The organism is Ottowia beijingensis (assembly GCF_013423955.1).
Lineage (GTDB): Bacteria > Pseudomonadota > Gammaproteobacteria > Burkholderiales > Burkholderiaceae_C > Ottowia > Ottowia beijingensis.
In genome coordinates, this window is the sequence record NZ_JACCKX010000001.1 from 285,462 (window position 1) to 343,132 (window position 57,671).

The 57,671-nt window shown below is 68.6% G+C and carries 47 protein-coding genes, 1 tRNA gene and 9 pseudogenes (2 of these 57 cut by a window edge); 39 read left to right on the forward strand and 18 right to left on the reverse strand.

Annotated elements, in window-relative coordinates:
* The 6 genes from H0I39_RS01460 to H0I39_RS01480 all read left to right on the forward strand — a co-directional run.
* Positions 1–212, forward strand: the 3' portion of a protein-coding gene (locus H0I39_RS01460; protein ID WP_180549320.1) for a hypothetical protein. Its footprint begins 139 nt before the window's first position; the window shows 212 of its 351 coding nt (coding positions 140–351); its start codon lies off the left edge, out of view; it ends in the stop codon at positions 210–212.
* Positions 213–243: 31 nt separating this feature from the next.
* Positions 244–1,242, forward strand: coding sequence for a homoserine kinase (locus H0I39_RS01465; protein WP_180549321.1), 999 nt, complete (start codon positions 244–246; stop codon positions 1,240–1,242).
* Positions 1,239–2,042: a BPSS1780 family membrane protein gene (locus tag H0I39_RS01470; RefSeq protein WP_180549322.1), complete on the forward strand. Its 804-nt coding sequence runs from the start codon at positions 1,239–1,241 to the stop codon at positions 2,040–2,042. Before H0I39_RS01465 ends, H0I39_RS01470 begins: the two co-directional genes overlap by 4 nt.
* 119 nt (positions 2,043–2,161) lie before the next feature.
* Complete coding sequence (locus tag H0I39_RS01475) at positions 2,162–3,541, forward strand: metallophosphoesterase (protein WP_257645549.1); 1,380 nt, start codon at positions 2,162–2,164, stop codon at positions 3,539–3,541.
* Complete coding sequence (locus H0I39_RS21280) at positions 3,438–4,010, forward strand: 5'-nucleotidase C-terminal domain-containing protein (protein WP_308645730.1); 573 nt, start codon at positions 3,438–3,440, stop codon at positions 4,008–4,010. Before H0I39_RS01475 ends, H0I39_RS21280 begins: the two co-directional genes overlap by 104 nt.
* Before the next feature lie 87 nt (positions 4,011–4,097).
* Positions 4,098–4,256: a hypothetical protein gene (locus H0I39_RS01480; protein ID WP_180549323.1), complete on the forward strand. Its 159-nt coding sequence runs from the start codon at positions 4,098–4,100 to the stop codon at positions 4,254–4,256.
* Between the two features lie 190 nt (positions 4,257–4,446).
* On the opposite strand, the pseudogene H0I39_RS01485 reads toward H0I39_RS01480, so the two are convergent.
* Positions 4,447–6,931: pseudogene (locus H0I39_RS01485) on the reverse strand (UvrD-helicase domain-containing protein).
* 292 nt (positions 6,932–7,223) lie between these two features.
* On the opposite strand from H0I39_RS01485, the gene H0I39_RS01490 reads away from it, so the two are divergent.
* Both H0I39_RS01490 and H0I39_RS01495 read left to right on the forward strand, forming a co-directional pair.
* Positions 7,224–7,742: a hypothetical protein gene (locus H0I39_RS01490; protein WP_180549324.1), complete on the forward strand. Its 519-nt coding sequence runs from the start codon at positions 7,224–7,226 to the stop codon at positions 7,740–7,742.
* 168 nt (positions 7,743–7,910) lie between these two features.
* On the forward strand, positions 7,911–8,888 hold the full coding sequence (locus H0I39_RS01495) for a GMP reductase (protein ID WP_180549325.1): 978 nt from the start codon (positions 7,911–7,913) through the stop codon (positions 8,886–8,888).
* Between the two features lie 405 nt (positions 8,889–9,293).
* Here the strand turns inward: H0I39_RS01495 and H0I39_RS01500 are convergent, their stop codons facing one another.
* A complete protein-coding gene (locus tag H0I39_RS01500) occupies positions 9,294–10,055 on the reverse strand; it encodes a sulfite exporter TauE/SafE family protein (RefSeq protein WP_180549326.1) in 762 nt (253 codons plus the stop codon).
* A gap of 26 nt (positions 10,056–10,081) precedes the next feature.
* The gene (locus tag H0I39_RS01505; protein WP_180549327.1) at positions 10,082–10,981 is read right to left on the reverse strand and encodes a LysR family transcriptional regulator; all 900 of its coding nucleotides are present in this window, start codon (positions 10,979–10,981) and stop codon (positions 10,082–10,084) included.
* Between the two features lie 125 nt (positions 10,982–11,106).
* Here H0I39_RS01505 and H0I39_RS01510 point away from each other — a divergent pair, with 125 nt between their 5' ends.
* Positions 11,107–12,102: a tripartite tricarboxylate transporter substrate binding protein gene (locus tag H0I39_RS01510; protein WP_180549328.1), complete on the forward strand. Its 996-nt coding sequence runs from the start codon at positions 11,107–11,109 to the stop codon at positions 12,100–12,102.
* A 602-nt stretch (positions 12,103–12,704) separates the two neighbouring features.
* Here H0I39_RS01510 and H0I39_RS01515 read toward each other — a convergent pair.
* Positions 12,705–13,445, reverse strand: a complete 741-nt coding sequence (locus tag H0I39_RS01515; RefSeq protein WP_307776750.1) for an alpha/beta hydrolase — start codon at positions 13,443–13,445, stop codon at positions 12,705–12,707.
* Between H0I39_RS01515 and H0I39_RS01520 the strand changes: the two genes are divergently transcribed.
* The 8 genes and pseudogenes from H0I39_RS01520 (at position 13,444) to H0I39_RS01550 (ending at position 24,397) form a co-directional block, all read left to right on the forward strand.
* Positions 13,444–14,442: an NAD(P)-dependent oxidoreductase gene (locus H0I39_RS01520; protein ID WP_180549329.1), complete on the forward strand. Its 999-nt coding sequence runs from the start codon at positions 13,444–13,446 to the stop codon at positions 14,440–14,442. The genes H0I39_RS01515 and H0I39_RS01520 overlap by 2 nt on opposite strands.
* A gap of 154 nt (positions 14,443–14,596) precedes the next feature.
* Positions 14,597–15,942, forward strand: a pseudogene (locus tag H0I39_RS01525) (NAD(P)H-dependent oxidoreductase).
* 29 nt (positions 15,943–15,971) lie between these two features.
* A tRNA-Ala gene (locus tag H0I39_RS01530) sits at positions 15,972–16,046 on the forward strand.
* Positions 16,047–16,242: 196 nt separating this feature from the next.
* Positions 16,243–18,002, forward strand: a pseudogene (locus tag H0I39_RS01535) (type I restriction-modification system subunit M).
* Positions 18,003–18,054: 52 nt separating this feature from the next.
* The gene (locus H0I39_RS21285) at positions 18,055–18,840 is read left to right on the forward strand and encodes a restriction endonuclease subunit S domain-containing protein (RefSeq protein ID WP_257646268.1); all 786 of its coding nucleotides are present in this window, start codon (positions 18,055–18,057) and stop codon (positions 18,838–18,840) included.
* The gene (locus tag H0I39_RS21290) at positions 18,798–19,313 is read left to right on the forward strand and encodes a restriction endonuclease subunit S domain-containing protein (RefSeq protein ID WP_307776751.1); all 516 of its coding nucleotides are present in this window, start codon (positions 18,798–18,800) and stop codon (positions 19,311–19,313) included. Before H0I39_RS21285 ends, H0I39_RS21290 begins: the two co-directional genes overlap by 43 nt.
* Positions 19,314–19,702: 389 nt before the next feature.
* Complete coding sequence (locus H0I39_RS01545) at positions 19,703–21,130, forward strand: Fic family protein (RefSeq protein WP_308645731.1); 1,428 nt, start codon at positions 19,703–19,705, stop codon at positions 21,128–21,130.
* A 145-nt stretch (positions 21,131–21,275) separates the two neighbouring features.
* A pseudogene (locus H0I39_RS01550) lies at positions 21,276–24,397 on the forward strand (type I restriction endonuclease subunit R).
* Between the two features lie 226 nt (positions 24,398–24,623).
* Here the strand turns inward: H0I39_RS01550 and H0I39_RS01555 are convergent.
* Entirely contained in the window at positions 24,624–25,415 is a 792-nt protein-coding gene (locus H0I39_RS01555; protein WP_180549330.1) for a DUF2846 domain-containing protein, read from the reverse strand.
* 118 nt (positions 25,416–25,533) lie between these two features.
* Entirely contained in the window at positions 25,534–26,376 is an 843-nt protein-coding gene (locus H0I39_RS01560) for a TatD family hydrolase (RefSeq protein ID WP_180549331.1), read from the reverse strand.
* Between the two features lie 102 nt (positions 26,377–26,478).
* On the opposite strand from H0I39_RS01560, the gene H0I39_RS01565 reads away from it, so the two are divergent.
* From H0I39_RS01565 to H0I39_RS01620, 17 genes and pseudogenes are all read left to right on the forward strand, one after another.
* Positions 26,479–27,408, forward strand: coding sequence for a S1C family serine protease (locus H0I39_RS01565; protein WP_180549332.1), 930 nt, complete (start codon positions 26,479–26,481; stop codon positions 27,406–27,408).
* 146 nt (positions 27,409–27,554) lie between these two features.
* Positions 27,555–28,568: an AAA family ATPase gene (locus tag H0I39_RS01570; protein WP_180551644.1), complete on the forward strand. Its 1,014-nt coding sequence runs from the start codon at positions 27,555–27,557 to the stop codon at positions 28,566–28,568.
* Positions 28,569–28,809: 241 nt separating this feature from the next.
* A complete protein-coding gene (locus tag H0I39_RS01575) occupies positions 28,810–29,856 on the forward strand; it encodes a DUF58 domain-containing protein (RefSeq protein WP_180549333.1) in 1,047 nt (348 codons plus the stop codon).
* Positions 29,857–29,889: 33 nt separating this feature from the next.
* A complete protein-coding gene (locus H0I39_RS01580) occupies positions 29,890–30,981 on the forward strand; it encodes a VWA domain-containing protein (RefSeq protein WP_180549334.1) in 1,092 nt (363 codons plus the stop codon).
* Between the two features lie 92 nt (positions 30,982–31,073).
* Positions 31,074–31,802, forward strand: a complete 729-nt coding sequence (locus H0I39_RS01585; protein ID WP_257645550.1) for an ABC transporter ATP-binding protein — start codon at positions 31,074–31,076, stop codon at positions 31,800–31,802.
* Positions 31,803–31,988: 186 nt separating this feature from the next.
* Positions 31,989–32,273 (forward strand): cation-transporting P-type ATPase, encoded by a 285-nt coding sequence (locus H0I39_RS21295; RefSeq protein WP_257645551.1) that lies wholly within the window; start codon positions 31,989–31,991, stop codon positions 32,271–32,273.
* 15 nt (positions 32,274–32,288) lie between these two features.
* Complete coding sequence (locus H0I39_RS24675; RefSeq protein WP_465264382.1) at positions 32,289–32,684, forward strand: P-type ATPase actuator domain-containing protein; 396 nt, start codon at positions 32,289–32,291, stop codon at positions 32,682–32,684.
* Between the two features lie 2 nt (positions 32,685–32,686).
* Positions 32,687–33,181: pseudogene (locus tag H0I39_RS24680) on the forward strand (HAD-IC family P-type ATPase); the annotation flags it as partial.
* A 128-nt stretch (positions 33,182–33,309) separates the two neighbouring features.
* Entirely contained in the window at positions 33,310–34,515 is a 1,206-nt protein-coding gene (locus H0I39_RS21305; protein WP_308645732.1) for an HAD-IC family P-type ATPase, read from the forward strand.
* Between the two features lies 1 nt (position 34,516).
* On the forward strand, positions 34,517–35,095 hold the full coding sequence (locus H0I39_RS01595; RefSeq protein ID WP_180549336.1) for a DedA family protein: 579 nt from the start codon (positions 34,517–34,519) through the stop codon (positions 35,093–35,095).
* Positions 35,096–35,113: 18 nt separating this feature from the next.
* Positions 35,114–36,730 (forward strand): ABC transporter permease, encoded by a 1,617-nt coding sequence (locus H0I39_RS01600; RefSeq protein WP_257645552.1) that lies wholly within the window; start codon positions 35,114–35,116, stop codon positions 36,728–36,730.
* A complete protein-coding gene (locus tag H0I39_RS21310; protein WP_308645733.1) occupies positions 36,727–37,476 on the forward strand; it encodes an ABC transporter permease in 750 nt (249 codons plus the stop codon). The genes H0I39_RS01600 and H0I39_RS21310 overlap by 4 nt, the downstream gene beginning before the upstream one ends.
* A 54-nt stretch (positions 37,477–37,530) precedes the next feature.
* The gene (locus tag H0I39_RS01605; RefSeq protein WP_180549337.1) at positions 37,531–37,782 is read left to right on the forward strand and encodes an AbrB/MazE/SpoVT family DNA-binding domain-containing protein; all 252 of its coding nucleotides are present in this window, start codon (positions 37,531–37,533) and stop codon (positions 37,780–37,782) included.
* Positions 37,779–37,964 carry a PIN domain-containing protein gene (locus H0I39_RS24535; RefSeq protein ID WP_257645553.1) on the forward strand — a complete coding sequence of 62 codons (186 nt, stop codon included), beginning with the start codon at positions 37,779–37,781 and terminating at the stop codon, positions 37,962–37,964. The genes H0I39_RS01605 and H0I39_RS24535 overlap by 4 nt, the downstream gene beginning before the upstream one ends.
* Positions 37,955–38,176, forward strand: a complete 222-nt coding sequence (locus H0I39_RS24540; RefSeq protein WP_257645554.1) for a PIN domain-containing protein — start codon at positions 37,955–37,957, stop codon at positions 38,174–38,176. Before H0I39_RS24535 ends, H0I39_RS24540 begins: the two co-directional genes overlap by 10 nt.
* 20 nt (positions 38,177–38,196) lie before the next feature.
* Positions 38,197–39,177, forward strand: coding sequence for an efflux RND transporter periplasmic adaptor subunit (locus H0I39_RS01615; protein ID WP_180549338.1), 981 nt, complete (start codon positions 38,197–38,199; stop codon positions 39,175–39,177).
* A complete protein-coding gene (locus H0I39_RS01620) occupies positions 39,178–39,381 on the forward strand; it encodes a permuted SH3 domain-containing protein (protein ID WP_180549339.1) in 204 nt (67 codons plus the stop codon).
* Positions 39,382–39,587: 206 nt separating this feature from the next.
* Here the strand turns inward: H0I39_RS01620 and H0I39_RS01625 are convergent, their stop codons facing one another.
* The 3 genes and pseudogenes from H0I39_RS01625 to H0I39_RS01635 form a co-directional block, all read right to left on the reverse strand.
* Positions 39,588–39,911 (reverse strand): DUF1622 domain-containing protein, encoded by a 324-nt coding sequence (locus H0I39_RS01625; RefSeq protein ID WP_308645734.1) that lies wholly within the window; start codon positions 39,909–39,911, stop codon positions 39,588–39,590.
* Positions 39,912–39,989: 78 nt separating this feature from the next.
* On the reverse strand, positions 39,990–40,703 hold the full coding sequence (gene lolD / locus H0I39_RS01630) for a lipoprotein-releasing ABC transporter ATP-binding protein LolD (RefSeq protein ID WP_180549340.1): 714 nt from the start codon (positions 40,701–40,703) through the stop codon (positions 39,990–39,992).
* Between the two features lie 141 nt (positions 40,704–40,844).
* A pseudogene (locus tag H0I39_RS01635) lies at positions 40,845–42,111 on the reverse strand (lipoprotein-releasing ABC transporter permease subunit).
* A gap of 286 nt (positions 42,112–42,397) precedes the next feature.
* Here H0I39_RS01635 and H0I39_RS01640 point away from each other — a divergent pair.
* Both H0I39_RS01640 and recJ read left to right on the forward strand, forming a co-directional pair.
* On the forward strand, positions 42,398–43,123 hold the full coding sequence (locus H0I39_RS01640; protein ID WP_180549341.1) for a phosphoglycerate mutase: 726 nt from the start codon (positions 42,398–42,400) through the stop codon (positions 43,121–43,123).
* 100 nt (positions 43,124–43,223) lie between these two features.
* A pseudogene (gene recJ / locus H0I39_RS01645) lies at positions 43,224–44,921 on the forward strand (single-stranded-DNA-specific exonuclease RecJ); the annotation flags it as partial.
* A 522-nt stretch (positions 44,922–45,443) separates the two neighbouring features.
* Here the strand turns inward: recJ and H0I39_RS01650 are convergent.
* Both H0I39_RS01650 and H0I39_RS01655 read right to left on the reverse strand, forming a co-directional pair.
* Positions 45,444–46,443 (reverse strand): annotated as a pseudogene (locus H0I39_RS01650) (Bug family tripartite tricarboxylate transporter substrate binding protein).
* A gap of 84 nt (positions 46,444–46,527) precedes the next feature.
* Positions 46,528–47,727: a CaiB/BaiF CoA transferase family protein gene (locus H0I39_RS01655; protein WP_180549343.1), complete on the reverse strand. Its 1,200-nt coding sequence runs from the start codon at positions 47,725–47,727 to the stop codon at positions 46,528–46,530.
* 138 nt (positions 47,728–47,865) lie between these two features.
* Here H0I39_RS01655 and H0I39_RS01660 point away from each other — a divergent pair.
* Positions 47,866–48,638 (forward strand): annotated as a pseudogene (locus H0I39_RS01660) (ferredoxin--NADP reductase).
* A 301-nt stretch (positions 48,639–48,939) separates the two neighbouring features.
* On the opposite strand, the gene H0I39_RS01665 reads toward H0I39_RS01660, so the two are convergent.
* From H0I39_RS01665 to rsmD, 4 genes are all read right to left on the reverse strand, one after another.
* On the reverse strand, positions 48,940–49,170 hold the full coding sequence (locus H0I39_RS01665) for a hexameric tyrosine-coordinated heme protein (RefSeq protein WP_180549345.1): 231 nt from the start codon (positions 49,168–49,170) through the stop codon (positions 48,940–48,942).
* 131 nt (positions 49,171–49,301) lie between these two features.
* The gene (locus tag H0I39_RS01670) at positions 49,302–49,610 is read right to left on the reverse strand and encodes a hypothetical protein (protein WP_180549346.1); all 309 of its coding nucleotides are present in this window, start codon (positions 49,608–49,610) and stop codon (positions 49,302–49,304) included.
* A gap of 32 nt (positions 49,611–49,642) precedes the next feature.
* Positions 49,643–50,146 carry a pantetheine-phosphate adenylyltransferase gene (coaD, locus tag H0I39_RS01675; protein WP_180549347.1) on the reverse strand — a complete coding sequence of 168 codons (504 nt, stop codon included), beginning with the start codon at positions 50,144–50,146 and terminating at the stop codon, positions 49,643–49,645.
* 128 nt (positions 50,147–50,274) lie between these two features.
* Complete coding sequence (gene rsmD, locus H0I39_RS01680) at positions 50,275–50,877, reverse strand: 16S rRNA (guanine(966)-N(2))-methyltransferase RsmD (RefSeq protein WP_180549348.1); 603 nt, start codon at positions 50,875–50,877, stop codon at positions 50,275–50,277.
* 189 nt (positions 50,878–51,066) lie between these two features.
* Between rsmD and H0I39_RS01685 the strand changes: the two genes are divergently transcribed.
* Entirely contained in the window at positions 51,067–51,570 is a 504-nt protein-coding gene (locus H0I39_RS01685) for a hemerythrin domain-containing protein (protein WP_180551646.1), read from the forward strand.
* A gap of 547 nt (positions 51,571–52,117) precedes the next feature.
* On the opposite strand, the gene H0I39_RS01690 is transcribed toward H0I39_RS01685, so the two are convergent.
* Both H0I39_RS01690 and H0I39_RS01695 read right to left on the reverse strand, forming a co-directional pair.
* Positions 52,118–53,401, reverse strand: a complete 1,284-nt coding sequence (locus tag H0I39_RS01690; protein WP_180549349.1) for a M16 family metallopeptidase — start codon at positions 53,399–53,401, stop codon at positions 52,118–52,120.
* A 330-nt stretch (positions 53,402–53,731) separates the two neighbouring features.
* Entirely contained in the window at positions 53,732–55,084 is a 1,353-nt protein-coding gene (locus tag H0I39_RS01695) for a M16 family metallopeptidase (RefSeq protein WP_257645928.1), read from the reverse strand.
* Between the two features lie 229 nt (positions 55,085–55,313).
* Between H0I39_RS01695 and selD the strand changes: the two genes are divergently transcribed.
* The gene (gene selD / locus H0I39_RS01700; RefSeq protein WP_180549350.1) at positions 55,314–56,396 is read left to right on the forward strand and encodes a selenide, water dikinase SelD; all 1,083 of its coding nucleotides are present in this window, start codon (positions 55,314–55,316) and stop codon (positions 56,394–56,396) included.
* A 71-nt stretch (positions 56,397–56,467) separates the two neighbouring features.
* On the opposite strand, the gene H0I39_RS01705 is transcribed toward selD, so the two are convergent.
* On the reverse strand, positions 56,468–57,671 hold the 3' portion of the coding sequence (locus H0I39_RS01705) for an IPTL-CTERM sorting domain-containing protein (protein ID WP_180549351.1). Its footprint extends 455 nt past the window's final position; the window shows 1,204 of its 1,659 coding nt (coding positions 456–1,659); its start codon lies off the right edge, out of view — the gene reads right to left on this strand; it ends in the stop codon at positions 56,468–56,470.

Here is a 57,671-nt window from a genome sequence, read left to right on the forward strand (position 1 = left end):
AGCGCGTGGAACACATCCAGCACGAGGACGCCGGCAGCCGCGTGAACGAGGTGCGCGTGGGCGGCGAAACCAAGAGCATCACCGTGCAGCCCAAGGCGCGCGCGCCCTCGTACGACGTGCAGCCCACCGACCCCAGCGGCACCCGCGCCGGCAGCCGCGAAGCCGGGCCCGGCAGCACCGGCCCCCGGGTCTGGAAACTGCATCAATTCTGATAGCGCATCGCGCAAGCTGGACAAGCGCCACATGGCGGTTTACACCGAAGTCTCCGAGGACGAGGCCCGTGCCCTGCTGCATTCGCTGGGCCTGGGCGAGTTGACGTCGCTGCGCGGCATCGAGGGCGGCATCGAGAACACCAACTACTTCGCCAGCACCGAGCAGGCCGGCGAGCCGCGCGACTGGGTGCTCACGCTGTTCGAGCGCCTGACGCACGCGCAACTGCCCTTCTACCTGCACCTGATGAAGCACCTGGCCGAGCACGGCGTGCCCGTGCCTGATCCGCAGGCCAAGGCCGAGGGCGTGCGCATCGGCCCCGGTGAAGACGACATCCTGCACACCGTGTGCGGCAAGCCCGCCGCCGTGGTCAACCGCCTGCGCGGCAAGAGCGAACTGGCCCCCGGCCCTGCGCACTGCGCCGCCGTGGGCGAGATGCTGGCGCGCGCCCACCTGGCCGCGCGCGACTACGACCGCCGCCTGCCCAACCTGCGCGGCCTGGCGTGGTGGAACGAGACCGTGCCGGTGGTGCTGCCGCACCTGGAGCCGGAGCAGGCCGCGGTGATCCGCGCCGAGCTGGCCTACCAGAACCACGTGGCCGCCAGCTCGGCCTATGCCGCACTGCCGCGCGGCCCGGTGCACGCCGACCTGTTCCGCGACAACGTGATGTTCGAGGGCACGCCCGAGCAGCCGGTGCTCAGCGGCTTCTTCGACTGGTACTTCGCCGGCGTCGACACCTGGTTGTTCGACCTGGCGGTGACGCTGAACGACTGGGCCATCGACCTGCCCACCGGCGCCACCGACGAAGCGCGCACCCAGGCCCTGCTGAACGCCTACCAGTCGGTGCGCCCGCTCACCGACGCCGAGCGCCGCCTGCTGCCCGCCATGCTGCGCGCCGGCGCGCTGCGCTTCTGGGTGTCGCGCCTGTGGGACTGGCACCTGCCGCGCGAGGCCAGCATGCTGACGCCGCACGACCCGCGCCATTTCGAACGCGTGCTGCGCCAGCGCGTTGCCGCGCCGCTGCACGCATGAAGCTCAACATCGTTCCCGCCCGCACCGGCACGCAGTGGGTGCGCGAAGGCGTGCGCACCTTCTTCAAACAGCCGCTGGCCATGGCCGGGCTGTTCTTCATGTTCATGGCCAGCCTGTCGGTGGCGGCCTTCATGCCGCTGGTGGGCGGCCTGCTGGCGCTGGTGCTGGTGCCGGCCCTCACGGCCGGGCTGATGGCCGCCGCGCGCGAGGCCGAGGCCGGGCGCTTTCCGATGCCGATGACGCTGTTCATCGCCTTCCGCCAGGGCCCGCAGGCCACGCGCGCCATGCTGATGCTGGGCGCGCTGTATGCCGTGGCCGTGCTGCTGGTGATGGGCGCCTCGGCGCTGATCGACGGCGGGCGCTTTGCGCAGCTGTATGTGGGCGGCGGCGGCATCACGCCCGAGCTGGTGATGGACCCGCAGTTCCGCTTCGCCATGTGGATGTCCACCCTGCTCTACCTGCCGGTGTCGCTGGCCTTCTGGCATGCGCCGGCGCTGGTGCACTGGCACGGCGTGGCGCCGGTCAAGAGCCTGTTCTTCAGCCTGGTCGCGGTGCTGAAGAACACCCGCGCCTACCTGCTGTACGGCCTGATGTGGATGCTGATGTCGTTTGCCGGCGGCATGGTGCTGCTGGTGTTGACGGCGCTGAGCGGCAGCGCCGCCGTGGCCTCGGCCGGCCTGCTGCCGGTGGCGCTGCTGATCGCGTCGATGTTCTTCACCTCGCTGTGGTTCACCTTCCGCGACAGCTTCTCGGACAGCGCCCCGCCCGGGGACGCCGCCGCGCCACCCGCGTCGGCCTGAGCGTCACGGCAACGTCACACCAGCGTCAACCGGCTTTCACATGACCTCGGCAGCATGGGGCGGTTTCAACCGACCCTATCTGCCGACATGAACCTCGCCCTGCCCGCCTCCGCCGCGCCATGATGCTGGCCTCCATCGCCCTCGCCGCTGCCCTTGTGGCCTGCGGCGGCAGCGACGACAACGACACGCCGGCGCAGCAGCCGCTGGCGCTAACCATCGCCCACATCAACGACCACCACTCCAACCTGGACGCCTTCGCCGCCCAGACGATGAAGATCGGCGGCGTGGACACGCAGGTGGAGCTGGGCGGTTTTGCCCGCGTCTCCCAGGCCTTCAAGGCCTACGAAGGCCGCGACGACGTGCTGAAGCTGCACGCCGGCGACGCCAACACCGGCACGCTGTACTACACCCTGTTCAAGGGCCAGGCCGACGCCGACCTGATGAACACCATCTGCTTCGACGCCATGGCCGCGGGCAACCACGAGTTCGACGACGGCGACGCGCAGTTCAAGAGCTTCATCGACCACCTGCACACCGGCGCCTGCCAGACGCCCGTGCTGGCCGCCAACATCAAGCCCCAGGTGGGCACGCCGCTGGCACCCAAGGCCACCGACGACTACCTCAAGCCCTACACCATCAAGACCGTGAAGGGCGTTCAGGTCGGCATCATCGGCCTCACCGTCAAGGGCAAGACGCAGAACTCCTCCAGCCCGCTGGCCACCACCGTGTTCGAGGACGAAGCCGTGGCCGCGCAGCGCACCATCGACCAGCTCAAGGGCCAGGGCGTCAAGCACATCGTGCTGCTGACCCACATCGGCTACCAGGACGACAAGCGCCTGGCCGCGCAACTGACCGACGTCGATGTCATCATCGGCGGCGACTCGCACACCCTGCTGGGCGACTTCTCGCACCTGGGCAGCGGCTATGCCGCGGCTGGCGCCTACCCCACGCAGGCGGTCAACAAGGACGGCAAGCCCGTCTGCATCGGCCAGGCGTGGGAATACAGCAAGGCCATCGGCGAGATGCGCGTGAGCTTCAACGACCAGGGCGAAGTCACCGCCTGCGGCGGCCAGGCCGCGCTGGTCATCGGCGACAGCTTCAAGCGCCAGGACGCCGAAGGCAAGTGGGCCGCCGTCGATGCCGCCACGCAGCAGCAGATCGTGGCCGCCGTCAACGCCGACCCGAGCCTGAAGATGCTGACCGCCGACCCCGGCGCCGCCGGCGTGCTGAAGGCCTATTCGGGCCAGGTCGATGAGCTGAAGAAGCAGACCATCGGCACCGCCACCGAGGCCCTGTGCCTGGTGCGCCCCCGGCCACACCACCAACCGCAGCGCCGGCACGCCCGGCTGCGAAGACGCCAACAAGCTGGCGCGCGGCAGCGACATCGCCCAGGTGGTGGCGCAGTCCTTCCTCAGCGCCAGCCTGCGCGCCGACATCGCCATCCAGAACGCCGGCGGCGTGCGCGTGCCGGTGAAGGCCGGCCCCATCACCATGGGTGACGCCTTCACCGTGCTGCCCTTCACCAACGTGCTGGTCGAACTGCCGCTGACCGGCGCGCAAGTGGCCGCCGTGCTGGAAGACGCCGTGGCCGCCTACCTGGACGCCGGTCAGGCCGAAGGCGGTGGCCACCCCTACGCCGCCGGCCTGCGCTGGCACCTGGACATGAGCCAGGCCAAGGGCGCGCGCTTCACGCAGATCGAGGTGAAGGACCGCGCCACCGGCAACTGGTCAGCCATCGACCCGGCCAAGACCTACATCGTCGCCACCAACGACTTCATCGCCAAGGGCCAGGACGGCTACGCCACCTTCAAGCCCATCTACGACAGCGGCAACTACGTCAACAACTACCTGCTCTACACGCAGACCTTCGTCGACTACATCCGCGCTCAGGGCACGGTGAGCCGCCCCGCCGCCGGTGAGTACTCGCACCAGTCGGTGATCACCAAGGACGGCACCAAGCTGCCCTGACCGGCCCCGCGCCCGCCGCAGCGCCCGCCCTCGCCCGGCGGGCGTTGGCGCTTTCGGGCGGCTGCGGCGTTCGATGACGAATGACAAATGACCTCGCTGCGCTTCGATGACAAAGCGGCGGGGGTCTGGTTGAAAGCCCGCTGGAAAGCAGGCCCGCGCGGGGGGACCTGTCAAATTTTATTGATAGTCAAAACAGGCTCCAGCGCCTGTCTACCGGGCGCAAGCAGCTTCTCTATTGATATTTGACTTCCGCGCCAAATGGCTATCGCCTGATTTCGTCTGGCCAACCCAGCCGGCCGTTCTGCGCGGCTTGACGACGACATGACACCGGCGATGCGCGGAACGCCTCGCACGCCGCTGGCGTCATGGCGGCGCAGCCGCCGTCATCGAAGCGCAGCGAGGTCATTTGTCATTCGTCATCAGACGCGGCAGCGCTTCAATCCACCACCGTCAGCTTGGCCACAGCCAGCGCCAGCCACTGACGCCGTGGCGCGGAAAGCTGACCTGCGCGCGCGCATCGTCGCCCGTGCCTTCCACCGCCAGCACCTTGCCTTCGCCGAACTTGTTGTGAAACACCTGCTGGCCGGCGGCGATGCCGTGCGACGGCGCGGCCTTGCGCGGGGGCAGCGGCGCGGCGGCAAAGCTTGAATCGAGGGCACTGGTGCCCCAGGCGGGACGGGCGCCGGCAGCTCCTGAGACAGAAGCACCGATGTCGGCAAAGCCGCTGCGCCGCGGCGTGATCCACTTCAGCGCATCCTCGGGCAGTTCTTCCAGAAAGCGGCTGCGGATGTGGTAGCGCGTCTGCCCGTGCAGCATGCGCGTCTGCGCGTGGCTCAGGTACAGGCGCTTGCGCGCGCGCGTGATGGCCACATACATCAGGCGGCGCTCTTCCTCCAGCCCGTCCATGTCGCTCATCGCGTTCTCGTGCGGAAACAGGCCCTCCTCCAGCCCGGTGATGAACACGGCGTCGAACTCCAGCCCCTTGCTGGCGTGCACCGTCATCAGCTGCACCGCGTCCTGCCCGGCCTGGGCCTGGTTGTCGCCGGCTTCCAGCGCGGCGTGGGTCAGGAAGGCGGCCAGCGGGCTGAGGGTTTCCCCGGTGGCAGCGTCGGGGGCCAGGGAGGCCCCACCCTCACCCATGCCCTCTCCCGCCAGCGGGAGAGGGAGTGAATCTGCGGCGCCCGGCTGTTGGCTCCCTCTCCCCGCTGGGGAGAGGGCAGGGGTGAGGGCAGCGGCGCATCCAGCATCGGCCCCTCCGGATCCAGCCCCTGGCTCACCGGGCTCTGCGTCAGCCCCGCCGTCTCATCCACCGGCAGCGCCACCGCATCGCGGCCGAAGCCTTCCTGCGTGACGAAGCTCTCGGCCGCGCTCGCCAGTTCCTCCAGGTTTTCGATGCGGTCGGCGCCTTCGCGGTCGGCGCGGTAGTGCTCGATCAGGCCGCTGGATTCCAGCATCGCCTCGATGATCTCGCGCAGCGTCTGGCCGGCGGTCTGCTCGCGCAGCACATCGATCTTCGCCACGAAGGCGCCCAGGTTGGCGCCGGCCTTGCCGCTCACGGCGCTCACCGCGTCGTGCAGCGAGGTGCCCACCGCGCGCGCCGCGTCCTGCAACTGCTCCAGCGTGCGCGCGCCGATGCCGCGCGGCGGAAAGTTGACCACGCGCAGAAAGCTGGTGTCGTCGCGCGGGTTCTCCAGCAGGCGCAGGTAGGCCAGCGCGTGCTTCACCTCCGCCCGCTCGAAAAAGCGCAGCCCGCCATACACGCGGTACGGCACGCCGGCGTTGAACAGCTGTGTCTCGATCACCCGGCTTTGCGCGTTGCTGCGGTACAGGATGGCGATTTCCTTGCGCTCGTAGGCCTCGCCCTTCACCAGCTGGCGCAGCTCATCGACCACCCATTCGGCTTCGGCGAAGTCGCTCGGGGCTTCATAGACGCGCACCGGCTCGCCCGCGCCGGCGTCGGTGCGCAGGTTCTTGCCCAACCGCCTTTTGTTGTGGGCGATCAGCGCGTTGGCCGAGTCGAGGATGTTGCTGTGGCTGCGGTAGTTCTGCTCCAGCTTGATCTGGTGCTGGACGTTGAACTCGCGCACGAAGTCGGCCATGTTGCCCACGCGCGCGCCGCGAAAGGCGTAGATGCTCTGGTCGTCGTCGCCCACGGCCAGCACGGCGCCGCCGCCCTCGCCCGGCAGCCCGGCGATCATCTTGATCCAGGCGTACTGCAGCCGGTTGGTGTCCTGAAACTCGTCGATCAGGATATGCCGAAAGCGCCGGCGGTAATGCTCGCGCACCGCGTCGTTGTCGCGCAGCAGCTCGTAGCTGCGCAGCATCAGCTCGCCGAAATCGACCACGCCCTCGCGCTGGCACTGCTCTTCATACAGCTGGTAGATCTCGGCCTTCTTGCGGCTTTCGCCGTCGCGCACTTCCACATCGCCGGGGCGCAGGCCGTCTTCCTTGCAGCCGCTGATGAACCACTGCAGCTGCTTGGGCGGAAAGCGCTCCTCGTCCACGTTGAACTGTTTGCACAGCCGCTTGATGGCCGAGAGCTGGTCCTGCGTGTCGAGGATCTGGAACGCCTGCGGCAGATTCGCCAGCTTGTGGTGCGCGCGCAGGAAGCGGTTGCACAGCCCGTGGAAGGTGCCGATCCACATGCCGCGCACGTTCAGCGGCAGCATGGCCGTCAGCCGCGCCACCATCTCCTTGGCCGCCTTGTTGGTGAAGGTGACGGCCAGCACCCCACCGGGCGACACCTGGCCGGTCTGCAGCAGCCAGGCGATGCGCGTGGTGAGCACGCGCGTCTTGCCCGAGCCGGCGCCGGCCAGGATCAGCGCAGGCTCGGGCGGCAGGGTGACGGCGGCGCGCTGTTCGGGGTTGAGGCCGGCGAGGATGGGCAGGTCGGTGCCGGTCGGTGAACTGTCTGCAAGCATCTCGTCGATTGTAGAAAGCGACGAGGCATGAGTAGTCGTTGCCCGTTGGGTTGACGCCTATCGCCTAGGCTGTAATGCCCTGCCCATATGGCGCATTCATCCAGCCCATCAAAGAGAGGAGACCTCGCACCATGCACGCCCGCCTTCGACATCGACGCCGCTGGCATACCGCCGCCGCCACCGCCCTGCTGCTCGGCCTGGTGGCGTGCGGTGGCTCGGACGACGATGCACCCACGACGGGAAACGAGGGGACGACCCCGCCCCTGCCCGCCGCGACCGCGCCGCCTCCCCGGTGCCCAAGTTCACCTACGCGCCCGACCCGCAGGTCTGCGCATGGGTCGATGCGCACGTCAAGCCGTTCCAGTGGCCGGCGACCACCGTCGGCCCGCGCACCTGGCCGGAAGTGGCGCCCGTAATCACCCATGCCCATCCGGTACGCGACGCGACGGGCACGCCGTACTACACGGTCGAGTCAAACGACTGGGTGCTGTCGGCCCATTACGCCGGGCAGGCACAGGCGCTGGGTGTACCGCCCGCCACCTTCGCGGATCCGGCAGACGGCCGTGCCGTGTGGCGACCTCACACCCGACTCTGGGCGCAGCAATTGGCCTGCACGCATGACCTCGCGCTCGACAGCTTCAGCGATACCCGCGTCAGTGCCTACATGCCGGACGAGGTCGCTGCCCGGCTGGCGCATGAGCAGTACGCCGTGCGGATCAGTCAAACCGATCTCTGCGCGCCGTCCGACTTCGTCTTCACTGGCATGCAGCCGCCCCCGCTGCCGCCCGAATGCGATGCACCCGCCCGGTAGCCGGCCATCGCCGTAGCAACGCCACGCGCCCTGCCAACCCCACTAGAATCAAGCACCGGGCCCAAGTTTTCTTGGCCCGGTTTTTTGTGCCCGCCACAACGCGCGGTGCAAACGCCGCGGCCAGGCCAAGCGCCCATCTTTTCAACTTTTGAATGGAGCTTGGGTTCAATGGAAATCTTCGACTACGACCACATCCTGCTGCTGCCGCGCAAGTGCCGCGTGCAGAGCCGCAGCGAGTGCGATGCCAGCATCGAATTCGGCGGCCGCAGCTTCAAGCTGCCGGTGGTGCCCTCCAACATGAAGACGGTGGTGGACGAGCCGATGTGCGAATGGCTGGCCGCGCACGGCTACTTCTACGTGATGCACCGCTTCGACCTCGACAACGTGGCCTTCGTCCGCGCCATGAAGGCCAAGGGCTTGTTCGCCTCGATCTCGCTGGGCGTCAAGCAGCCCGACTACGACACGGTGGACCAACTGGCCGCCGAGGGGCTGGTGCCCGAATACATCACCATCGACATCGCCCACGGCCACGCCGACACGGTGCGCGAGATGATCGGCTACCTGAAGAAGAAGCTGCCCGGCAGCTTCATCATTGCCGGCAACGTGGCCACGCCCGAAGCGGTGATCGACCTGGAAAACTGGGGCGCCGACGCCACCAAGGTGGGCGTGGGCCCGGGCAAGGTGTGCATCACGCGGCTGAAGACGGGCTTTGGCACCGGCGGCTGGCAGCTCAGCGCGCTGAAGTGGTGCGCCCGCGTGGCCACCAAGCCCATCGTGGCCGACGGCGGCATCCGCCACCACGGCGACATTGCCAAGAGCATCCGCTTTGGCGCCACCATGGTGATGATCGGCTCGCTGTTCGCGGGGCACGAGGAATCGCCCGGCCGCACGGTGGAGGTGGATGGCGAGCTGTTCAAGGAGTACTACGGCTCGGCCAGCGACTTCAACAAGGGCGAATACCGCCACGTCGAAGGTAAGCGCATCCTGGAGCCGATCAAGGGCAAGCTGGCCGACACGCTGGTGGAGATGGAGCAGGACGTGCAAAGCTCGATCAGCTACGCCGGCGGCAAGAAGCTGCTGGACATCCGCAAGGTGAACTACGTCATCCTGGGCGGCGACAACGCGGGCGAGCACCTGCTGATGTGAGGCGCGGCGCCTCCTGTGTTGTGGGAGCGGGCTTGCCCGCGATGCAGCGTCTGCAGTGGGCGAAGCGCCCATCGCGGGCAAGCCCGCTCCCACAAGAGAATCACAAGCCAAATTAGGCTCTAGCGCCCGTCCAGCAAGCGCGAGAAGCTACCTAAATAATAGCGTCAGAGAATCCAGCCATCCGCAAGGTGAACTACGTCATCTTGGGCGGCGACAACGCGGGCGAGCATCTGCTGATGTGAAGCGCGGCGCTTCCTGTGTTGTGGGAGCGGGCTTGCCCGCGATAGCAGCGTCTGCCGCGGGCGAAGCGCCCATCGCGGGCAAGCCCGCTCCCACAAAAACCACAAGCGAAATCAGCCTCCAGCGCCCGTCCAACAAGCGCGAGCAGCTATTCAACCCATAGCGTCAGAGCATCCGGTTGACGGCGTTCAGCATCAGCATCACGCCGCTGGCAACGAGCAGCGCGCAGATCACGCGGCGCAGCGTGGCCACCGGCACGCGGTGCGCCAGCGCATGGCCGACCAGCACGCCAATGACGGCGATCGGCAGCAGCACCAGCAGGCGCTGCCACATCAGCGGGCTCGACAGGCGCCCGTTGGCCGCCATCATCCCCAGCACCATCAGCACGGCGACCACGATCAGCGCCGGCGTGGTGGCGCGCATGGCGCGCGCGTCAAAGCCGCGCCGTGCCAGCCAGGCCAGCAGCAGCGGCCCGCCGGTGGCGAACAGCATCAGCACCCCACCCACGCCCGCGCCATACAGTGCGCCCAGGCCGGGCCGGGGCGCGGGCGGCGCCACTGCAAGCACCGCGCGCTGGCGCAGCGCCTGCACGCCCACCCAGGCCACGTAGGCGCCCAGCACCAGCAGCGGCAATGCCGAGGTCATGCGCGTGGCCAGCCACAGCCCAATCAGGCCGCCCGCCAGCATGCCGGGGCCCAGGTAGCGCAACTCGCCCCAGCGCACCTCGCGCAGGTTCAGCCCGCCCATCAGAACCGACGCCACCACGTCCATCACCAACACCAGCGGCACCACGTCCACCAGCGGCCAGCGCCAGGCCAGCAGCGGCACCGAGATGAGCGCCGAGGCAAACCCGGTCAGGCCCAGCGCCACATAGCCCAGCGTGACCACCAGGGCGGGATAGGCCATGTCGGCCCAAGCAAATTCCATGATGGGCGCGAGCATACCTGTGCGCGCTAATCGCGCAGGCGTTCATCGACAAAGCGGCGCAGCACCTGCATCACCGGCGCCTCGGTGCGGCCAGCCAGGCGCACGTAGGCAAAGCGCGCGCCAGCCACCAGCGGCGGCGCCATGCGCAGCTCGGCCAGTTCGCCCGCCTCGATGCCGGCGCGCGCGGCGGCCACCACGCCCAGGAACACGGCGTCGGTCTGCCGCACCGCGTCGAGCAGGCTGCCCACGTCCTCGCACACCAGCGCCGCCATGCGCGCCGGATCGGCGCCGGGGCCGTAGTGCGCGACGAAGATGCGCGCCACCTCGTCCGACAGCGGCGTGGTGGCCACGGGATAGCGCATCAGTTCGTCGAAGGTGACGTCGTCGCGCTGCGCCAGCGGGTGCGCGGCGCGGCAGACGAAGCCGCCGCGCAGCTCGGTCAGCGGCTCGATCACCAGGTCGGCCGCGGGCGCGATGCGGCGTGCGTCGATCACCAGCGCGTCCAGCTCGCGCTGGCGTAGCTGGTGCACCTGCAGCTCGGTCGAACCGCGGGCGATGGCCACGCGCACCTCGGGGTAGCGCGCAGCCACGTGGCTGAGCAGCGGCGTCATCAGCAGCGCGCCGGGGCCGGAGCCCAGGCCGACGCGGATGGTGCCCGCCTCGCCCTGGCGCAGCAGCTCGGCGCTGCGTTCGATCTCGGCCGCCTCGAGCACGATGCGCTGCGCGCGCGCCAGCACCGCCTCGCCCAGCGGCGTGAGCGTGCTGCGCCGGCCGCTGCGGTCGATCAGGCGCGCGCCCAGTTCGTCCTCCAGCCCCTGCAGGCTGCGGCTGAGGGCCGATTGCGTCAGGTGCATGCGCTCGGCCGCGCGCGAGAACGAGCCTTCCTCGGCCAGCGCCATCAGGTGTTCGAGTTGCCGCAGGTTCATCGTGCGATGACTTTATTTCATTGATAAGTTGAATTCAATTCATTGGACACATGAAATGACATGCAGGATAGTTCACATGTCGCCCTGGTGACGCTTCGTTTTCCGCCCTTTCTGGAGCCCCGACCATGCCCTTTGCCCGCCGCCACCTGATGCAGTTTGCCGCCGCCGCCCTGGCCACCCTGGCCTTTGGCGCTGCCGCCCAGAGCTACCCCACCAAGCCCGTCACGCTGCTGGTGCCCTACCCGGCGGGCGGGCTGTCGGACAACATCGCGCGCAAGGTCAACGTGCCGCTGGCCCAGGCGCTGGGGCAGCCGACCATCGTCGACAACCTCGGCGGCGCCAGCGGCAGCATTGCGGCGCAGAAGGTGCTGCACGCGCCCAGCGACGGCTATCTGGTCTACCAGGGCTCGCCCAACGAGCTGATCCTGGCGCCGCTGGCGGTGCCGTCGATCAAGTACAAGTCGGAAGACTTCCGCCAGGTGCACCGCATCGCGCTGGCGCCCATGGCCATCTTTGCCCGCGCCGGCCTGCCGGTGGCCAACGCCGACGAGCTGGTGGCCTACGCGGCCAAGGTGGCCAAGGAAGGCAAGCCGCTGACCTACGCCAGCGTGGGCGTGGGCTCGTTCTATCACCTGCTGGGCGCCAAGATGAGCAAGGACCTGGGCATCGAGATGTCGCACGTGCCCTACAAGGGCGCGGCCGACGCCTTCCGCGACCTGGCGGGCAACCAGGTGGACATCTTCATCACGCCCTACGGCCTGGCGCAGACCGAGTTCATCAAGCAGGGCAAGCTGAAGGCCGTGGCCGTGCTGACGCCGCAGCGCCAGCGCCTGCTGCCCGACACGCCCAGCACCACCGAGAGCAAGGCGCTGAAGAACTTCACCGCCGAGATCGGCACCGGCTACTTCGTCAAGCGCGACACGCCCGAGCCCATCGTGCAGGCGCTGCACAAGGGCCTGCAGAAGGTGCTGACCGATACGCAACTGCGCGCCGGCCTGTTCGCCATGGGGCAGGAGGTGTCGCCCGCGCAGACGCTGGCCGAGGCCGACAGGTCGTACAAGGACGAGATCGCCGCATACCGCGCCATCGCCAAGGCCATCGGCCTGCAGCCGGGGCAGTGATGCCGCAGCACTGATCGCTCAGTGGAGGAACGCAGGCGCCAGCTCCCACGGGACGAAGGCCCGGCGCCGTGAGGTGGCCGGGCTTTGGTTCGTGTGGGGTGCGGCGTGGCCGGGTGTGTCACGCCCTGTGGGACCGGGCTTGCCCGCGATGGGGCGGTCAGGCTCGGCGATGCGCCGCCATCGCGGCCAAGGCCGCTCTCACAAAGCCCGGCGAACCTATACTCCCCAACATATCCGCCGCCAGCGCCCGTCAGTCGGGCGCCACAACCCTATACCCCCAATAGATTCCGCTTCTTGATATTCAGCACGGGTCCCGTCAGCGCATCGCCTCGCGCTCCATCCGCCCCGCTCCCACAGGGTCCGGCAGACACATACTCCCCATATGCACGCCGCCAGCGCCTGTCAGACAAGCGCTGAAGCCACATACTCCCTAGCCTACTGATCGCCCAAGCACCAGCGCAGCCACTCTCAGCGCACCAGCTCGCGCGCCAGCCGGTTCACGCGCGTGCCCCGGGTCACCAGCGCGTCGACGATGCTGAAGTGGTTCAGCCCCGGCAGCGCGGCCGCCAGCGGCACGCGCTCGCGGCCCCAGGCCTGCTGGATCAGGCGGTTCTGGCGCAGGTATTCGCCGCTCTCGTCGCCCCCACCACGGCCACGAAGCGCCCGCGCGCCGGCGCCGGCAACCGTGCCGGGCTGGCGTCGTGCACCTGCTGCGGCGTCAGGCGCAGTGCCTCCTGCAGGCTGGGCGTGTGCATCAGCGGCGCCAGGTCGTACAGGCCCGACAGGCCCATGGCGCGCTTCACCACGTCGGCCGGCAGTTCGGGGTCGAACACCTTCCACGCGCAGGCCAGCATCATGGCCGCCAGCTGGCCGCCGGCCGAATGGCCGATGACGCTGATGCGGCGCGGATCGGCGTTCAGTGTGCGCGCATGCCGCCAGCTCCAGCCCACGGCGCGCGCCACCTGCAGCGTGATCTGCGGAATGCTGGCCTGCGGGGCCAGCGTGTAATTGGGCACCACCACGGCGGCGCCGGCATCGTGCAGCGCGGCGGCGATGAAGCTGTGGACCGATTTGTCCAGCGCCTTCCAGTAGCCGCCATGGACGAACACCACCAGCGGCGCGCCCTTGCCCTTGGCGGCAAAGGCGTCCAGCCGCTCGCGCGGTGCGTCGCCGTAGGGCACGTCCAGCTCGCACGGCAGACTGCGCCGCGCCAGCGCCGATTCGGCCGACCAGCGGGCTAAGTGGTCGCCGTGCTCCGGCACCCGCAGGCGGTTGTTGTACATGCGCTCCAGCCACTGGGTGTCGGGCTGGTCGCGGCGGGAGGAATCGTTGAGGCGCGCCATGAGTGACGCCATTGTCGCAAAAGGTTTCGCGCTGGCGGCGGCTGCCCGCACTTTTGCATTGCAGCCTAAAATGGCCTGCAGCGCCCATCTGGCGAGCGCAAGCAGCTATCAACAAAGGAGCAACAAGATGAAACTGGCACTGCTGGGCACCGGCCGCATGGGCTTTCCGATGGCGCGCCGGCTGTGCCAGGCCGGGCACGCCGTGCACGTGTGGAACCGCAGCGCCGACAAGGCCTCGCCGCTGGCCGCCGATGGCGCCACCGTGCACGCCAGCGCCGCCGAGGCCGCTGCCGCGGCCGACATCGTCATCGGCATGCTCGAAAACGGCCCGGTGGTGGCCAGCGTGCTGTTCGACCAGGGCACCGCCGCCGCGATGCGCCCCGGCACGCTGTTCATCGACATGGCCTCCATCAAGCCGCGCGAGGCGCGCGAACACGCCGCGCGCCTGGCCGAACGCGGCGTGGGCCAGGTCGACGCGCCCGTCTCCGGCGGCACCGTCGGCGCCGAGGCCGGCACGCTGGCCATCATGGCCGGCGGCGCAGCCGACGACTTCGCCCGCGCCGTGCCGGTGTTCGAGTTGCTGGGCCGCGCCACCCACGTCGGCCCGGCCGGCGCGGGGCAACTGGCCAAACTGGCCAACCAGATGATCGTCGGCATCACCATCGGCGCCGTGGCCGAGGCCCTGCTGCTGTGCGAGAAAGGCGGCGCCGACCCGGCCAAGGTGCGCGAGGCCATCGGCGGCGGCTTCGCCGAAAGCCGCATCCTGCAACTGCATGGCGAGCGCATGGTGACGCGCGACTTCGCGCCCCGCGCGCGCATGACGGTGCAGCTCAAGGACATGCGCAACGCGCTGGAAACCGCGGCCGACATGGGCTTTTCGGCGCCAGTCACCGAAGCGCTGGAGCAGCTGTACGCCGACGCCATCGACCACGGCGACGCCGACCTGGACCATTCCGGCCTGTTCGTCGAACTGGCCCGAAGGAATGGCATGACGTGACGAGCGCTCGGGCCGCCTGACTCCTTCCCCCGCTGGGGAAGGCCGGGATGGGGGCCAGCCCGGTTGAACAGCACCCGGCCGTGCCCCACCCCGCCCTCCCCCAGCGAAGGAGGGCCCATCAACCACCATCACCCCACTCACGAGCGAAAAACCCATGAGCCTGCACCGCCAACTGCAACAACGCGCCGCCAAAGGCCGCCCCATCCGCGTCGGCCTGATCGGCGCCGGCAAGTTCGGCAGCATGTACCTGGCGCAGGTACCGCGCACGCCGGGTGTGCACCTGGCCGCGATTGCCGACCTGTCGCCCGACAACGCACGCGCCAACCTGCAGCGCGTGGGCTGGGCCGCGGAACGTCTGAACGCCACCTCGCTCGACGACGCCCTGAAGTCCGGCACCACCCACCTCAGCGACGACTGGCAGGCGCTGGTGCGCCATCCGGCCATCGACGTGGTGGTCGAATGCACCGGCCACCCCATCGCCGCCGTCGACCACTGCCTGGAAGCCTTCGCCCACGGCAAGCACGTCGTCAACGTCACCGTCGAGGCCGACGCCTTCTGCGGCCCGCTGCTGGCGCGCCGCGCGGCCGACGCCGGCGTGGTGTATTCGCTGGCCTTTGGCGACCAGCCGGCGCTGATCTGCGACCTGGTGGACTGGGCGCGCACCTGCGGCTTTCCGGTGGTGGCGGCCGGGCGCGGCCACAAGTGGCTGCCGCACTTCTGCACCAGCACGCCCGAAACCGTGTGGGGCTACTACGGCCTGACGCCCGAGCAGGCCACGCGCGGCGGCCTGAACCCGAAGATGTTCAACAGCTTCCTCGACGGCAGCAAGCCGTCGATCGAAAGCACCGCCGTGGCCAACGCCACCGGTTTGGCTGTGCCGAGCGACGGCCTGCTCTACCCACCCGGCAGCATCGACCAGATCCCCAACCTCACGCGCCCGCGCAGCGAAGGCGGCGTGCTGGAGCGCAAGGGCATGGTGGAAGTCATCTCGTCCCTGCGCCCTGACGGCACACCCATCGACTACGACATCCGCATGGGCGTGTGGGTCACGGTCGAGGCCGAGACCGATTACATCAAGCACTGCTTCGAGGAATACAACGCCCAGACCGACGACAGCGGGCGCTACTTCACGCTCTACAAGCGCTGGCACCTGATCGGCCTGGAAGTCGGCCTGAGCGTGGCCAGCGTCGCCCTGCGCGGCGAGCCGACCGGCGTGGCCACCGGCTGGCATGCCGACGTCGTGGCCACCGCCAAGCGCGACCTGAAGCCCGGTGAATTGCTGGACGGCGAAGGCGGCTACACCGTCTGGGGCAAGCTGCAGCCGGCGGCCAAGTCCGTCGCCATGGGCGGCCTGCCGCTGGGCCTGGCGCACGACGTGAAACTGATCCGCCCGGTGGCGCAGGGCCAGTCCTCACCTGGGCCGACGTCGCCATCGACACCGGCACGCACGCCTATCGGATTCGCCAGCAGATGGAATCCCTGCTGACACCAGACAGCTGAGGCCCGCGCTAAAATGCACGCACCTTCGTGGGGGGTAGCTCAGCTGGGAGAGCGCGTCGTTCGCAATGACGAGGTCGGGAGTTCGATCCTCCTCCTCTCCACCACAAACCCTTCTTTCAAGCGGCCTCCGGGCCGTTTTTCTTTCACACCCACAAATAAACCCCGGAACGGATTCGCCAACCTGGACGTTGCCGGGGTCTCGAGAGTCAGGCGGCGGTGTCCGGTCGTCGGGCTCACGCAATCAGGGAGCCGCTGAGGGGATGCGGTAGAGCCTTGCGCTCGCTCGATACACTCGTTCACATGGCCTCCCAACCCGCCCTGTCCTCCTTCATCTGGGCCGTCGCCGACCTGCTGCGCGGCGATTACAAGCAGTCCGACTACGGCAAGGTGATCCTGCCGTTCACGGTGCTGCGCCGCCTGGATTGCGTGCTGGATTCAACCAAGCCGGCGGTGCTGGCCGAACTGGCCGCCAAGGAAAAGCTCGGCGTCAACCCGGCCCCGTTTCTCTCGCGCATCACCGGCCGGCAGTTCTTCAACGCCAGCCCGCTCGATTTGAAGAAGCTGCTGGGCGACCCAACCCACGTCGCCACCAACCTGTTCGCCTACATCCAGGGCTTCTCGCCCGAGGTGCGCGACATCTTCGAGCACTTCGAGTTCCAGACGCAGATCGAGCGCCTGTCCAAGGCCGGCCTGCTGTATCAGGTGACGGAGAAGTTCTGCCAGATCGACCTGCACCCCGACAAGGTCAGCAACGCCGACATGGGCACCGTGTTCGAGGAGCTGATCCGCAAGTTCGCCGAACTGTCGAACGAAACCGCCGGTGAGCACTTCACCCCGCGCGAAGTCATCCGCCTGATGGTCAACCTGCTGTTCGTCGAGGACGACGAGGTGCTGGCCAAGCCCGGCGTGGTGCGCACCCTGTACGACCCCACGGCGGGCACCGGCGGCATGCTCAGCGTCGCCGGCGAATACCTGCATGAGCACAACCCCAAGGCCAGCCTGGCCGTCTACGGGCAGGAGCTGAACCCCGAGTCCTACGCCATCTGCAAGGCCGACATGCTCATCAAGGGGCAGGACGTGGCCAACATCGTGTTCGGCAACACCCTCAGCGACGACGGACACCCCACCAAGACCTTCGACTACATGCTCTCCAACCCGCCTTTTGGCGTGGAATGGAAGAAGGTCGAGCGAGAAGTGCGCAAGGAACACCAGGACAAAGGCTTCGCCGGCCGCTTCGGCCCCGGCCTGCCGCGCGTGTCGGATGGCTCCATGCTGTTTTTGCTGCACCTCATCAGCAAGATGCGCCCGGCCACGGAAGGCGGCAGCCGCTTCGGCATCGTGCTGAACGGCTCACCCCTGTTCACCGGCGGCGCCGGCTCGGGCGAGAGCGAAATCCGCCGCTACGTGCTGGAGAACGACCTGCTGGAGTCCATCGTCGGCCTGCCCACCGACATGTTCTACAACACCGGCATCGCCACCTACGTGTGGATTCTGTCCAACCGCAAGCCGGCGGCGCGCAAGGGCAAGGTGCAGCTCATCGACGCCAGCGGCATGTGGCAGAAGATGCGCAAAAGCCTGGGCAGCAAGCGCAAGGAACTGTCCGACGCCCACATCGACCGCATCACCCGCCTGTTCGGCCACTTCGAGGAAGCCAGCGACCACGACGCCGACGGCAGCGCCAGGCCCATCAGCCGCATCTTCGACAACGAGGACTTCGGCTACCACAGCATCACCGTGGAGCGCCCGCTGCGCGGCGAAGACGGCAAGGTGGTGCTGGGGCAGAAAGGCAAGCAAAAGGCAAGCCCCAGCCCGACATCAGCCTGCGCGACACCGAGAACGTGCCCTACAAGGACGACATGGCCGAGTATTTCAAACGCGAAGTGTTGCCGCATGCGCCCGACGCGTGGATCGACCCGGACAAAACCAGGGTGGGTTACGAGATACCGTTCAACCGGCATTTCTACGTGTTCAAGCCACCCCGGCCGCTGGCCGAGATCGACGCCGACCTGAAGGCCAGCACCGACCGCATTCTGGAGATGATCAAGGGGCTGTCGGCATGAGCTTTGCGCGGTATCCGGCGTACAAGGACAGCGGGGTGGAGTGGCTGGGGAGGTGCCGGCGCATTGGGAAGTCCACCGCCTCAAACGCTCAGCCCAACTGCTAACTGAGAAAACCGACCGTCGAACTAATCCAGTTGCACTTGAAAACATCGAAAGCTGGTCAGGCAGATTTGTTCCGACCGACACGGAATTCGCAGGTGATGGCGTCGCGTTTCAGCATGGCGACATCCTGTTCGGGAAACTTCGCCCATACCTTGCAAAGGCGCTACTCGCGCAAAACGAAGGAGAGGCGGTCGGAGACTTCCATGTCATGCGACCACAAGAGGGCGCGATTCCGCGCTTTCTCCAATACCAGTTGCTGGAGCAAGCATTTATCGACATCGTGGACGGCTCCACGTTCGGCTCGAAGATGCCACGCGCAAGCTGGGAGTTCGTTGGCACCATGCCGCTGCCAGCGCCCCCACCTTCGGAACAAACCGCCATCGCCACTTTCCTCGACCGCGAAACCGCCAAGATCGACGCGCTGGTGGCGGAGCAGGAGCGGTTGATCGCGTTGCTGAAGGAAAAGCGCCAAGCCGTCATTTCGCACGCCGTCACCAAGGGGCTTGATCCGTCGGTGCCGATGAAGGATTCGGGGGTCGAGTGGTTAGGGAAGTGCCGGCGCATTGGGAGGTCGTTCGCATCAAGCATGTCGTCGCATCCATCGAACAAGGGTGGAGCCCGCAGTGCGAAAGCTACCCGGTGGAATCCGCAGATCAATGGGGCGTACTCAAGGTGGGTTGCGTCAACGGCGGCGTGTTCAATCCTGACGAAAACAAAGTGCTACCAGATGACTTGACGCCAGTGCCGGCTCTGGCGATTCGTGCTGGCGATGTACTGGTTTCTCGTGCTAACACGCGTGAACTGGTTGGGAGTGCAGCGACGGCGTTGATGGACTATCCCAACCTCCTCCTGTGCGACAAGCTCTATCGGCTGCGCTTGAACCACAAGATGGACGCTCCTCAGTATTTGGCGTACTTCCTTGGCTGTTTGCCAGTGCGGGAACAGATTGAGTTGGCCGCCACGGGCGCCAGCAGTTCGATGCTGAACATCGGGCAAGCGACGATTCTGGAACTGCGTTTACCGCACCCCGATGTGGAAGAACAACTGGCGATCACTGCGCATCTCGACGCAGTGACGGCACGCATGCGCGATACGGCGACAGAGGCAGAGGCAATCATCGCCGCCCTCCAAGAACGCCGCTCCGCCCTGATCTCCGCCGCCGTCACCGGCCAGATCGACGTGCGCTGCACGCCGGAACAAGCGCCATGAACTCCTGTTCTGATAGCTGCTTGCGCTTGATGGACAAGGGCCAGAGCCTGTTTTGACCCAAAAATTACCCCATGCGTGGTCGCCCATGACGCCACCCGAAGGACCGCCAGCGCACAGCGCGTAACTGAGCAAAAATCCCCGCCCCCTCGGTTTCTGAACAAAATGTCGTCCCGCTGAACATTTTTCGTCCGCTGGCGTCCTGTGCCGTCTGCTTTGGGTGCACGCCTGAAAAAAGTCAGCCTTCATCCCGGTTCTGAACAAAATGTCGTCCCGCTGAACATTTTTCGGTCCAAGACACCCCGCATGAACGCCCCCATCGGCTACGCCTGGCTTCAGCAGCACCTGCAAGCGCCCGACTTTCTGGGCGAGCAGCGCGCGCGCTGGCGCCGGTGCAGCGGCTGGAGCGCCTGCCGGGCGGCACGCTGCTGGTGCCCGCCCGCCTGGCGCCCGCGCCCGACGCGCTGGCGCACGCACTGTTCGCCATCAAGCACGAGGGCGTGCGGCTGGACTATCTGGCCGCTGCGCTGCGGCAAGTGCCCGCGCAGGCCATGCTTGATCTGGTGGCGCGCACGCCCAACGGCGGCTACGTGCGCCGCCTGGGCCTGTTGTGGGAGCAGTTCAATGGGCAGCCGATTGACGGGCTGGGCGCCGGGCCGCAGGTGTCGGCGGCTTACGTGCCGCTGTTCGACCCGCGCACGCATCTGGTGGGGCCGTCGCGCCGCAACGCGCGCTGGCGCGTGGACGTGAACGGCCTGGGCGACTGGGGCTTCTGCCCGCTGGTGCGCCGCACGCCCGCCTTGCAGGCCGCGCTGGATGCGCAAGTGCTGGCGCGTGCGCAGGCCTTTGCCGACAGCGTGGGGCCGCAGATGCTGGAGCGCGCGCTGTCGTGGGCCTACCTGAGCGAGACCGAGGGCTCGTTCGCCATCGAGCGCGAGACGCCGCCGCAGGACAAGGCGGCGCTGTTCGTGGGCCTGCTGCAACGCGCGCACGACCGCCAGCCCCTGACCGAAGACTATCTGGTGGCCTTGCAGAACGCGGCGGTGACCAACCCGCTGGACCGCGCGGTGCAGTTCCGCACCGAGCAGAACCGCCTGCAGGACAGCCGCCTGGGTGCGGCCGGCGTCACCTATGTGCCGCCGCCGCCCGAGCTGGCGGCGGAGCTGATGGCGCACCTGATGGCGCTGGCCAACCAGCGCCCTGCCCCGCTGGACGCGCTGGCCCACGCGGCGCTGGTGTCGTTTGCGTTCGTGTTCATCCACCCGTTCATGGATGGCAATGGGCGCCTGTCGCGCTTTTTGACCCACCACGGGCTGGGCCAGGCCGAGGCGCTGCCGCGCGGGTTTCTGCTGCCGGTGTCAGTGGCGATGAAGCGGCACGAAGCCGACTACCTGGCGGCGCTGCAGGCCTTCAGCCGCCCGGCCCGTGCGCTGTGCCAGGTGCTGTGGGCGGGCGATGACGACTACACCTTTGACTGGGCCGCCGGGGCGGACACGTGGTTCCGCTACATGGACGTGACCGAGGGTGTGCGCTTCACGCTGGAGATGGCGCTGGCCGCGCTGGAGACGCACCTGCAGGGCGAGGTGGCCTTCCTGGCCCTGTTCGACGAGGTGAGGCGCCACATCGAGGCGCGGCACGACCTGCGCGGCAGCGACCTGGCCACGCTGATCGTGACCATCTGGCAGAACGGCGGCGTGCTGTCAGCCACCCGGCGCAAGCGCTTTGCCGAGCGCGTGCAGGGCCACGTGCTGGACGCGATCGAGGCGGCGGTGCAGCGGCGCATGCGCGGGCAGCCGCTAACCGATGATGACAATGACTGACAACGACCACGACTATTGAGAATTCCGTAATTCATGACACGCTGTCTGCCCTCACCCCTGCCCTCTCCCAGAGGGAGAGGGAGTTCTCTTTGTGGCAGCACGCATGGTCATGATTATTGAAAACGTCAATAAAACCCCAGGCCCCATGACCCTGCACACCGAAGTCCAGCTCGAACGCGACATCTGCACCCACCTTGGCGCGCACGGCTGGCTGTATGCCGAACCCGGCACCGACGGCGATGCCCGCAGCTACGACACCCCGCGCGCGCTGTACCCGCCCGACCTCGTGGCGTGGCTGCAAGCCACCCAGCCCGACGCATGGGACAAGCTGACCCAACTGCACGGCGCCGGTACCGAAGCCGTGGTGCTGGAGCGCCTGCGCAAAGCCCTTGACGACCGGGGCACGCTGGACGTGCTGCGCCACGGCCTGGAGATGATGGGCCTGCGCAAACGTCTCGACCTCGCCCAGTTCAAGCCCGCGCTGGCCATGAACGCCGAGCTGCAGGCCCGCTACGCCGCCAACCGCCTGCGCGTGCTGCGGCAGGTGCGCACCAACCACGACGACATCATCGACCTCGTGCTGCTGCTGAACGGCATTCCGGTGGCCACCGCCGAGATCAAGACCGACTTCACGCAGGACGTGAACCTGGCCATCGACCAGTACCGCTTCGACCGCATTCCGCGCCCCAAGGGCAAGGCCAGCGCCGAACCGCTGCTCGACTTCCGCGCGGCGCGCTGGTGCACTTCGCCATCAGCAACCGGCTGGTGCACATGGCCACGCGGCTGCTGGGGCCCGCCACGCAGTTCCTGCCCTTCAACCTGGGTGACGCCGGCGGCGCCGGCAACCCGCCCCATGCCGCCGGCCACCGCACCCACTACCTGTGGGAGCAGGTGTGGCAGCGCGATTCGTGGCTCGACATCCTGGGCCGCTACCTGATCGCGCGGCGCGACAGCAAGAAGAAGATCACGGCGGTGCTGTTCCCGCGCTACCACCAGCTCGACGCCACCCGCAAGCTGGTGCAGGCCGTGCTGGCCGACGGGCCGGGGCAGAAGTACCTGATCCAGCACAGCGCCGGCTCGGGCAAGACCAACTCGATTGCGTGGACGGCGCACTTCCTGTCGGACCTGCACGACGCACAGAACCACAAGGTGTTCTCCACCGTGCTGGTCATCAGCGACCGCAACGTGCTCGATGCCCAGTTGCAGGAAGCCATCTACGACTTCCAGCGCACCACGGGCGTGGTCGCCACCATCACCGGCGCCGACGCCAGCAAGAGCCAGCAACTGGCCCAGGCCCTGTCGGGTGACAAGAAGATCGTCGTCTGCACCATCCAGACCTTCCCCTTCGCGCTGGAGGCGGTGCGCGAGCTGGCCGCCACCCAAGGCAAGCGCTTTGCCGTCATCGCCGACGAGGCGCATTCCAGCCAGACGGGCGAATCCGCCGCCAAGCTCAAGGCCGTGTTGACGACCGAGGAACAGCAGGCGCTGGCCGACGGCGGCGAAATCAGCAACGAGGACATCCTGGCCGCCCACATGCAGGCTCGCGCCGGGCAGGATGCCGCCATCAGCACTATCGCCTTCACCGCCACACCCAAGGCCAAGACGCTGGAGCTGTTCGGCCGCCGGCCCGACGCCAGCCAGCCGGCCAGCGAGACCAACCTGCCGCAGGCCTTCCACATCTACAGCATGCGGCAGGCCATCGAGGAGGGTTTCATCCTTGACGTGCTGCAGAACTACACCCCGTACAAGCTGGCCTTCCGCCTGACGCATGAGGGCAAGGACTGGACCGACGCCGAGGTGGACAAGGGCGAAGCCGTGAAGGGGCTGATGCGCTGGGTGCGCCTGCACCCGTACAATATCGCGCAGAAGGTCGCCATCGTGGTCGAGCACTTCGCGGACAACGTCCAACCTCTGCTGAACGGCCACGCCAAGGCCATGGTGGTGACCGCCAGCCGGCAGGAAGTGGTGCGCTGGAAACGCGCCATGGACAAGTACATCGCCGAGCAGGGCTACCCCATCGGCACGCTGGTGGCCTTCTCGGGCGAGGTGCCCGACGCGGACAACGGCAACGAACCCGTGACCGAGAAATCGCCCAGCCTGAACCCCGGCCTGAAAGGCAAGGACATCCGCGAAGCCTTCGCCACGCCCGAGCACCAAATCCTGCTGGTGGCCAACAAGTTCCAGACCGGCTTCGACCAACCGCTGCTGTGCGGCATGTATGTCGACAAGAAGCTGGGCGGCATTCAGGCGGTGCAGACGCTGAGCCGGCTCAACCGCGCCTACAACGGCCCGCATGGACTCAAGGGCACCACCTACGTGGTCGACTTCGTCAACGAGCCGGACGAGGTGCTGGCGGCGTTCCAGGTCTATTACGAGACGGCCGAGCTGTCGGGCGTGACGGACCCGAACCTGATCCTCGACCTGAAGGCCAAGCTGGACGGCAGTGGCCACTACGACGAATTCGAGGTCGACCGGGTGGTGAACGTCGAGCTGGACCCCAAGGCGACGCAGGCGCAGCTCGTCGCCGCCATCGAGCCGGTGGCGGATCGGCTGCTGAAGAAATACAAGGCGGCGAAGCAGACCCAGCAGGCCCACCCGGAATCCAGCCCTGAGCACAAGGACGCCAAGGACGAGCTGGAGGCGCTGGTGCTGTTCAAGCGCGATCTCGGCAGCTATGTGCGCGTGTACGCCTTCCTCGGCCAGCTCTTCGACTACGGCAATACCGCCATCGAGAAGCGCGCCATCTTCTTCAAGCGCCTGCTGCCGCTGCTGGACTTCGGGCGCGAGCGGGACGGCATCGACCTGAGCAAGGTGGTGTTGACGCACCACAAGCTGAAGGAGCAAGGCCAGCGCAGCCTGACCTTGAACGAGACCGATGGGGAATACAAGCTCAAGCCGATGACGGAGCCGGGCAGTGGCCAACTGCAGGACAAGGAAAAGCTGCTGCTGTCGGAAATCCTCGACCGCGTGAACGACCTGTTCGAGGGCGAGCTGACGGATGACGACAAGCTGGTGTACGTGAACAACGTCATCAAGGGCAAGCTGATGGAGTCCGAGGTGCTGGCCGAGCAGGCGCGCAACAACACCAAGGCGCAGTTCGCGGCGTCACCGAACTTCGATGCCGAACTGATGGACGCCATCATCGCGGCGTTCGAGGCGCATCAGGTGATGAGCCGGCAGGCGCTGGATTCGGAGAAGGTGCGGGCCGGCATCAAGAGCATCCTGCTGGGACCGGCCGGGTTGTACGAGGGGTTGAGGGCGGGCTGAAAGAGGATGGCCCGTGTGTGGGCACCTCGCTGTCTGCGGCCGAGCTACCGGGCGCGCCTATCGGATGGAAAGCGGGTTTGCAGCGGCAGGATCTGGTCGCTCGTTCGAAGAACAGTCTTTCGGGGTTCCGCCCAACGGCTGAACGCGACGCCCTCAACGATCCAAACAAAAAAGCGGCCTTCGGGCCGCTTTTTGCTTGGCGCCCTCACGTCATTCCAATTCCAGATCAAAGCTGCAATAGCTCGTCATTCCGGCGCAAAGCCTGCCCCGTACCGCGATACGGGGCCGGAATCCAGACGGCGTGTGCGAAGAAACATGGATTCCGGCCTTCGCCGGGATGACGGTGATTGACGCATTGAATCGGCAATGGAATCACTTCAGCAGTTCGGCCCGGCGGCGCTGGTACTCGCGCTCCGACAGCCTGCCCTGGCGCCGCTGCTGCTGCAGCTCGCGCAGGCGTTGTGCGGTGTTGCCGGTGGCCGGGGTGCCGCGGCCGGTGCGGGGCTTGGCGGGGCCGTGGTCGCAGCGGGGCGGACCTGCCGGCGGCGCCCGCTGGCGCGATGCTGGCTGCGGCGGCTGACGGCGTGAGCAGGCCCGACTTCTGCACGCCCGCCCGGCCGGTGCCTTCGTCCACCAGATGGAGTTCGGTACGGCCGCGCACGATGCCCACCTTGAACTCCTGCCAGACATAGGTCGCCCGGCCCGCCTGTACCGTGACGGTCAGGCTGGCAGTGTTGTCGCCCCGCGATTCGATGGTGTACTGGCCGGGGTTCAGGTCGAGGCGGAAGAAAGACTGGCCACTGGTGTCGCCCACGCTGACGCCGTTGACCACCACCTCGAGCCCCAGCGCCGCACCCAGCAGTTCGCTGCGGTAGATGTAGAGCGCACCCTTGCCCGGGCGCGTGGTGAAGGCCTTGGCCTGGGCGTCCTCGGCCTCCGAAGCCTTGTGCACGAAGGCGCAACCGCTCAGCCACAGCGCCGCGCCCGGCACGGCCCATACGAGAAGTCTGCGTCGCATTTCAATCCCTCCTGTCGAGCGGGCATTGTGCGGGGCGTTCACGCGCAGGGGTGTTGCAAGAAGTACGGGCCACAGTACGCAGCACAGGGCCGAACAGTGCCCGGCTGCGGCTGCGCCATCAGGGGCCGCGCACCAAGCGCTGCAGGCCGGGCAGCGCAGCCAGCGCGTTGCCGGTAGTCGTCGCGGCCCAGGCTGCTGGCGGCACGCCACGCAGTTGCGCGACTTCGGCCCCGATGCGCGGCAGCTCGCCCGGCTCGTTGCGGCCCTGACCGTGGCCGGCGGCGCGCTGCTCGGCGGTGGCGTAGAGCCAGTGGGGCGGAATGTCGGGGGCGTCGGTTTCCATCACGATGGCATCGGCCGGCAGTTCGGCCGCCAGCGCGCGCAGGCGCGTGGCGCGCTCGTAGGTGACGGCGCCGCCGAAGCCCAGCCTGAAGCCCATGTCCAGAAACATATCGGCCTGCTGGCGGCTGCCGTTGAAGGCGTGGGCGATGCCGCCGGGCACGCCGATCTCGCGCAGGCCCTTCAGCACCTGGTCGACCGAGCGCCGCACGTGCAGGATCACGGGCAGGCCGTGGCGGCCCGCCAGCTTGAGCTGTTCGCGGAAGAAATGCTCCTGCCGCTCGCGCAGCGGGTCTTCGGTGAGTTCGGGCACGAAGTAGTCCAGCCCGATCTCGCCCACGGCCACCAGGCGCGGATCATCGGTGTGGGCGGTGAGCGCCTGGTCCAACCGCGCGAGGGCGTCGTGCAGCGCCCATTGCACGTACATCGGGTGGATGCCCAGGGCATAGGCGTCGCCGAAGCGGTGCGCCAGCGTGCGCACCGCCTCGAAGGCCGTCACCTCGACCGCCGGAATCACGCAGAGTGCTACGTTTTCAGAAGCTGCCCGCGCCCGCACGGCGGCCACGTCGGCCGAAAAATTGCCTGCATCCAGGTGGCAGTGGGTGTCAATCCAGAAGGCCATGGCAGCATCATGCCCGAGCCGGGCGTGGGGTGAACACCCTCGCACAAGCGGCGTGAACCGTGCTACCTTCCCAAGCATGTGTCCGGTTGTCAGGTGACCTGCATGCGTCGAACCGCGCTCTACAGTCGTTCCACCCCTCGCCCTGCTGTGCCTACGGAGGTCGATCCGCCAGTGCAAGAGGCCGTGGCCGAGTCGCCCGAGGCCGCCGCAAGGCCAGCGCGGCACCAACGGGCGGGCGCGTTCGCACGTCACCCCGGCACGTTGTGGGCCGCCATTGCGGCGCTCGCCCTGGCGCTGGCCCTGCCCGACACGCCCTGGCGCGCGCCGGCGCAGCGCAAGCTGACGCAGGACGATATCAACGCCGCCGTGATGCACACGCTGACCCAGAAAACCCTGCCCTCGCAGGCCGCGCGCGCCGCCGCCGTGGGCCCCTCTCTGGTGCGGGTGGAGGGCGACATTCCCGGTCGGAAAGGCCGCAAGGGCCCAGCCGAGATGGGCCGTGGCGTGGGCTCGGGCGTGGTGATCATCGACAACGGCACCATCCTGACCAACTTGCATGTGGTGCAGGAAGCCGAGTCCATCACCGTGACCTTTGCCGACGGCACCGAGTCGCCCGCCGCCATCGTCAACGTGCAGCCCGAGAACGACCTGGCCGTGCTGCGCGCGCAGAAGATCCCTGACGACCTGCAGGCCGCCACCATGCGCTCCACCGCCGACCTGCTGCCGGGCGACGAGGTGGTGGCCATCGGCTTTCCGTTCGGCATCGGGCCCTCGGTGTCGGCGGGCGTGGTGTCGGGGCTCAAGCGCGGCTTCAAGTCGCCCGAGGGCGGGCAGGTGATGAGCAACCTGATCCAGTTCGACGCCGCCGCCAACCCCGGCAACTCGGGCGGGCCGCTGGTGACGATGGACGGCCAGGTGGTGGGCATCGTCACCGCCATCCTCAACCCCACGCCGGCGCGCACCTTTCTGGGCATCGGCTTCGCGGTGCCCATTGAAAACGCTGCCACCGCCGCCGGCCAACCGCCGTTCTAAGAGATGCACCCCCTGAGTCGCTGACGCGCCTTCCCCCTCTGCTGTGCGAGGGGGACAACGCCAGTCGCCGGCGCAGGTCCGTCGATGGCGTTCGCTGGCATGGCCTGCTCCGCGGCCATCTGATTTTCTGGAGTATCAACTGCATGATGACGACCGAACAATCCTTCCGGCAAGACCCCGCCACCGCCGAGCTGATGGAGCAGATCCTCTACGAGGTCAAGCGCATCGTGGTCGGACAGGACCGCTTTCTGGAGCGCGTGATGGTCGCCCTGCTGTCCGGCGGCCACCTGCTGATCGAGGGCGTGCCGGGGCTGGCCAAGACCCTGACGGTGAAGACGCTGGCCAGCGTGCTGCAGGGCCAGTTCAAGCGCATTCAGTTCACGCCCGACCTGGTGCCGGCCGATCTGATCGGCACGCGCATCTACAACCAGAAGACGGGCGACTTCAGCACCGCGCTGGGCCCCGTGTTCACCCACCTGCTGCTGGCCGACGAGATCAACCGCGCGCCGGCCAAGGTGCAAAGCGCACTGCTGGAGGTGATGCAGGAGCGCCAGGTCACCATTGCCGGGCAGACGCACTTCGTGCCCGAGCCCTTCCTGGTGATGGCCACGCAGAACCCCATCGAGACCGAGGGCACCTACCCGCTGCCCGAGGCGCAGGTCGACCGCTTCATGATGAAGGTGCTGGTGGACTACCCCACCGACGAGGAAGAGTTCGTCATTGCCCAGCGCGTGACCGGCCCGCGCATCGACGTGAACCCCGTCGCCAGCATGGAGCAACTGGCCGCGCTGCAACGCCAGTGCCGGCAGGTGTATGTCGATCCGTCGCTGGTGCAGTACGCCGTCAAGCTGGTGTCGGCCACGCGCACACCGGGCGAGATCGGGCTGAAGGACCTGGTGCCCATGCTCACCTTCGGCGCCAGCCCGCGCGCCACCATCGGCCTGATCGAAGGCGCCAAGGCGCTGGCCATGATGCGCGGCCGCACCTACGCCCTGCCCGAGGACATGAGCGACCTGGTGCCCGACGTGCTGCGCCACCGCCTGGTGCTGTCGTACGAGGCACTGTCCGAAGGGCTGTCGGCCGACCAGATCGTGCTGCGCATCATGGCCAAGGCGCCGCCGCCGCCCAAGCCGCTGGCGCATGAGAAGCAGGCCGCATGAGCATGCACGCCCACGCCTCCGTTGTAGGAGCAGCCTTGGCCGCGATGCAGCGCCCTGCCCTGCACCGCGGCCCCATCGCGGGCAAGCCCGCTCCCACAAAAACCATAGCTGCCTGCGCTGATGGGATGGGCGCTGCAGCCCGAAAACACCCTGAACCTGTGGGAGCGGCCTTGGCCGCGATGGGCACATCGCTTGGCGCTGCCGGTCATCGCGGCCAAGCCGGCTGCCACACCGTCACGCCATGATCCGCTGGCTGCGCCGCGACAAAGCCCCGCTGCCGCACGCGGTGCCCAATCCAGCCCGCGCCGCGGCAGCCGATGCATCGCCGCCCAGCGCCGAGCACGTGCTGCGCCGGCTCGAATGGTCGGTGCTCAAACGGCTCAACGGCGTGCTGCTGGGCGACTACCGCACGCTGATGCGCGGCAGCGGGCTTGATCTGGCCGACCTGCGCGAATACCAGATGCACGACGACGTGCGCCACATCGACTGGAACGTGACGGCGCGCATGCAGACGCCGCACGTGCGCGTGTTCACCGAAGACCGCGAGATGGCGGCGTGGTTCCTGCTCGACCTGAGTCCGTCGGTCGACTTCGGCTCCGGCATGCTGCGCAAACGCCAGGTGTCGGCCGAGTTCGTCGCCGTGCTGGCCCGGCTGCTGACGCGGCACGGCAACCGCGTGGGCGCGCTGCTGTACGGCGCGGGGGTCGAGAAGATGATCCCGGCCCGCGCCAGCCGCGCGCATGTGCTGCACCTGCTGCACGCCATGCAGCAGGTGCAGCCTTCAGTCACTACAAATAAGAGAGCTGGTCGCGCAGAACAGACAAGCGCTGGCGGCACAAAACTCTCTGAACTGCTGCTGGCCGCCGCCAACGCCATCCACCGCCGCTCGACCATCTTCGTGGTGTCGGACTTCATCAGCGAGCCGGGCTGGGAGAAGCCGCTGGGCCAGCTGGCGTTGCGCCACGAGGTGGTGGCCGTGCGCCTGACCGACCCGCTGGAGCTGGCCCTGCCCGACCTGGGCCTGCTGACCCTGCGCGACGCCGAAACCGGCGAGCAATTGCTGGTCGACACGCACAACCCGACCTTCCGCAAGCGCTTCGCCGCCATCGCCGCCCAGCGCGAGGCCGACTTGCGTCAATCGCTGGCGCGCGCCGGCGTGGACACGCTGGAGCTGTCGACCGACGACGACATGGCGCAAGCCATCGTGCGCTTCACCGAGTTGCGTCGGCAACGCGCCCGGCTGGCCGCCGGTGGGGGCATGCCGGCGCATCTTCGCAAAACCGCCTGAGCGCGCGACAATGGACCGCAGTTGTACCCTGCCATGAACTTCACCTGGCCTGCCTTCCTGAAATGGCCTGCGGCGCTGCCGCAGCCCGGCTTCCTGTGGCCGCAGTTCCTGTGGCTGCTGCTGCTGTTGCCGCTGCTGGTGCTGCTGTACCTGTGGCTGCAGCGACGCAAGCAGAAGCTGGCGGTGCGCTACGCCAGCCTGGCCATCGTGAAGGAGGCCATGGGCAAGGGCCCCGGCTGGCGCCGGCACCTGCCTCCGCTGCTGCTGCTGGGCGCGCTGGGCGCCATGCTGCTGGCCAGCGCGCGGCCGGTGGCGCTGGTGGCGCTGCCGTCGAACCAGCAGACCATCATCCTGGCCATGGACGTGTCGGGCAGCATGCGCGCCGCCGACGTGGAGCCCAACCGCCTGGTGGCGGCGCAGAACGCGGCCAAGGCCTTCCTGAAAGACCTGCCGCGCGACGTCAAGGTCGGCATCGTGGCGTTTGCCGGCTCGGCCCAGGTGGCGCAGTTGCCCACGCTGAACCGTGAGGACCTCGTCACCGCCATCGACCGCTTTCAGCTGCAGCGCGCCACGGCCACGGGCAACGCCATCGTCATCTCGCTGGCCACGCTGTTCCCCAACGCCGGCATCGAGCTGCAGCAGCTCAGCTTCGACCGCATGCGCGGCATGGGCCGCTCGCTCGACCAGCCGCCGCCCAAGCAGGCCGAGTTCATCCCGGTGCCGCCGGGCTCGTACACCTCGGCCGCCATCATCATGCTGACCGACGGCCAGCGCACCACCGGGGTCGACCCGCTGGACGCCGCCAAGATGGCGGCCGACCGGGGCGTGAAGGTGTACACCGTGGGCGTGGGCACGGTGGACGGCGAGACCATCGGCTTCGAAGGCTGGTCGATGCGCGTGCGGCTGGACGAGGAAACCCTGAAGGACGTCGCCCAGCGCACCGCCGCCGAGTACTACTATGCCGGCACCGCGCAAGACCTGAAGAAGGTGTACGAGAACCTCAGCAGCCGCCTGACGCTGGAGAAGAAGGAAACCGAGATCTCCGCCCTGTTCGCCCTGGCGGGCGCGCTGCTGGCCCTGCTGGCGGCGGGGCTGTCGATGCTGTGGTTCAACCGCATCCTCTGAATTTCAAGCAAAATCGGCCTTCAGGCCAATACTGGCGGGCGCAAGCAGCTATTTTTAGATAGCAAACGAAACCGACACATCGCCCCGCCACCATGTCGAGCATGGGCTCCCCTTCCGATACCGTCATCTTCAAGGCCCAGGGCCTGACCAAGGTCTACGCCATGGGCGACGTCGAGGTGCACGCGCTGCGCGGCGTCGATCTGGAACTGCGCGCGGGCGAATTCGTGGTCATGCTCGGCCCCTCGGGCAGCGGCAAGTCGACGCTGCTCAACATCCTGGGCGGGCTCGACGTGCCCACCGATGGCCAGGTCTGGTACCACGGCGAGGACCTGACCCGCGCCGGCGACGCGCGGCTGACGCGCTTCCGGCGCGAGCACGTGGGCTTCGTGTTCCAGTTCTACAACCTCATCCCCAGCCTGACGGCGCGCGAGAACGTGGCCATCGTCACCGACATAGCGCCCGATCCGCTGCCGCCCGAGGACGCGCTGGCGATGGTCGGCCTGGGCGAGCGGCTGGATCATTTCCCGGCGCAGCTGTCGGGTGGCGAACAGCAGCGCGTGGCCATTGCCCGCGCCATTGCCAAGCGCCCGGTGGTGATGCTGTGCGACGAGCCGACCGGCGCGCTCGATTCGGCCACCGGCGTGCGCGTGCTGGAGGCGCTGGAGCGCGTCAACACCGAGATGGGCACCACCACCGTCATCATCACGCACAACGCCGACATCGCCCGCATGGCGCAGCGCGTGCTGTGGATGCAGGACGGCCGCATCGTGCGCGAGCAGACCAACACCGAACGCGTGGCCGCCAGCGCGCTGACCTGGTGAAACGTCGTGAGCTTGGACCTGCTTTTCTTGAACGCAAAGGACGCGGAGATTTCGCAGAGGGCGCAGAAGAAACCTTCTGCTTTCTCTGCGCAACTTCCGCGTCCTCTGCGTCCGGCGATTCGTGACCCGCTCGAGCCGCCGTCATCCCCATCCATCCAGCGCCCGATTCACTGAAACGAAGCTCCGATGGCCACCACCGATTCCATAACGACCGCGCCCGGACTGACGAGCGCCGAAGCCGCCGAGCGGCTGGCGCGCTTCGGCCCCAACCAGCTGAAAGCCCGGCGCCAGAGCGCGCTGCTGCAGTTCCTGTCGCGCTTTCTCAACCCGCTGGTGCTGATCCTGCTGGCCGCCAGCGCCATCTCGGCCGCCACCGGCGACGTCACCAGCGCCACCGTGGTGGCGGTGATGGTGCTGCTGTCGGTGATCCTCGACTTCGTGCAGGAGCACCGCGCCGGCCAGGCGGCCTAAAAGCTCGCCACGCAGGTGGCGCTGAAGGTGCAGGTGCTGCGCGACGGCCAGCCGCAGCAGCGGCCCGCCGCCGAACTGGTGCCGGGCGACGTGGTGCTGCTGTCGGCGGGCGACCTGATCCCGGCCGACGCGCAGGTGCTCGAGGCCAAGGACTTCTTCGTCAACCAGGCGCTGCTGACCGGCGAGCCTTACCCCGTCGAGCGCCACGCCGGCGCGCCGACAGACGACGCGGCCTGGGATGCGGAAGCCGACAGCGCCATCTTCATGGGCAGCTCGGTGGTCAGCGGCTCGGCCCGCGCGCTGGTGATGCGCACCGCCAAGCGCACCGCCATCGGCCAGATCGCCACCAGCCTGGAAAGCCGCCGCCGCCCACCGCCTTCGAGATCGGCACGCGCCGCTTCGGCCTGCTGATCATGCGGCTCACGTTGCTGCTGGTGCTGTTCACGCTGCTGGTCAACGTGGCGTTTCACCGGCCACTGCTCGAATCCTTTCTGTTCGCCGTCGCGCTGGCGGTGGGGCTGACGCCCGAGCTGCTGCCGATGGTGGTCTCGGTCACGCTGGCGCGCGGCGCCATGCGCATGGCGGCGCAGAAGGTGATCGTCAAGCGGCTGACCGCGATCCAGGACATGGGCGCCATGGACGTGCTGTGCACCGACAAGACCGGCACGCTGACCGAGGCCAAGATCCGGCTGGAAAAGCACGTCGATCCGCAGGGCAACGAGAGCGACCGCGTGCTGGAGCTGGCGTATCTGAACAGCTTCTTCGAGAGCGGCCTGAAGAGCCCGATGGACGACGCCATCCTCGCGCACCAGCACATCGACGTGAGCGGCTGGACCAAGATCGACGAAGTGCCGTTCGACTTCGAGCGGCGCCGCGTGTCGGTGCTGGTGGAACGTGGCGCTGACCGCCTGCTGATCGTCAAGGGTGCGCCGGAAGACGTGCTGCGCCTGTGCACGCACTATGAATGCGATAGCTGCCTGCGCCCGCCAGACGGGCGCCAGCAGCCAAAACCTTCGATACCGAAGCGCAGGCGCAGGTGCGGGCGCTGTTCGACCGGCTGGGCGCCGACGGCTTTCGCGTGCTCGCGGTGGCCACCAAGCGCGAGCCCGAGACGCTGGTCGATGCCGTGGTCGACGACGAGAGCGAGCTGGTGCTCGCCGGCTTCGCCGCCTTCCTCGACCCGCCCAAGGCCAGCGCCAAACCCGCCCTTCAGGCGCTGGCCGCCAGCGGCGTGGCGGTGAAGATCATCACCGGCGACAACGAGCAGGTTGCGCGCCACGTGTTCGGCGAGCTGGGCATTCCCGTCACCGGCGTGCTGACCGGCGCCGAGATCGGTGCCATGAACGACGACGCGCTGCGCGCCCGCGTGGAAGACGTGAACCTGTTCGCACGCGCCAACCCGCAGCAGAAGAACCGCGTGCTGCTGGCCCTGAAGGCACGCGGCCACGTGGTCGGCTACATGGGCGACGGCATCAACGACGCGCCCTCGCTGCACACCGCCGACGTCGGCATCTCGGTGGACAGCGCGGTCGATGTCGCCAAGCAGGCCGCCGCCATGATCCTGCTCGAGAACGACCTCAACGTGCTCTACGCCGGCATCCGCGAGGGCCGGCGCACCTTCGGCAACGTGATGAAGTACATCATGATGGCCACCAGTTCCAACTTCGGCAACATGTTCAGCATGGCGGCGGCCACGCTGTTCTTGCCCTTCCTGCCGATGCTGCCGCTGCAGATCCTGCTCAACAACTTCCTCTACGACCTGTCGGAGCTGCCGATCCCGCTCGACAATGTGGACGAGCAGGACCTGGCCCGGCCGCGCCGCTGGGACATGGCGTTCATCCGCGACTTCATGGTCTGCATCGGGCCGATCAGTTCGATCTTCGACTTCCTGACCTTCTGGCTGCTGCTGAAGGTGCTTCATGCGGACGAGACGCTGTTTCACACCGGCTGGTTCGTCGAATCGCTGGCCACGCAGGTGCTGGTGATCTTCGTCATCCGCACGCGCGGCAGCCCGTTCGCCAGCCGCCCGCACCCGGCCCTGCTGCTGACCTCGCTGGGCATCGTGGGCGTGGCCATGGTCCTGCCCTTCACGCCGCTGGCGGGCATGCTGGGCTTCACGCCGCTGCCGCCCGAGTTCTTCGGCCTGCTGGCGGGGCTGATGATCGTCTACCTGGTGCTGGTCGAGATCGTCAAGCGCTGGTTCTACCGCCGCCTGGCGCAGCGCCAAGGCGCGCCTGCCTGACATGGACCTGGCCGCCCTGATCGGCACCTACGGCTACTGGGCCGTCGCGCTGGGCTGCCTGCTGGAAGGCGAGACGGTGCTGCTGCTGGCCGGCTTCGCGGCGCACCGCGGCTACCTGCAGTGGCCGGTGGTGGTGGCCGTGGCGGCGGCGGCAGGTTTCGCGGGCGACATGGCCTTCTTTCTGCTGGGGCGGCGCTTCGCGCCGCAGATCCTCGCGCGCTGGCCGCAGGTCGCGGCACAGCGCCAGCGGCTGGATGGCTGGCTGCAACGCTACGGCGCCTGGGTGGTGGTCTCGGTGCGCTTTCTGTACGGCTTCCGCATCGCCGGGCCGGTGCTGATCGGCGCCAGCGGCATGGCCTGGACGCGCTTTGCCGCGTTCAACGCCCTGGGCGCCGTGCTGTGGGCCGTGCTGCTCACCGGCCTCGGCTGGTTCTTCGGCCAGGCGGCGCAGGCGCTGCTGGGCAAGGCGCAGCACTACGAGGGCTGGCTGGCACTGGGCGTGATCGTGGTGGCGCTGGGCTACGCGCTGTGGTCGCGCCGGCGCGCGCGGCGCGGTGCCGGGCCTGGGCAGGGTCGTTAGGGCAGGAGCGACGCCGCGATGCAAGCCATACACCGCAAGGCGCTGCGCGATCTGTGGCTGATGCGCGGGCAGGCGCTGGCCATCGCGCTGGTCATCGCCTCGGGCATTGCCATGCTGGTGATGTCGCAATCCACGCTCGAATCGCTGCGCGACACGCGGGCGCTGCTGTATCAGCAATACCGCTTCTCCGACGTGTGGGCGCAGGTCAAGCGCGCGCCTGAACATGTGGCCGAGCGTGTGGCCACCCTGCCCGGCGTGGCCGAGGTGGAAATGCGCGTGATCACCAGCGGCAAGCTGCAGGTGCCCCGCTTTGGCGAACCGGCAGAAGCGCTGGTGCTGTCGCTGCCCGACAGCGGTGAGCCGCTGCAGAACCGCCTGTACCTGCGTGCCGGCCGCATGCTGGCCCCGTTTGCGCACGGTGAGGTGCTGATCAGCGACGCCTTTGCGCAGGCGCACGGACTGAAGCCCGGCGACCGTCTGCGCGCCACGGTGTACGGGCGCTCGCAATGGTTCACCATAGTCGGCATCGCGGTTTCACCCGAGTACCTGTACCAGGTCAAGCCCGGCGCCATGCTGCCCGATTACAAGCGCTTCGGCATCGTGTGGGCGCACCGGCGCGCGCTGGAGGCGGCACTGAACATGGACGGCGCCTTCAACCAGCTCACCGCCACGCTGGTGCCCGGGGCCAACGAGCGCGAGGTGATCGACGCCATCGACCGCACGCTGGCGCGCTATGGCAGCCGCGGCGCGGTGGGCCGGTCAGAGCAGCAGTCGGCCGCCATCCTGAACGACGAGTTCAAGCAGCTGGCCACCATGGCGCGGCTGTTTCCGGCCATCTTCCTGGGCGTGGCCGCCTTCTTGCTGAACGTGGTGTTCAAGCGCCTGATCGGCATGCAGCGCGACCAGGTGGCCATCCTCAAGGCCTTTGGCTACAGCACGCTGCAGGTGGCGCTGCACTACGGGCTGATCGTCACGCTGATCTGCGCGCTCGGCACCGTGCTGGGCGTGGCCCTGGGCGCCTGGCTGGGCACCCACCTGGCGGGGCTGTACCAGGCCAACTTCCGCTTTCCGTTCCTGCACTTTTCCATCGGCCTGCCGGTGGTGGCCCTGGGCGCCGGCGTGAGCCTGCTGGCGGCGCTGGCTGGCACCGGCTATGCGGTGTTTGCCGCCGCGGGCGAGCCGGTGGCGCAGGCCATGCGCCCGCCCGCGCCGGAGCGCTTCAGGCGCACGCTGGTGGAGCGCCTGGGCCTGACGCGCTGGCTGTCGCAGCCTACGCGCATCATCTGGCGCCAGCTGGAGCGCCGGCCCGGCATGGCGTTGATGTCCATCATCGGGCTGGCGCTGGCCGGCGGCATCATGCTGATGTCCAGCTTTCAGACCGGCTCGATCAACTTCATGGTCGAGCACACCTTCCGGCTCGGCCAGCAGCACGACCTGTCGGTCACCTTCATCGAAGCCAGCTCGCGCCAGGCCGCGCACGAGTTGCGCGCGCTGCCGGGCGTGCAGCATGCAGAAGGCATCCGCACGGTGGCGGTGCGCCTGCGCCATGAAAACCACCACGTGCTCAGCAGCATCGAAGGCCTGCCCCCAGCAGCACCTTGCGCAGCCCGGTCGACACCGAGATGCGCCGCGTGACGCTGCCGCCCGGCGGCGTGGTGCTCGGCGACTACCTGGCCAAGCGCCTGCACGTGGGCGTGGGCGACAGGGTGCAGGTGGAAGTACTCGAAGGCCGGCAGAAGCGGCTGGAACTGCCGGTCACGCAGCTGGTGGAAGAGTTCCTGGGCCTGCGCGCCTACATGGATCTGGACGCCCTCAACCGCGCGCTGGGCGATGGCGACGTCATCAGCGGCGCGCTGCTCACCGTGGCCCCCGAAGCCCAGACCCGCGTGCTGCACGAGCTGGACCGCCGCCCGCGCGTGGCCGGGGCCGAGTCGCGCCTGGCCGCCATCAACTCGTTCTACGACACGCTGGCGCAGACCACCCGCCTGTTCAGCTGGATGGCTGCGCTGATGGGCGCGATCATCAACTTCGGCGTGGTCTACAACTCGGCGCGCATCGCCCTGGCCGAACGCGGGCGCGAGCTGGCCAGCCTGCGTGTGCTGGGCTTCACCCAGAACGAAGTGGCCTACATCCTGCTGGGCGAGCTGGCCTTGCTGGTGTTGATCTCCATCCCGCTCAGCTTTGCCGCCGGCTACGGCCTGGCGTGGCTGCTGGCGCAGGGCATGCAGTCGGACTCGAACCGCGTGCCGGTGGTGCTGACGGCTTCGGGCTACGCGATGGTCGCGCTGGTTACCGTGGTCAGCGCCGTGCTGTCGTCGCTGGCGGTGTACTGGCGCATCCGGCAGCTCGACATGATCGGCGTGCTGAAGACGCGCGAGTAGCGTTCGAGCACCCAGGTAATTAAAATATTCATTGCATTCATCAAAGGCACCGCCATGACCTCTTTGAGCATCACCATGAAGGGCCAAGTCACCCTCAAGCGCGACCTGTTGCAGCACCTGGGCCTCAAGCCAGGCGAGCGCATCGAACTCGACAAGCTGCCGGGCGGCGAGTTGCGCCTGCGGGCAGCACGGCCGGCCGGCACCATCGACAGCTTCATCGGCCGGCACAAGGGCAGGCTGAAAAAGCCGTTGACCATCGACGAGATGAACGACATCGCCGCCGCCGGCTGGGCGGGCGAGCCGTGAAAATCTCCGTCGACACCAATGTGCTGGTGCGTGCCGTGCTGCAAGATGACGCCAGCCAGGGCGAAGCCGCCGCCACGCTGCTGAGAAGCGCGTCGCTGATCGCTGTGTCCCTGCCCTGCCTGTGCGACTTGGTATGGGTGCTGCGCCGGGGGCCAAGCTGTCCGTCGCCGATGTGGCGTTGACCATCCGCGACCTGCTTGGCGCGGGCAACGTGGTGATGAACCGTCCCGCCGTCGAGGCTGGCCTGGCCGTGCTGGAGGCGGGCGGCGACTTCGCCGACGGCATCATGGCCTACGAAGGCGAATGGCTGGGCGGCGAAACCTTTGTGTCCTTCGATCGCCAGGCCGTGGCGTTGTTGACCCAGCAAGGACAGGCCGCGCGCCTGCTGGACTGACCTGATCAAGACCCCAACCCATGACCCGCAAGACCATTTATTGGCTGCTCGCCGCCGTGGCGCTGGCCGTGCTGGCGTGGGCGGCGATGCGCGAGCCGGTGCAGCTGGCCAGCACCGCGACCGTCACGCGCGGGCCGCTGGAAGTGAGCTTTCAGGAAGAAGGCAAGACGCGGCTGAAACAGCGCTACGTGGTCACCGCGCCGGTGGCCGGCATGGTGCGCCGCATTGCGCTGCAGCCGGGCGACGCGGTACGCGCCGGCCAGGTGCTGGCCGAGATCGAGCCGGCCACCAGCCAACTGCTTGACCCGCGCTCGCGCAGTCAGGCGCAGGCCGAACTACGCGGCGCCGAGGCGCAACTGGCCGCCGTGCGTCAGCGCATCGGCGCCGCGCAGGCCGCCGACCGGCTGGCGCAGACCGACCTGCGCCGCGCGCAGACGCTGCAGGGCGCCGGCGCCGTGTCGCAGGAGTACCTGGACAACGCCCGCGCCCGCGCCACCTCGACCGGCGCTGAACTCGCCGCCGCCCACGCCGACGAGCGCGCCGCCACCGAGCGCGTGAACGCCGCGCGCGCCCTGCTGGCCGACGAGGGGCGCGCCAGCGGCACGGCCAAGGTGCTCACGGTGACCGCGCCGGTGGCTGGCCGCGTGCTCAAGCGCCCGGTGGAAAGCGCCACGCCCGTGCCCATCGGCCAGGTGTTGATGGAGATCGGCGATCCGGCGCTGCTGGAGATCGAGGCCGAGGTGCTGTCGACCGACGCCGTGCGGCTGGCGCCCAGCCTGCCGGCGCGCATGCTGCGCTGGGGCGGCGAAGGCGTGCTGCAAGCGCGCATCGCCCGCATTGAACCCGGCGGCTACACCAAGGTGTCGGCGTTGGGCGTGGAAGAGCAGCGCACGCGCGTCATCCTCGACTTCGACACCCCGCGCGAGCAGTGGGCCGCGCTGGGCGATGCCTTCCGCGTGGAGGTCGAATTCATCGTGCAGCGCGAAGCTGACGTGCTGTAAGTGCCCGGCAGCGCGCTGTTCCGCACGGGCGACGGCTGGGCCGTGTACCGGCTGGAAGGCGGCAAGGCGCGGCGCACGCCGGTGAAGATCGGCCTGCGCTCGGCCACGGCGGCGCAGGTGCTGGAGGGGCTGGACGCGGGCCAGCGCGTGATCGTGCAGCCCGACGACCGCATCGTGGACGGCACGCGGATCAGCGCGCCTTGATGGAAGAAGTGCTTGATGAGCCACCAGTCTCGGACACTGTTGTGGGAGCGGGCTTGCCCGCGATGAGGCGCCTCGCCCCCACGAGCGCTTGATCGCGGGCAAGCCCGCTCCCACAGTGCGGATGCGCTCCGCGCCGCATCCGCGACGTCTGGATGATCAACAAAAAGTGCCTATAACGCCCGTCCAGACTGCGCGAACAGCTATCGTTACCGTAGCGAATCGTCCTGACGGGAGTCGCGGTCTCGCCCGTCCGCGCGGCTTTGCCAGGGCCAGCGCCCTTCCAGTTCCACCTGCAGCGCCATGCTGAGAAAGGTGCGGATCAGCACGATCACGCCCAGCACCAGCACGCCGTCCAGCGTGGGCGTGATGGCCACGGTGCGGATGATGTCGGCGGCGATCAGGATCTCCAGCCCCAGCAGGATGCCGCGTCCCAGGTCCTGCCGCAGCATGCGAAAGCCGTCGGCGCGTGCACGCCCGGTGGTGGCATAGCGCACCGCCGCCACCAGCAGGCCGACCACGATGGCCAGCACGCCGGCGGCGTCGATGACGATGCCGACGGCCTCGATGACGGTGCGGATTCGGTCATCACGAAGCCTCCTGCTCGCGCCTCAGGCGCCGTCCAGCCGGCCCCGGTCCAGCCGCAGCGCACGGCCGCAACGCGCCGCCAGCGCGTCGTCGTGCGTGACCAGCACGAAGGCGGTGCCGTGGTTGCGCGCCAGCTCCATCATCAGCGCGAACACGGCATCGGCGGTGGCGCGATCCAGGTTGCCGGTAGGCTCGTCGGCCAGCACGCAGGCCGGTTGCGTGACCAGCGCACGGGCGATCGCCACGCGCTGGCGCTCGCCACCCGACAGCTCGGCCGGGCGATGGTGCACGCGCGAGGCCAGGCCCACCTGCCCCAGCATGCGCTCGGCCACCCTGGCGGCCTCTTCGCGCGACTGGCGGCGAATCCACAGCGGCATGGCCACGTTCTCCAGCGCGCTGAATTCGGGCAGCAGGTGGTGGAACTGGTAGACGAAGCCCAGGTGCGTGTTGCGCAGCGCGCCCTGCGCGGCGGGCGACAGGCCGGAAAAATCATGCCCCATCAGCCGCACGCTGCCGGTGGTGGGCGCGTCCAGCCCGCCCAGCAGGTGCAGCAGCGTGCTCTTGCCCGAGCCCGACTGACCCACGATGGCCAGCGTTTCGCCGGCGTTCACCGCCAGATCGACGCCGTGCAGCACCGTCACGTCGAGCGGGCCTTCGTGGAAACGCTTGGTGACGGCCTGTGCTTCCAATACGGCCTTGGCACTTGCAGAATACGCGTGGACAGCTTCTGAATTCATAGCAACCCTTCACAAGGGCTGCGCAGCAAGCCCTTTCTGGCGGCCGCGGAGCAGGCCACGCCGGAACGCCGTGGTCGGGGTCCCCCGACCACCAGCGTTGTCCCCTCCGGGGATGCCGCGTGAGCGGCTCAGGGGGAGCCGTTACTCATAGCGCAAAGCCTCCGCGGGATTCACGCGGCTGGCGCGCCAGCTTGGGTAAATGGTCGCCACGAAAGCCAGCAGCAGCGAGATCACCGCGATCGGCACGATGTCGCTGGCCTGCGGGTCGCTGGGCATTTTGCTGATCAGGTAGATGTCCTTGGGCAGGAAGCTGGCGCGGAACACGCCTTCCAGGAAGGGCACGATGACGTCGATGTTGAAGGCGATCAGCAGCCCCAGCGCCAGCCCCGCCAGCGTGCCGATCACGCCCACCAGCGCGCCCTGCACGATGAAGATCTTCATGATGCTGGCCGGGCTCGCCCCAGCGTGCGCAGAATGGCGATGTCGGCGCGCTTGTCCTGCACCGTCATCACCAGCGTGCTGACCAGGTTGAACGCGGCCACGGCCACGATCAGCGTGAGGATGATGAACATCATGCGCTTCTCGAGCTGCACGGCGGCGAACCAGGTGCGGTTCTGGCGCGTCCAGTCCAGCAGCAACAGATGGCCGCTCAGGCTGCCGGCCAGCTGGTCAGTCACCTGTCGCGCCTGGTGCAGGTCGCGCAGCTTCAGGCGAATGCCCGTCGGCCCCTCCAGGCGGAAGATGCGCGCGGCGTCGTCCATGTGCAGCATGGCCAGTGCCGAGTCGTATTCGTAGTGGCCGCTGCTGAAGGTGCCCACCACCGTCATCTGCTTCAGGCGCGGCACCACGCCGGCGGGCGTGACCTGGCTGCTGGGCGCGATCAGCGTCACCTGGTCGCCCTCGCCCACGCCCAGCTTGCGCGCCAGGTCGCTGCCCAGCAGGATGCCGAACTCGCCCGGCACCAGCTTGGGCAGCAGCGTGTCGCGCATCTCGGCGGCCACGTCGGTCACGTTGGGCTCCAGCGCCGGGTCGATGCCGCGCACGATGGCGCCCTGCATGGTCTCGCCGCGCGCCAGCAGGCCCTGCGCGCCGATGAAAGGCGCGGCGCCGATCACCTCGGGTGCTGGCGCACCTCGGTCAGTGTGCGGGCCGGGTCGGGCAGCGCGCCGCCATCGGGCGAGAACACCTCGACGTGCGAGATCACGCTGAGCATGCGGCCGGCCACGTCCTTCTGAAAGCCGTTCATTACGCTCAGCACGATGATCAGCGCCGCCACGCCGAGGGCGATGCCCAGCATCGACGCCGCCGAGATGAACGAGATGAAGCCGTTGCGCCGCGTCGCCCGCCCGGCGCGCGTGTAGCGCCAGCCGAGCAGCAATTCATAAGGCCAGCGTTGGGACAGGGACATGGGATCGGGTGGCAGGGCGCGCGGAACGGGCCTGGAGGCAAAGGGGGCAATTCTCGCATCCTCCACAATCCGGCCGTGCCCGAGACTTTTCACCTGCTGATTGCCGACGCCCACCCCTGCTGCCCGAAGGCAGCGCCCTGCCCGCGCTGCCGCCGCTGCCCCGGCTAGAGGCGCTGCTCAGGCGTCTGCAGGTCAGCGACACCCTCACCTGCGACGACGACGCGCCCGACACCCCCTCGAGCGCGCCCTGGCCCACGCCCACGGCCTGCCCGGCGCGCCCGGCCAGGTGCCGTGGGCGGCGTTCGACACCGCTACCCTCGGCACGCCCTGCGCCTGGCTGCGGCCCTGCCACTGGCAGCTGGGCATGGACCACATCACCCTGCTGCCGCCCAAGCAACTGCTGTTGACCGAAGCCGAATCGCGCGCCTTGCTGGCCGCCGTGCAGCCGCTGCTGCAGGAAGACGGCCTGACGCTGACCTACCAGCGCCCCGACGCCTGGCTGGCGCAGGGCGAGCTGCTGCGCGGGCTGACCACCTGGTCGATGGCGCGCGCCGCGCAGCAGCCGCTGACGCGCGAGGTGCTGTCGCACGCGCCCACACCCGCACAAAGCGCGCACCTGCGCCGGCTGCAGAACGAGCTGCAGATGCTGCTCTACACCCAGCCCGTGAACGATGCGCGCGAGCAGGCTCGGCAGCCGCCGGTGAACGCGCTGTGGACCGAAGGCGCGGGCGTGCTCGACCACGCCATCGCCCCCAACCCGGCCGTGCAGGTCGATGCGCGCCTGGCCCCCGCCGCCACGCCCGACCTCGCCGCCTGGCAGGCAGCGTGGCAGGCCATCGACGCCGACAGCGTGGCGCAGCTCGCCCAGCAACTGGCCGCGGGCGCCGACGTGCGCCTGACCCTGTGCGGCCCCCGCCGCGCCATCACGCTGAAGCGCGGCACCGGGCTGGGCTTCAGGGTTTCAAGCCTTTTCAGCCCCCAGCGCTTATCCAGTCTGCGCGAGCAGCTATGAATATTGATGCAGGAGCGGGCTTGCCCGCGATGAGCGGCGGATACGAACGGTGCGCCCCATCGCGGCCACGGCCGCTCCCACAAGAAAACCACCCGCTTCCATGAAGATTGAAATCCGCGACGTTCCCCCGCGCCGCCTGGGCGCTGGAGCAGGCCGGCGTGCACCCGCTGCTGGCGCGCCTGTTCGCGGCGCGCGGCGTGACCAGCCGCGACGAGCTGGACGACGGCCTGGCGCGCCTGCTGCCGCCCGCGGGCTTGAGAGGCGTGCAAGAAGCCGCCGTGCTGCTGGCCGATGCCATCGCCGCGCAACAGCGCCTGTGCATCGTGGCCGACTACGACTGCGACGGCGCCACCGCCTGCGCCGTGGGCATCCGCGGCCTGCGGCTGCTGGGTGCGCAGCATGTGAGCTATCTGGTGCCCGACCGCGTGGTCGACGGCTACGGGCTCACACCGCCCATCGCCGAGCGCGTGGCGGCCCAAGGCGCCGACGTGCTGATCACGGTGGACAACGGCATCGCAAGCGTCGAGGGCGTGGCGCGCGCGCGCGAACTGGGCCTGAAGGTGCTGGTGACCGACCACCACCTGCCGGGCAGCGAGTTGCCTTCGGCCGACTGCATCGTCAACCCCAACCAGCCCGGCTGCGATTTCGAGAGCAAATCGATCGCCGGCGTGGGCGTGATGTTCTACGTGCTGATGGCGCTGCGGGCCGAGTTGCGGCAACGGGGCGCTTTCGACCAGGCCACACAGCCGAAGCTCGATGCCTTGCTGCCACTGGTGGCGCTGGGCACCGTGGCCGACGTGGTGCGGCTCGACGCCAACAACCGCCGCCTGGTCGCGCAGGGCCTCAAGCGCATCCGCGCCGGGCAGTTGCCGGTGGGCCTGTCCGCTCTTTTTCCGTAGCTGCCCGCGCAAGCCAGAAGGCGACCACCTTCGATTTCGGCTTCGCCCTGGGCCCGCGCATCAACGCCGCCGGCCGCCTGGCCGACATGACGCTGGGCATCGAACTGCTGCTGACCGACGACGCGGCGCGCGCCGACGAGCTGGCGCGCACGCTCGACGGCATCAACCGCGAGCGGCGCGAGATCGAGGGCGGCATGCGCGAGCAGGCCATGCAGATCGCCGAGGGGCTGTTCGATGTCGAGGATGAACCACCCAGCGCTATCGCCGTGTTCGACCCCGACTTCCACGAAGGCGTGGTCGGCATCGTCGCCGCGCGGCTGAAGGACCGGCTGCACCGCCCCACCTTCGTCTTCGCCGCCAGCAGCGCGCCAGGGCGCGAGCACGAGCTGAAGGGCTCGGGCCGCTCGATCCCCGGCTTTCACCTGCGCGATGCGCTGGATCTGGTGGCCAAGCGCCACCCGGGCGTTTTGTCTAAGTTCGGAGGCCACGCCATGGCCGCCGGCTGCACGATTGCCGAAGAACACTTCGACACCTTCGAGCAGGCGCTGCAGCAGGTGGCCGCCGAATGGCTGGACGCCGCCACGCTGACGCGCCGGCTGGAGACCGATGGCCCCCTGCCGCCCGAATACCGCCGCCCCGACATGGTGGACACGCTGCACCGCGAGGTGTGGGGCCAGGGCTTTGCGCCACCGGTGTTCAGCGAGGAGGTGGAAGTGATCAGCCAGCGGCTGGTGGGCGAGAAGCACCTGGCGCTGAAGCTGCGCCACCAGGGCCAGCCGGTGGACGGCATCTGGTTCGGCCACACCGAGCCGTTGCCGGCGCGGGCGCAACTGGCCTTCCGGCTGGAGGCGGACGAATGGCAGGGCGTGCGGCGCGTGCGGCTGTTGGTGGAGGGGTCGCTGGCTGAGCCTGCGCGTGCGTGGCGGGTGGGGCTTTTGTGGGAGCGGCCTTGGCCGCGATGGGCTTCGTGGGGGTGGCAGCGCTGCATCGCGGCCAAGGCCGCTCCCACAAAGACAGGGAGACACGCATACTCCCTCATAAACACGCCGCCAGCGCCCGTTCAGAAAGCGCTACAAGCAGATACTCCCTATTCACCCTCCCCCACTGGGGAGGGCCGAGGTGGGGGCCGGGGTGGGGGCCGCGCCGCATGCACCACGACAAGGAGTTGCCCCCATCCCTGCCTTCCCCAGAGGGGGAAGGAGTCACAGCGTGACGGCAACGCTCGCTCTGCCGAAGCCACATACCCCTCTATATTCAGGCCGCCAGCGCCTGTCCAACAAGCTCTGCAGGCAGATACCCCCTATTCACCCTCCCCGCTGGGGAGGGCCGGGTGAGGGCCGCGCCGCATGCGCCACGGCAGGTGCGGCCCCCATCCCTGCCTTCCCCCAGCTGGCGAAGTCGCCGCAGCGCCGCGGCGGCGCTCACTCCACCAGGATCTTGTTGTCCTTGATGACCTTGCCCCACTTGTCGAATTCGGCCGTGACGTAGCGGCCGGTTTCCTGCGGCGTGCGGTAGCCGGCGTAGCAGCCGGCGCCGACCAGGCGGTCCTGCACTTCCTTGATGGCCAGCACGGCCTTCAGCTCGGTGGTCATGCGCTCGATGGCGGCGGCGGGCGTGCCCTTGGGGGCCATCATGGCGCCGATGGAGACGGCCTCGAAGCCGGTGAAGCCCTGCTCGGCCACGGTCTTCACGTCGGGCACGATGCTGACGCGCTTGGGCGAGCCGACGGCCAGCGCGCGCAGCTTGCCGCTCTTGATGTGCGGCAGCGCGGCGACGAGGTCGGAGAACATCACCGGCACCTGGCCGCCCAGCAGGTCGTTCATGGCCGGAGCGCTGCCCTTGTAGGCGATGTGCTGCGCCTGGAAGCCGCCCTGCTGCTTGAGCAGCTCCATGCTCAGGTGGCCAAAACTGCCGGGGCCGGCGGTGGTGTAGTCGAGCTTGCCGGCACGCGCCTTGGCCTCGGTGATCAGGCCGGCCAGGTCGGTCACCTTGGGCAGCGACGCGGCGTTGACGACCAGCACGATGGGCAGGTCGTACACCATGCCCACGGGCAGCAGGTCGTTGACGGGGTGGAACTGCGCGCTTTTGTACAGGTGCGGCGCCAGCATGGTGGGCGTGGCCAGCATGACGAAGGTGTAGCCGTCGCCGGGGGCTTTCAGCACCTGCTGGTAGGCGATGGAGCCGGAGGCGCCGGGGCGGTTCTCGATCACCACCGTCTGGCCCAGGCGCTCGCCCAGGTATTGCGCGGTGATGCGCGAGCCGGTGTCGGTGGGGCCGCCGGGCGGCCAGGGCACCACCAGCTTGATGGGCTTGGTGGGCCAGCTTTGCGCGCGCGCCCACGCCGGCCAGCAAGGCGCCGGTGGCCACCAGCGCGCTGCGGCGCGTGACGGTGAAGCGCGAGGGTGTCGATGGCTTGTGCATGTCTCAGGTCTCCTGTTTACTACAAAACAAAGAGCTGCCGGCGCTTGCTGGGTGGGCACTGGCGGCCGAAATCAATCAAAAACCTCACACCACGCCGGCTGCGCGCAGGGCGTCGACACCGGCGGCATCCAGCCCCAGGCGCTCATGCAGCACGGCGGCGGTGTGCTCGCCCAGCATGGGCGGCGGCAGGCGCACCGGCATGCGCGCGCCCTCGAAGCGGTAGGGCGGCGCCTGCACCGGCACGGGGGTGCCGTCGGTCAGCTGCGTCTGCAGCACGCCGCCAGCGGCCTGCGTGCGAGGGGATGTCAGCGCCTCCATCACGCCCAGCACCTCGCCGCAGGGGATGCCGGCCTGGGCCAGCGCCTCGAGCAGGTCGTGGCGCGGGCGGCGGGCCAGCTCGGCCTTGATGAGCGGCAGCAGCTCGTGCCGGTGGATGGAGCGTGCGGCGTTGGTGGCGTAGCGCTCGTCCTCGGCCAGCTCGGGGCGCTGGATGACGTCGCGGCAGAAGCGCTGGAACTGCGCGTTGTTGCCCACGGTGACAACCAGCGGGCCGTCGGCCGCGTCGAACACGCCGTAGGGCACGATGGACGGGTGCGCGTTGCCGTACTTGGGCGGATCGGCCTGCTGGATCAGCGCCTCCATGCCGTAGTAGACGGACAGCATGATGCCGCAGTCGTGCAGGCACAGCTGCACGTGGCGGCCCTGGCCATTGCGCTCGCGCGCCCACAGCGCCGCCAGAATGGCCTGCCCGGCCGACATGCCGGTGAACAGGTCGACCATGGCCACACCGAACTTCAGCGGCGCCTGGCCCTCCTCGCCGTTCAGGCCCATCAGGCCGGTTTCGCCCTGCACCACCAGGTCGTAGCCGGGGCGCGCGGCCTCGGGGCCGGTGGGGTCGTAGCCGGTGATCGAGCAGTACACCAGGCCGGGATGGGCGGCGGCCAGGGTGTCGTAGTCCAGCCCCATCTTCGCCGTGCCGCCGAACTTGAAGTTCTGGATCACCACATCGCTTTGCAGCGCCAGCTCGCGCGCGATGCGCTGGCCCTCGGGCTGCTGCAGATCGAGCGTGATGGACCGCTTGTTGCGGTTCATGCTGTTGAAGTAGGCGCTGTTGCGCGCGCCGGTGCGCACGCCCCAGTCGCGCGTGTCGTCGCCGCGCGCGGGGTGTTCGACCTTGACCACGTCGGCGCCCAGGTCGCCCAGCACCTGCGCGGCCAGCGGGCCGGCCAGCACGCGCGACAGATCGAGCACCCGCAGGCCCGAGAGAGGAAGAGAAGCGTTCATGTGTTTCGCGAAGATACGGCCAGCCCGGCCGCGCCAAAATGACTCAGCATAAGCTAATGCCGCGATCCGTCTAAGCGCCGATGCGACAATACGGGGTTTCCCCATTTGTCTGCCGCGCCTGCCGCGCGCCTTCAGCCCATGGCCGCCTTCGACGACGAAAAGTTCTCACCGTCCACCACTGGACGGACCGCCTGTTCAGCTTCACCACCACGCGCAGCCAGAGCCTGCGCTTCTCGAACGGCCACTTCACCATGATCGGCCTGCGCGTGAACGGCAAGCCGCTGCTGCGCGCCTATTCCATCGTCAGCCCCAACTACGAAGAGACGCTGGAATTCCTCAGCATCAAGGTGCAGGACGGCCCGCTGACCAGCCGCCTGCAGCACATCCAGCCGGGCGACAGCATCATCGTCGGCCACAAGCCCACGGGCACGCTGCTGATCGACTACCTGGTGCCCGGCAAGCGGCTGTACATGTTCGGCACCGGCACCGGCCTGGCGCCGTTCATGAGCATCATCCGCGACCCCGACACCTACGAGAAGTTCGACGAGGTGATCCTCGTGCACGGCTGCCGCCTGGTCAGCGAGCTGGCCTACCGCGACTACATCACCAACGAGCTGCCGAAGCACGAGTTTCTGGGCGAGATGGTGAGCCAGCAGCTCAAGTACTACCCCACGGTAACGCGCGAGCCCTTCCCCACGCAGGGCCGCATCCCCGACTTGATCGAAAGCGGCCAGATGGCGCGCGACCTGGGCGTGCCCCAGCTCAATCCGCAGGTCGACCGCGTGATGCTGTGCGGCAGCCCCGAGATGCTGAAGTCCATCAAGGCCGTGCTGGAAGCGCGCGGCTTCAACGAAGGCAACACCACCACGCCGGGCGACTTCGTGGTGGAGCGGGCGTTCGTGGAGCAGTAAAGCCCGCGCGGCGCGGGTCTGCTCATGGACCTCGCTTCGGTATTGATAGTGGCTTGCGCAGTGCCTGCAACGGTTTCAAGCCAAAATCCTTTGAAATCGTTTGGTGACCGGCGCGGCCAGCTATCATTTTTGCTTGATCATCCAGTAAGTCCCAAGTGAAGCGCGGACCGCATCCGTGGTGTGGGAGCGGGCTTGCCCGCGATCCAGCGTGGGTGGCGACGAGGCGCCTCATCGCGGGCAAGCCCGCTCCCACAACGCTGCCTGAGGCTGGTTACTGATCAGGCTTTTTGATGTTCTTGCGCTAACCGCGCCAGTAGTTGTTGGCCGCCGCCACGGTCTGAAAGTTGACGGCGATCACCTGCGATGCCGCCGTCAGCCCGTCGGCCGAGTTGGCGTACTCGGCCCGCAGCCTGTGCAGCACCTCGCCGTCGGGCTGCGTGTATTTCACGCCGCGTCGGCTCAGCGTGATCGCCAGCTCGAAGCCTTCCTGCGGCGTCGCGGTGATCAGTGATTTCAACCAGATGTCGCTCATCGTGACCTCCTGTGTGTGAGAGGCCATGATGGGCGCGATCCGATCCCATCAGCCCGGGCAAGGTCAATTGGTCAGGCTTCCATCAACCCGTGTTGACTGGGCCGCGCGCCGGCGCCACCACCATGCGCCCGTCACGCCCAGGGCGGAAAACCAAAGCGCAGAAAAAGGAGCGTGTTGACGCTGTAGGGCCTCGTCATGAGCGAGATGAGCAAGGCACCCATCAGCGACACCAGCAAGCCATGCAGCAAAGGACTCGTCTGCGCCAGCCGCGCGGCCCAATAGCCCGCGCCAAAAGGGCAGATCAACAGCGCAGCGTTGATCGCCAGGCTGAGCCACAGATTGTGGAAAGTGGTGGCGCCCGAAAGACTCGCAATCAGCATGCCTACGAGAAAGAAGAATCCGATGGGCAGCACATAGCCGCCGCACAGGCTGATGAGCAAAGCGCTGATGCGGAGGTCAGCCGGCATACGGGTTACCGAGACCGTTGCGCGTCCGAGCGCTTGGCGAGCAACCGCTCCAGCACCAGCGGCGCCACGTAGGGTGCCACGTCGCCGCCCAGCTGCGAGATTTCGCGGATCAGCGTGCTGCTGACGGCCTGCAGCGTGGCGGCGGGGGTCATGAAGATGGTTTCCACGTCGGGCGCCAGGTTGCGGTTCATGCCGGCCAGGCCGAATTCGAAGTCGAAGTCGGTCACGCCGCGCACGCCGCGCACCATCACCTTGCCGCCGCGATCGACCACGAAGTCGCGCACCAGGCCGTCGAAGGGCTCGACGCTCACATTGTCGTAGCGGCTGGCGGTGTCGCGCGCCAGCGCCAGCCGTTCGTCGAGCGTGAACAGCGTCTTCTTGTGGTGCGCCATGGCAACGGCGATGATGACCTGGTCGAACAGCCCGGCGGCGCGGCGCACGATGTCCTCGTGGCCCAGGGTGATGGGGTCGAACGTGCCGGGGTAGACGGCGATGACGTGGCGGCTCATGGGTGGTGTGTCTCCTGCGGACGTTGGCCTGGCCTGGTAGGAGCGGCGGAAGCCGCGAAGCAGCGCTTCGTCCGAAGAAACTGCCTGATCGCGGCTTCCGCCGCTCCTACATGAAAACCTGGGGGCGATTATGCGGAACGCCGCAGCAGGTGCGCGTGCACGGCGCCGGCCTTCAGGTGGCGGTGCAGGCGCAGGCCGCTTTCGGCCAGCGCGGCATCGTCCCAGGCTTGGGGCGCTTCGAGGTAGACGAAGCCATCGGCCCGCACGGTGCGCGCGGCGGCGGCCAGCGCGGGGGCGAACAGCGCGGCCGCGTCGAACGGCGGGTCGAGCAGCACCAGGTCGGCGCTGCCCGGCGCCTGCGCGTTCAGCGCCGCCACGCCGTCACCGAGCTGCACGCGCACGGCGTCGGCCTTCAGCTTGTCCTTCAAGCCCCGCAGGCCGGCGGCGAGTGCCGCGTCCTGCTCCACCATCAGCACCTCGGCGGCGCCGCGCGAGGCGGCCTCGAAGCCCAGCGCGCCGGTGCCGGCAAAGACGTCAATCACCTGCCAGCCGCCCAGGTCCTGCCCCAGCCAGTTGAACAGCGTCTCGCGCACGCGGTCGGGCGTGGGGCGCAGGCCGGGGCGATCGGCCACGGGCAGGCGCGTGCGGCGCCATTGGCCGCCGATGATGCGCACCTCTTGCGGCAGCGGCGCCGTGCGGCGGGGCGTGGATGGGGCTGGGCGGCGGGGCATGGGGCGATTGTGACCGCCGCCGCGCCCATGGCCTGGCGTTGCCGGGCCTGACCTGGGTCAAGCAATGGCATCATGCGGCGCACTGTCTTTGCCCCGGATGGCGCGGCGTGGATTACGCTAAGCACACACACGAACCCTTGGAGACCCCGATGAGCCAGGCGCCCACCTCCTGTCGATACCGACGAGCCGCTGAACAACTTCTCGCAGTGCCACGCCGGTATCGTGCGGCACCTGGACACGTTCGGCGAACTGCCCGCGCTGCTGGCGCCGGCGCAGCGCGCGCGCGAGGTGGCCGAAGACATCGTCAAGTTCTTCCGCGCGGCGGCGTTCGAGCACCACGAGGAGGAGGAGCGCGAGCTGTTCCCCGCCGTGCTGGGCAGCAGCGCGCCGGGCGAGGAGCGCGCGCTGGTGAAGCAGATGATCGACGCGCTGACGCGCGAGCACCGCGACATCGAGAAGCAGTGGAACGCGCTGGAGCCGCAGCTGAAGAAGGTGGCCAAGGGCCAGGCGGTGGACATCGACCCGCAGGCCATCGCCAGCCTGGTGGCGCAGTACAAGGCGCACGCGCGCTTCGAGGAACTGGAGTTCCTGCCACTGTCCGAGAAGATCCTGGGCCGCAACAGCGACCACATGGCGGCGCTGGGCTTGTCGCTGCACATGCGGCACCAGCCAATATTCTTGGGGCACATTTAACCCCCTGAGCCGCTTGCGCGGCTTCCCCGAGGGGACAACGCTGGTGGCCGGGGAGACCCCGGCCACGGCGTTCTGGCGCGGCCTGCTCCGCGGCCATCGGATGTGGGGGCGGCGCTTGCTGCGCAGCGCCTTGGGGCCGGGGCCGGGGCCGGGGCCGCGGCTTCGGTGCTTGTTGGTCAAGCAAAGCACGTGGGCATGAACCCTGACCTCCCTCTCCACCCGAAGGGGAGAGGGCCAGGGTGAGGGCGATGCCGCAGGCATCGTGACGGCGCCGGCTTCAGGCGATGCGCTGCCGCCCTCACCCCAACCCTCTCCCGCAAGCGGGAGAGGGAGCCCTGCGCCGCCGCTTCGGGCGCCTGGCTGTCCCATCCACCGCTCCTGCGCTGTGTGGAGCGGCCTTGGCCGCGATGGCGCGTCTGGAAGGCCATGGCCATCATATACTCCCCATGTGCCAACCCGACAGCGCCCGAACGACAGGCGCTGAAGGCACATACTCCCCAACACCTGCTGATGGATGCGTCGTGCCCGCAGCGCGGGCGCGCACCCTTCACTGCCCGCCCACGACCACCGTCACCATCTTCTGCGGCTGCAGCACGCGCTGGAAGGCGGTCTTGATCTGGTCGGCCGTCACGGCATCCACGCGCTGGGTCCAGTGCTCCAGGTAGTCCAGCGGCAGGTTGTTCCAGGCGATGTTGGCCACGTTGTCGAGCAGCTTGCGGTTGCCGTCCAGCCGCAGCGGAAAGCCGCCGATCAGGTTGTCCTTGGCGGCCTGCAGTTCGTCCGCGGTGGGGCCGTTGGCCACGAAGTCGGCGATGACTTTCTGCGCCACGCCCAGCGCCTCGGCCGCCTGGTCGGGGCGCGTCTGCAGGCCAGCAGTGAAGGCGCCCGCGTGCAGGCCGGGGGCAAAGTAGCTGTAGACGCTGTAACTCAGGCCGCGCTTCTCGCGCACCTGCGTCATCAGGCGCGAGGTGAAGCCGCCACCACCCAGGATGTGGTTGCCCACCAGCAGCGCGAAGAAGTCCGGATCACTGCGCTTGTAGCCCGGCTGGCCGATGAGCACGTGCGACTGTGCCGAAGCGAACGGGATTCGCTCGTCCTTGGCCGCCGCCAGCGGCGCCACCTCGGGCACGGCGGGCAACGGCGCGCAGTCGCCGCCCTGCGGCAGGCGCGACAGCAATTGCGTCACAAGCTGGTCGGCCTGCGCCCGTGTGACGGCGCCGACCAGGCTGACTTTGGCACGGCAGGGGCGGATGAAGTCGGCATAGCGCGCGCGCATGTCGGCCACGCCGATGCGGGCCAGCGACTCGGGCGTGGTCTCGTAGCCGTAGGGGTGGCTGCCGTACACCGCCGCGCTGTAGGCCAGGCCGGCGATGGTGCCGGGGCGCGTGCGCGATTCCTTGATGGCGGCCGACAGGCGCTGGCGCTCGCGCTGCCACACGTCGTCGGGCCAGGCCGGCTCGCCCAGCTCGCGCGCGGCCAGCGCCACCGACTTCTGCAGCAGATCAGGGTCGGTCAGCGTGCGCAGCTGAAAGCTCATGCGGTCGTTGCCGGCGCTGCCGCCGAAGGCAGCGCCCAGGTCGGCCCAGGCCTCACCCAGCGCGTTCTCGTCCAGCGCCGGCTGGCCGTCGCGCGCGGCCACGCCCTTGCCGGCCATCAGCGCGGTCACGCTGGCCAGGCCCGCCTGTTCGGCCGGGTCGCGCCGGCTGCCGGCATCGAAGTCGACCTGCACGTCCAGCATCGGGATCACCGGGCTTTCGACCAGCCACACCTGCGCGCCGCTGGGCTGAGTCCAGTGCTGGATGGGGATGGCGGCGACGGCGGGGTGCAGCATGAACAAGCCTGCGGCGCCTGCCAACACGGCGCTGAAAGCTCTCTTTTTGTAGGAGCGGGCTTGCCCGCGATGGGGTGTTGATTGGCACCGAAGCGCTGCATCGCGGGCAAGCCCGCTCCCACAGGGTCAAGGTGTTTTTGGCCTCTGGCGACCGTCCAGCAAGCGCGAGCAGCTATTTTTTCAGAGTATTCATGAGATCACTTGATGAGACCCCTCTCCCGCCGGCGGGAGAGGGTTGGGGTGAGGTCATGGTTGCCAGCAGGCGAAGCGGTCCCTCACCCCTGCCCTCTCCCCAGAGGGGCGAGGGAGAAACAACCGGGAACGAAAGGCTCAATGCCGCGCATCCAGCGGCGCCACACGCGGCCTGGCATTCGGATCGCGCGGCTGCGGCAGCAGCGTGGCCACCGTGAGCTGGTCGTCGCCGAAGTACTTCTGCGCCACGGCCTGCACCTGCGCCGCCGTCACGCCGCGCAGGCGTTCGATCAGTTGCGCATCGGCGTCCAGCGGCAGGCCCTGGATCCAGTAGTGGCCCAGCTCCTGCGCCTGGCCCATCACGCTGTCGCGCTTGTAGACCTCGCTGGCCACCCACTGCGTCTTCACGCGGTTCAGTTCGGCCTCGCTCACGCCCTCCTTGGCGATGCGCGCCACCTGCTCGCGCAGCGCGGCCTCGACCTGCGCGGCCGTCTTGCCCGCCGCCGGCACGCCGACCAGGCTGAAGGTCTGCGGCCCACGGCCCAGCAGGCCGTTGCCGGCGCTGGCGCTGTCGGCCACGCGGTCGGGCCCTTGCGTCAGCGCACGGTCGAGCCGCGCGCCACTGTAGCCGTCCAGCACGGCCGACAGCACGGTCAGCGCCAGCGCGTCGTCGTTGTCGGGCGAGGGCTGCAGGCTGGTCATCTGCGGCACGCGGAAGGCCAGCGCCACCAGCGCCTGTTCGGCCGGGGCCTTCACGTCGATGCGGCGCAGGCCGCGCTGCTCGGGCTCGGGCCGCGGCTTGCGCGTGGGCACGGCGTGGGTCTTGATGCCGCCGTAGTGCTGCTTCGCCAGCGCCAGCACCTGCTGCGGATCGACATCGCCCACCACCACCACGGCGGCGTTGGCCGGGGTGTACCAGCGCTGGAAGAAGGCGCGCGCGTCCTGCGCCGTCAGAGATTCCAGGTCGCCCATCCAGCCGATCACCGGGCGCCGATACGGCGAGGCGATGAAGGTGGTGGCGCGCAGCTGCTCGAACATCAGGGCGCGCGGGTTGTCCTCGGTGCGCGAGCGGCGCTCTTCCTTCACCACCTCCAGCTCCTTGGCGAACTCCTCGTCGCTGTAGCGGCTGTGCGCGAAGCGGTTGGCCTCCAGCGCCATCACGTCGCCCAGGCGGTTGGCAGGCACCTGCTGGTAATAGCCGGTGTAGTCCATGCTGGTGAAGGCGTTCTCGCGCCCGCCCAGCGCGGCCACGCGGCGCGAGAACTCGCCGGGCTGCAGCTTGTCGGTGCCCTTGAACATCATGTGCTCCAGCACGTGGGCCACGCCGCTGGCGCCGTCCACCTCGTCCATCGAGCCGACGCGCACCCACAGCATGTGCACCGCGGTGGGCGCGCGGCGGTCGGGCTTGACGATCACCGTGAGGCCGTTGGCCAGCTTGAATTGGCTGACCGGGCTGGCAGCGGCTGCCGGCGGAGCCAGTTGTTGTGACAGCGCGGCGGACGCAAAGAGGCGCTGGCGACCAGCAGCAGCGCAGAAAGAGAAGGTTTGAAATGCATGACCGCAGACAGAGTCGGGGGTGGAAATTCGTTCCTTGAAGGTGCGAGTGTGCCTGAGCGCGCCAGGGCGCCGATTCTGACGCTTTTACGGCGCCAGCGCTTGCCTATCAAGCGCGGGCAGCTATCGATTCAATAGTCAACAGGCATGCGCGACAATCGATCGCATGACCGCTTCTACCTCCCCCAAGACCGCCGAACCCCGCCTCACCTCGCTCAGCCACGGCGGTGGTTGCGGCTGCAAGATCGCACCGGGCGTGTTGTCCAGCATCCTGCGCGGCACCACGCAAATGCCGGTGCCGCCGGAGTTGCTGGTCGGCATCGAAACCGCGGACGACGCCGCCGTTTACAAGCTCAACGACAGCCAGGCGCTGGTGGCGACCACCGATTTCTTCATGCCCATCGTCGACGACCCGTTCGACTTTGGCCGCATCGCCGCCACCAACGCGCTCAGCGACGTGTACGCCATGGGCGGCACGCCCATCATGGCGCTGGCCGTGGTGGGCATGCCGATCAACGTGCTGTCGGTCGAGACGATTGGCAGGATTCTGGAAGGCGGCGCCAGCGTGTGCCGCGCGGCGGGCATCCCGATTGCGGGCGGCCACACCATCGACTCGGTCGAGCCCATCTACGGCCTGGTGGCGCTGGGCCTGGTGCACCCCGACCGCGTGAAGAAAAACAGCGCCGCGCAGGTGGGTGACGTGCTGGTGCTGGGCAAGCCGCTGGGCGTGGGCGTGTATTCGGCCGCGCTGAAAAAGGGCGAGCTGAACGCCGAGGGCTACGCGCAGATGATCGCCAGCACCACGCGCCTGAACACCGCCGGCCCCGATCTGGCGCAACTGCCCGGCGTGCACGCCATCACCGACGTCACCGGCTTCGCCCTGGCCGGCCACGCGCTGGAGCTGGCGCGCGGCGCCGGCGTCACGGTGCAGATCGACTGGCCCGCCGTGCCCCTGCTGCCCGGCGTGCGCGAGCTGGCCGCGCGCGGCATCGTCACCGGTGCCAGCGGGCGCAACTGGGCGGCCTATGGCGACGAAGTCTCGTTGCCGGCCGGCTTTTCGGACACCGAACGCGCCCTGCTGACCGACCCGCAGACCAGCGGCGGCCTGCTGGTGGCGTGCGCGCCGGATGCAGTGGATGCGGTGCGGGCCACCTTCCAGCGCCAGGGGTTTGGGCGAGCGGCGGTGGTGGGGCGCGTCGAGGCGCGGGGCACCGCGCCGCTGGTGGTGCGCGACGCGGCCTCGGGCTGACCCGAACGCCGCGTGATCCCGGCCCGAGGCCGGCGCCGCGCGCCAGCCCGCTCGTTCGATTCGATGGATTTTCAGCGTCGGCGCTGAACGTGCAGCCGGCGCGCAGCCATCAGGAACAGGCCCAGTGCCAGTGCCAGCAGAGCGTACTGCGACAGCGTCGGGACCGGCTGAACCACCGGCGCGCCGCCTGCGGCTGGTACGCCGATGGCCCCGGGGTCGACGATGGTGCCGTTGGCCGCCAGGTCGTTGTCACCCAGTCCGCCATCGGTGATCGTGAACGTCACCTGGTTGCCGCTCACCGTCGCCGGGATGGTGTAGTAGTGGTCGGTCGCATTGCCGGCCTCCTTGCCGTACTTGTAGTACTGCGCCCCGGCCGGGATGGCATTGGGATAGGTCACGGTAATGGTCACCCCACCGCTGGCGGCCGGGCAGCTGGCGGCCGTGAACTGGAAGAAGCCATGCGGGAAGCTGACGCCCGCGGGCGGTGCCGCCGGATCGGCCACGAAGCCGCTGCCACCGGTCACGAAGCCGCAGGCCGGGCCGCCACCGACGAGCGTGGCCGTGGCCGTGCCGGTTCCGGTGCTGGTGGGTCCCGTGATTGCCGTCACGACGCAGGAGACCGCCACATTGGTGACGTTGGCCGCCCCCACCGTGCCCGAACCGTTGGTGACCGTGCAGGTCTGGCCCACCGGCTGCGTGCCCACGGTCACGCTGTAGGCGGCGCCGCCGGCCAGCGCCGTCGGGAACGTGAAACTGCCATTGGCGTTGCGCGTGATTGCGTCGCCACCGTTGTTGAGCAGCCCGACCGATTTGCCCGCGCCCAAGCCGCTCACCGTGCCGCCGATCGTGTAGGTGGCCGGCGGGTTATTGGCGCAGTTGACGGCCACATTGGTGACGTTGGCCGAGCCAACCGTGCCCGAACCGTTGGTGACCGTGCAGGTCTGGCCCGCCGGCTGCGTGCCCACGGTCACGCTGTAGGCGGCGCCGCTGGCCAGCGCAGTCGGGAACGTGAAGCCGCCATTGGCGTTGCGTGTGATTGCGTCGCCACCGTTGTTGAGCAGCCCGACCGATTTGCCCGCGCCCAAGCCGCTCACCGTGCCGCCGATCGTGTAGGTGGCCGGCGGGTTATTGGCGCAGTTGACGGCCACATTGGTGACGTTGGCCGAGCCAACCGCGCCCGAACCGTTGGTGACCGTGCAGGTCTGGCCCGCCGGCTGCGTGCCCACGGTCACGCTGTAGGCGGCGCCGCTGGCCAGCGCAGTCGGGAACGTGAAG

What these genes read in the sequence shown, in the direction of transcription:
- H0I39_RS01605 (WP_180549337.1), top strand. Translation starts at nt 37,531, where the DNA reads ATGACCTCTTTGAGCATCACCATGAAGGGCCAAGTCACCCTCAAGCGC.
- H0I39_RS01580 (WP_180549334.1), top strand. Translation starts at nt 29,890, where the DNA reads ATGAACTTCACCTGGCCTGCCTTCCTGAAATGGCCTGCGGCGCTGCCG.
- H0I39_RS01575 (WP_180549333.1), top strand. Translation starts at nt 28,810, where the DNA reads ATGATCCGCTGGCTGCGCCGCGACAAAGCCCCGCTGCCGCACGCGGTG.
- H0I39_RS01515 (WP_307776750.1), bottom strand. Translation starts at nt 13,445, where the DNA reads ATGGCGCGCCTCAACGATTCCTCCCGCCGCGACCAGCCCGACACCCAG.
- rsmD (WP_180549348.1), bottom strand. Translation starts at nt 50,877, where the DNA reads ATGCCCCGCCGCCCAGCCCCATCCACGCCCCGCCGCACGGCGCCGCTG.
- selD (WP_180549350.1), top strand. Translation starts at nt 55,314, where the DNA reads ATGACCGCTTCTACCTCCCCCAAGACCGCCGAACCCCGCCTCACCTCG.
- H0I39_RS01465 (WP_180549321.1), top strand. Translation starts at nt 244, where the DNA reads ATGGCGGTTTACACCGAAGTCTCCGAGGACGAGGCCCGTGCCCTGCTG.
- coaD (WP_180549347.1), bottom strand. Translation starts at nt 50,146, where the DNA reads ATGAGCCGCCACGTCATCGCCGTCTACCCCGGCACGTTCGACCCCATC.
- H0I39_RS01500 (WP_180549326.1), bottom strand. Translation starts at nt 10,055, where the DNA reads ATGGAATTTGCTTGGGCCGACATGGCCTATCCCGCCCTGGTGGTCACG.
- H0I39_RS01480 (WP_180549323.1), top strand. Translation starts at nt 4,098, where the DNA reads ATGACCTCGCTGCGCTTCGATGACAAAGCGGCGGGGGTCTGGTTGAAA.
- H0I39_RS01615 (WP_180549338.1), top strand. Translation starts at nt 38,197, where the DNA reads ATGACCCGCAAGACCATTTATTGGCTGCTCGCCGCCGTGGCGCTGGCC.
- H0I39_RS01520 (WP_180549329.1), top strand. Translation starts at nt 13,444, where the DNA reads ATGAGTGACGCCATTGTCGCAAAAGGTTTCGCGCTGGCGGCGGCTGCC.
- H0I39_RS01565 (WP_180549332.1), top strand. Translation starts at nt 26,479, where the DNA reads ATGCGTCGAACCGCGCTCTACAGTCGTTCCACCCCTCGCCCTGCTGTG.
- H0I39_RS01505 (WP_180549327.1), bottom strand. Translation starts at nt 10,981, where the DNA reads ATGAACCTGCGGCAACTCGAACACCTGATGGCGCTGGCCGAGGAAGGC.
- H0I39_RS01665 (WP_180549345.1), bottom strand. Translation starts at nt 49,170, where the DNA reads ATGAGCGACATCTGGTTGAAATCACTGATCACCGCGACGCCGCAGGAA.
- H0I39_RS01470 (WP_180549322.1), top strand. Translation starts at nt 1,239, where the DNA reads ATGAAGCTCAACATCGTTCCCGCCCGCACCGGCACGCAGTGGGTGCGC.
- H0I39_RS01475 (WP_257645549.1), top strand. Translation starts at nt 2,162, where the DNA reads ATGATGCTGGCCTCCATCGCCCTCGCCGCTGCCCTTGTGGCCTGCGGC.
- H0I39_RS01690 (WP_180549349.1), bottom strand. Translation starts at nt 53,401, where the DNA reads ATGCTGCACCCCGCCGTCGCCGCCATCCCCATCCAGCACTGGACTCAG.
- H0I39_RS01595 (WP_180549336.1), top strand. Translation starts at nt 34,517, where the DNA reads ATGGACCTGGCCGCCCTGATCGGCACCTACGGCTACTGGGCCGTCGCG.
- H0I39_RS01555 (WP_180549330.1), bottom strand. Translation starts at nt 25,415, where the DNA reads ATGCGACGCAGACTTCTCGTATGGGCCGTGCCGGGCGCGGCGCTGTGG.
- H0I39_RS01570 (WP_180551644.1), top strand. Translation starts at nt 27,555, where the DNA reads ATGACGACCGAACAATCCTTCCGGCAAGACCCCGCCACCGCCGAGCTG.
- H0I39_RS21295 (WP_257645551.1), top strand. Translation starts at nt 31,989, where the DNA reads ATGGCCACCACCGATTCCATAACGACCGCGCCCGGACTGACGAGCGCC.
- H0I39_RS01600 (WP_257645552.1), top strand. Translation starts at nt 35,114, where the DNA reads ATGCAAGCCATACACCGCAAGGCGCTGCGCGATCTGTGGCTGATGCGC.
- H0I39_RS01510 (WP_180549328.1), top strand. Translation starts at nt 11,107, where the DNA reads ATGCCCTTTGCCCGCCGCCACCTGATGCAGTTTGCCGCCGCCGCCCTG.
- H0I39_RS01495 (WP_180549325.1), top strand. Translation starts at nt 7,911, where the DNA reads ATGGAAATCTTCGACTACGACCACATCCTGCTGCTGCCGCGCAAGTGC.
- H0I39_RS01560 (WP_180549331.1), bottom strand. Translation starts at nt 26,376, where the DNA reads ATGGCCTTCTGGATTGACACCCACTGCCACCTGGATGCAGGCAATTTT.
- H0I39_RS01585 (WP_257645550.1), top strand. Translation starts at nt 31,074, where the DNA reads ATGTCGAGCATGGGCTCCCCTTCCGATACCGTCATCTTCAAGGCCCAG.
- H0I39_RS01655 (WP_180549343.1), bottom strand. Translation starts at nt 47,727, where the DNA reads ATGAACGCTTCTCTTCCTCTCTCGGGCCTGCGGGTGCTCGATCTGTCG.
- lolD (WP_180549340.1), bottom strand. Translation starts at nt 40,703, where the DNA reads ATGAATTCAGAAGCTGTCCACGCGTATTCTGCAAGTGCCAAGGCCGTA.